Origin of the sequence: Salmonella sp. SAL00670 (genome assembly GCF_046552235.1) — a bacterium.
Classification (GTDB): Bacteria; Pseudomonadota; Gammaproteobacteria; order Enterobacterales; family Enterobacteriaceae; genus Salmonella; species Salmonella enterica.
The window spans coordinates 1-55080 of the sequence record NZ_JBGDUO010000002.1 but is presented as its reverse complement, the minus strand read 5'-3'; the positions used below and the strand labels follow the sequence as shown (position 1 = coordinate 55080).

General features: G+C 50.4%; 61 protein-coding genes, 2 pseudogenes and 1 other annotated feature. Of the genes and pseudogenes, 44 read left to right on the top strand and 19 right to left on the bottom strand.

The genetic code is table 11. The features are described 5' to 3' along the window. Window positions 1-253: 253 nt before the first annotated feature. Entirely contained in the window at window positions 254-736 is a 483-nt protein-coding gene (gene smpB, locus ACLJRS_RS07715; RefSeq protein WP_001518569.1) for an SsrA-binding protein SmpB, read from the bottom strand. Window positions 737-924: 188 nt separating this feature from the next. Between smpB and ACLJRS_RS07710 the strand changes: the two genes are divergently transcribed. Both ACLJRS_RS07710 and ACLJRS_RS07705 read left to right on the top strand, forming a co-directional pair. After that, a complete protein-coding gene (locus tag ACLJRS_RS07710) occupies window positions 925-1362 on the top strand; it encodes a type II toxin-antitoxin system RatA family toxin (RefSeq protein ID WP_001543334.1) in 438 nt (145 codons plus the stop codon). Then, window positions 1352-1642, top strand: a complete 291-nt coding sequence (locus ACLJRS_RS07705; RefSeq protein ID WP_001112990.1) for an RnfH family protein — start codon at window positions 1352-1354, stop codon at window positions 1640-1642. Before ACLJRS_RS07710 ends, ACLJRS_RS07705 begins: the two co-directional genes overlap by 11 nt. 165 nt (window positions 1643-1807) lie before the next feature. Here ACLJRS_RS07705 and bamE read toward each other — a convergent pair whose 3' ends face one another. The 3 genes from bamE to nadK all read right to left on the bottom strand — a co-directional run bounded on the left by bamE (window position 1808) and on the right by nadK (window position 4920). Next, window positions 1808-2146 (bottom strand): outer membrane protein assembly factor BamE, encoded by a 339-nt coding sequence (bamE, locus tag ACLJRS_RS07700; RefSeq protein WP_001203445.1) that lies wholly within the window; start codon window positions 2144-2146, stop codon window positions 1808-1810. Between the two features lie 148 nt (window positions 2147-2294). Beyond that, window positions 2295-3956, bottom strand: a complete 1662-nt coding sequence (gene recN / locus ACLJRS_RS07695) for a DNA repair protein RecN (protein ID WP_000880965.1) — start codon at window positions 3954-3956, stop codon at window positions 2295-2297. Between the two features lie 85 nt (window positions 3957-4041). Further along, window positions 4042-4920 (bottom strand): NAD(+) kinase, encoded by an 879-nt coding sequence (nadK, locus tag ACLJRS_RS07690; RefSeq protein WP_001059155.1) that lies wholly within the window; start codon window positions 4918-4920, stop codon window positions 4042-4044. 122 nt (window positions 4921-5042) lie between these two features. Here nadK and grpE point away from each other — a divergent pair, with 122 nt between their 5' ends. Then, window positions 5043-5633, top strand: a complete 591-nt coding sequence (gene grpE, locus ACLJRS_RS07685) for a nucleotide exchange factor GrpE (protein ID WP_001518875.1) — start codon at window positions 5043-5045, stop codon at window positions 5631-5633. Window positions 5634-5667: 34 nt separating this feature from the next. Here grpE and ACLJRS_RS07680 read toward each other — a convergent pair whose 3' ends face one another. The 3 genes from ACLJRS_RS07680 to ACLJRS_RS07670 all read right to left on the bottom strand — a co-directional run bounded on the left by ACLJRS_RS07680 (window position 5668) and on the right by ACLJRS_RS07670 (window position 8491). Continuing rightward, window positions 5668-6273, bottom strand: coding sequence for a hypothetical protein (locus tag ACLJRS_RS07680; protein WP_001287923.1), 606 nt, complete (start codon window positions 6271-6273; stop codon window positions 5668-5670). A 120-nt stretch (window positions 6274-6393) separates the two neighbouring features. Beyond that, on the bottom strand, window positions 6394-7680 hold the full coding sequence (locus ACLJRS_RS07675; protein WP_127172650.1) for an HlyC/CorC family transporter: 1287 nt from the start codon (window positions 7678-7680) through the stop codon (window positions 6394-6396). A gap of 19 nt (window positions 7681-7699) precedes the next feature. Next, window positions 7700-8491, bottom strand: a complete 792-nt coding sequence (locus ACLJRS_RS07670) for an inner membrane protein YpjD (RefSeq protein WP_001537507.1) — start codon at window positions 8489-8491, stop codon at window positions 7700-7702. A 165-nt stretch (window positions 8492-8656) separates the two neighbouring features. Here ACLJRS_RS07670 and ffh point away from each other — a divergent pair, with 165 nt between their 5' ends. The 5 genes from ffh to rplS all read left to right on the top strand — a co-directional run bounded on the left by ffh (window position 8657) and on the right by rplS (window position 12347). Next, window positions 8657-10018, top strand: a complete 1362-nt coding sequence (ffh, locus tag ACLJRS_RS07665; protein ID WP_000460052.1) for a signal recognition particle protein — start codon at window positions 8657-8659, stop codon at window positions 10016-10018. A gap of 313 nt (window positions 10019-10331) precedes the next feature. Next, complete coding sequence (rpsP, locus tag ACLJRS_RS07660) at window positions 10332-10580, top strand: 30S ribosomal protein S16 (protein ID WP_000256453.1); 249 nt, start codon at window positions 10332-10334, stop codon at window positions 10578-10580. 18 nt (window positions 10581-10598) lie between these two features. Next, a complete protein-coding gene (rimM, locus tag ACLJRS_RS07655) occupies window positions 10599-11147 on the top strand; it encodes a ribosome maturation factor RimM (RefSeq protein ID WP_000043266.1) in 549 nt (182 codons plus the stop codon). A gap of 44 nt (window positions 11148-11191) precedes the next feature. Then, window positions 11192-11959 (top strand): tRNA (guanosine(37)-N1)-methyltransferase TrmD, encoded by a 768-nt coding sequence (gene trmD, locus ACLJRS_RS07650; RefSeq protein WP_000469807.1) that lies wholly within the window; start codon window positions 11192-11194, stop codon window positions 11957-11959. A gap of 40 nt (window positions 11960-11999) precedes the next feature. Further along, entirely contained in the window at window positions 12000-12347 is a 348-nt protein-coding gene (gene rplS / locus ACLJRS_RS07645; protein ID WP_000065257.1) for a 50S ribosomal protein L19, read from the top strand. A gap of 156 nt (window positions 12348-12503) precedes the next feature. On the opposite strand, the gene dgcN is transcribed toward rplS, so the two are convergent. Together dgcN and ACLJRS_RS07635 are read right to left on the bottom strand one after the other, a co-directional pair. After that, entirely contained in the window at window positions 12504-13724 is a 1221-nt protein-coding gene (gene dgcN, locus ACLJRS_RS07640) for a diguanylate cyclase DgcN (protein WP_410957772.1), read from the bottom strand. Beyond that, window positions 13717-14235, bottom strand: coding sequence for a YfiR family protein (locus ACLJRS_RS07635; protein ID WP_001212379.1), 519 nt, complete (start codon window positions 14233-14235; stop codon window positions 13717-13719). Before ACLJRS_RS07635 ends, dgcN begins: the two co-directional genes overlap by 8 nt. 439 nt (window positions 14236-14674) lie before the next feature. On the opposite strand from ACLJRS_RS07635, the gene aroF reads away from it, so the two are divergent. From aroF to ACLJRS_RS07620, 3 genes are read left to right on the top strand one after another with little or no spacing between them, the layout of a single operon-like run. Further along, the gene (gene aroF / locus ACLJRS_RS07630; protein WP_001168062.1) at window positions 14675-15745 is read left to right on the top strand and encodes a 3-deoxy-7-phosphoheptulonate synthase AroF; all 1071 of its coding nucleotides are present in this window, start codon (window positions 14675-14677) and stop codon (window positions 15743-15745) included. Between the two features lie 9 nt (window positions 15746-15754). After that, window positions 15755-16876, top strand: a complete 1122-nt coding sequence (gene tyrA / locus ACLJRS_RS07625) for a bifunctional chorismate mutase/prephenate dehydrogenase (protein ID WP_000225188.1) — start codon at window positions 15755-15757, stop codon at window positions 16874-16876. Window positions 16877-16933: 57 nt separating this feature from the next. Continuing rightward, window positions 16934-17842, top strand: a complete 909-nt coding sequence (locus ACLJRS_RS07620) for an SMP-30/gluconolactonase/LRE family protein (RefSeq protein ID WP_000210984.1) — start codon at window positions 16934-16936, stop codon at window positions 17840-17842. Here the strand turns inward: ACLJRS_RS07620 and pheA are convergent. The 4 genes from pheA to ACLJRS_RS07600 form a co-directional block, all read right to left on the bottom strand. Further along, window positions 17803-18963 carry a bifunctional chorismate mutase/prephenate dehydratase gene (pheA, locus tag ACLJRS_RS07615; RefSeq protein WP_000200077.1) on the bottom strand — a complete coding sequence of 387 codons (1161 nt, stop codon included), beginning with the start codon at window positions 18961-18963 and terminating at the stop codon, window positions 17803-17805. The two genes, ACLJRS_RS07620 and pheA, sit on opposite strands and share 40 nt — an antisense overlap. Before the next feature lie 22 nt (window positions 18964-18985). Then, window positions 18986-19111, bottom strand: a sequence feature (Phe leader region). After that, the gene (gene pheL, locus ACLJRS_RS07610; RefSeq protein WP_010989056.1) at window positions 19063-19110 is read right to left on the bottom strand and encodes a pheA operon leader peptide PheL; all 48 of its coding nucleotides are present in this window, start codon (window positions 19108-19110) and stop codon (window positions 19063-19065) included. (Overlaps the previous feature by 48 nt.) 162 nt (window positions 19112-19273) lie before the next feature. Continuing rightward, entirely contained in the window at window positions 19274-20266 is a 993-nt protein-coding gene (locus ACLJRS_RS07605; RefSeq protein WP_024132356.1) for a tyrosine-type recombinase/integrase, read from the bottom strand. Between the two features lie 66 nt (window positions 20267-20332). Further along, window positions 20333-20638, bottom strand: a complete 306-nt coding sequence (locus ACLJRS_RS07600; RefSeq protein WP_000185337.1) for a helix-turn-helix domain-containing protein — start codon at window positions 20636-20638, stop codon at window positions 20333-20335. Window positions 20639-20735: 97 nt separating this feature from the next. Between ACLJRS_RS07600 and ACLJRS_RS07595 the strand changes: the two genes are divergently transcribed. From ACLJRS_RS07595 to ACLJRS_RS07575, 5 genes are read left to right on the top strand one after another with little or no spacing between them, the layout of a single operon-like run. Beyond that, window positions 20736-21074, top strand: a complete 339-nt coding sequence (locus tag ACLJRS_RS07595) for a Cox family DNA-binding protein (protein ID WP_000661531.1) — start codon at window positions 20736-20738, stop codon at window positions 21072-21074. Window positions 21075-21099: 25 nt separating this feature from the next. Beyond that, on the top strand, window positions 21100-21432 hold the full coding sequence (locus tag ACLJRS_RS07590) for a hypothetical protein (protein WP_079960662.1): 333 nt from the start codon (window positions 21100-21102) through the stop codon (window positions 21430-21432). Between the two features lie 9 nt (window positions 21433-21441). Continuing rightward, a complete protein-coding gene (locus tag ACLJRS_RS07585; protein ID WP_079960661.1) occupies window positions 21442-22011 on the top strand; it encodes a 3'-5' exonuclease in 570 nt (189 codons plus the stop codon). A gap of 2 nt (window positions 22012-22013) precedes the next feature. Further along, window positions 22014-22232 carry a hypothetical protein gene (locus ACLJRS_RS07580; protein ID WP_076009995.1) on the top strand — a complete coding sequence of 73 codons (219 nt, stop codon included), beginning with the start codon at window positions 22014-22016 and terminating at the stop codon, window positions 22230-22232. Window positions 22233-22270: 38 nt separating this feature from the next. Next, window positions 22271-24928, top strand: a complete 2658-nt coding sequence (locus tag ACLJRS_RS07575) for a toprim domain-containing protein (RefSeq protein ID WP_079960660.1) — start codon at window positions 22271-22273, stop codon at window positions 24926-24928. Between the two features lie 27 nt (window positions 24929-24955). On the opposite strand, the gene ACLJRS_RS07570 is transcribed toward ACLJRS_RS07575, so the two are convergent. From ACLJRS_RS07570 to ACLJRS_RS07560, 3 genes are read right to left on the bottom strand one after another with little or no spacing between them, the layout of a single operon-like run. Then, on the bottom strand, window positions 24956-25225 hold the full coding sequence (locus ACLJRS_RS07570; RefSeq protein WP_001264830.1) for an ogr/Delta-like zinc finger family protein: 270 nt from the start codon (window positions 25223-25225) through the stop codon (window positions 24956-24958). Between the two features lie 53 nt (window positions 25226-25278). After that, window positions 25279-26298 (bottom strand): phage portal protein, encoded by a 1020-nt coding sequence (locus tag ACLJRS_RS07565; protein ID WP_023210894.1) that lies wholly within the window; start codon window positions 26296-26298, stop codon window positions 25279-25281. After that, the gene (locus ACLJRS_RS07560; RefSeq protein WP_054175274.1) at window positions 26295-28079 is read right to left on the bottom strand and encodes a terminase large subunit domain-containing protein; all 1785 of its coding nucleotides are present in this window, start codon (window positions 28077-28079) and stop codon (window positions 26295-26297) included. The genes ACLJRS_RS07565 and ACLJRS_RS07560 overlap by 4 nt, the downstream gene beginning before the upstream one ends. 210 nt (window positions 28080-28289) lie before the next feature. Between ACLJRS_RS07560 and ACLJRS_RS07555 the strand changes: the two genes are divergently transcribed. From ACLJRS_RS07555 to ACLJRS_RS07435, 25 genes and pseudogenes are all read left to right on the top strand, one after another. Beyond that, window positions 28290-29126 (top strand): capsid scaffolding protein, encoded by an 837-nt coding sequence (locus tag ACLJRS_RS07555; protein WP_023375469.1) that lies wholly within the window; start codon window positions 28290-28292, stop codon window positions 29124-29126. Window positions 29127-29160: 34 nt separating this feature from the next. Further along, window positions 29161-30189, top strand: a complete 1029-nt coding sequence (locus tag ACLJRS_RS07550) for a phage major capsid protein, P2 family (protein WP_001176503.1) — start codon at window positions 29161-29163, stop codon at window positions 30187-30189. A gap of 11 nt (window positions 30190-30200) precedes the next feature. After that, entirely contained in the window at window positions 30201-30899 is a 699-nt protein-coding gene (gene gpM, locus ACLJRS_RS07545) for a phage terminase small subunit (RefSeq protein ID WP_001177276.1), read from the top strand. A 98-nt stretch (window positions 30900-30997) separates the two neighbouring features. Continuing rightward, window positions 30998-31450, top strand: a complete 453-nt coding sequence (locus ACLJRS_RS07540) for a head completion/stabilization protein (protein WP_000491223.1) — start codon at window positions 30998-31000, stop codon at window positions 31448-31450. Beyond that, window positions 31447-31929, top strand: a complete 483-nt coding sequence (locus tag ACLJRS_RS07535; protein ID WP_000080871.1) for a phage tail protein — start codon at window positions 31447-31449, stop codon at window positions 31927-31929. Before ACLJRS_RS07540 ends, ACLJRS_RS07535 begins: the two co-directional genes overlap by 4 nt. Beyond that, window positions 31926-32630, top strand: a complete 705-nt coding sequence (locus ACLJRS_RS07530) for a hypothetical protein (protein WP_000606933.1) — start codon at window positions 31926-31928, stop codon at window positions 32628-32630. Before ACLJRS_RS07535 ends, ACLJRS_RS07530 begins: the two co-directional genes overlap by 4 nt. Continuing rightward, on the top strand, window positions 32627-33754 hold the full coding sequence (locus ACLJRS_RS07525) for a DUF2586 domain-containing protein (protein ID WP_079960658.1): 1128 nt from the start codon (window positions 32627-32629) through the stop codon (window positions 33752-33754). Before ACLJRS_RS07530 ends, ACLJRS_RS07525 begins: the two co-directional genes overlap by 4 nt. Further along, on the top strand, window positions 33751-34206 hold the full coding sequence (locus tag ACLJRS_RS07520; RefSeq protein WP_000166745.1) for a phage protein: 456 nt from the start codon (window positions 33751-33753) through the stop codon (window positions 34204-34206). The genes ACLJRS_RS07525 and ACLJRS_RS07520 overlap by 4 nt, the downstream gene beginning before the upstream one ends. A gap of 12 nt (window positions 34207-34218) precedes the next feature. Then, complete coding sequence (locus tag ACLJRS_RS07515) at window positions 34219-34515, top strand: phage holin family protein (RefSeq protein ID WP_001154426.1); 297 nt, start codon at window positions 34219-34221, stop codon at window positions 34513-34515. Then, window positions 34512-34853, top strand: a complete 342-nt coding sequence (locus tag ACLJRS_RS07510; protein ID WP_000175558.1) for a M15 family metallopeptidase — start codon at window positions 34512-34514, stop codon at window positions 34851-34853. Before ACLJRS_RS07515 ends, ACLJRS_RS07510 begins: the two co-directional genes overlap by 4 nt. Beyond that, entirely contained in the window at window positions 34853-35185 is a 333-nt protein-coding gene (locus tag ACLJRS_RS07505; RefSeq protein ID WP_000376378.1) for a hypothetical protein, read from the top strand. The genes ACLJRS_RS07510 and ACLJRS_RS07505 overlap by 1 nt, the downstream gene beginning before the upstream one ends. Further along, complete coding sequence (locus ACLJRS_RS07500) at window positions 35112-35345, top strand: hypothetical protein (protein WP_079960657.1); 234 nt, start codon at window positions 35112-35114, stop codon at window positions 35343-35345. Before ACLJRS_RS07505 ends, ACLJRS_RS07500 begins: the two co-directional genes overlap by 74 nt. Beyond that, on the top strand, window positions 35332-35589 hold the full coding sequence (locus ACLJRS_RS07495) for a putative phage tail assembly chaperone (RefSeq protein WP_000411500.1): 258 nt from the start codon (window positions 35332-35334) through the stop codon (window positions 35587-35589). Before ACLJRS_RS07500 ends, ACLJRS_RS07495 begins: the two co-directional genes overlap by 14 nt. Continuing rightward, on the top strand, window positions 35586-35780 hold the full coding sequence (locus tag ACLJRS_RS07490; protein WP_371045435.1) for a DUF6890 family protein: 195 nt from the start codon (window positions 35586-35588) through the stop codon (window positions 35778-35780). The genes ACLJRS_RS07495 and ACLJRS_RS07490 overlap by 4 nt, the downstream gene beginning before the upstream one ends. Further along, window positions 35777-37744: a phage tail tape measure protein gene (locus ACLJRS_RS07485; RefSeq protein ID WP_079960656.1), complete on the top strand. Its 1968-nt coding sequence runs from the start codon at window positions 35777-35779 to the stop codon at window positions 37742-37744. Before ACLJRS_RS07490 ends, ACLJRS_RS07485 begins: the two co-directional genes overlap by 4 nt. Continuing rightward, entirely contained in the window at window positions 37741-38070 is a 330-nt protein-coding gene (locus tag ACLJRS_RS07480) for a DUF2590 family protein (protein WP_001002797.1), read from the top strand. The genes ACLJRS_RS07485 and ACLJRS_RS07480 overlap by 4 nt, the downstream gene beginning before the upstream one ends. Further along, complete coding sequence (locus tag ACLJRS_RS07475) at window positions 38067-39251, top strand: baseplate J/gp47 family protein (RefSeq protein ID WP_079960655.1); 1185 nt, start codon at window positions 38067-38069, stop codon at window positions 39249-39251. Before ACLJRS_RS07480 ends, ACLJRS_RS07475 begins: the two co-directional genes overlap by 4 nt. Further along, window positions 39244-39831 (top strand): phage tail protein, encoded by a 588-nt coding sequence (locus ACLJRS_RS07470; RefSeq protein ID WP_001001824.1) that lies wholly within the window; start codon window positions 39244-39246, stop codon window positions 39829-39831. Before ACLJRS_RS07475 ends, ACLJRS_RS07470 begins: the two co-directional genes overlap by 8 nt. A 9-nt stretch (window positions 39832-39840) precedes the next feature. Next, window positions 39841-40254 (top strand): annotated as a pseudogene (locus ACLJRS_RS07465) (phage tail protein); the annotation flags it as partial. A gap of 480 nt (window positions 40255-40734) precedes the next feature. After that, window positions 40735-42081, top strand: a pseudogene (locus tag ACLJRS_RS07460) (phage tail protein); the annotation flags it as partial. After that, on the top strand, window positions 42081-42656 hold the full coding sequence (locus ACLJRS_RS07455; RefSeq protein ID WP_058654806.1) for a tail fiber assembly protein: 576 nt from the start codon (window positions 42081-42083) through the stop codon (window positions 42654-42656). The pseudogene ACLJRS_RS07460 and the gene ACLJRS_RS07455, both read left to right, overlap by 1 nt. Then, window positions 42646-43371 carry a hypothetical protein gene (locus tag ACLJRS_RS07450; protein ID WP_079960653.1) on the top strand — a complete coding sequence of 242 codons (726 nt, stop codon included), beginning with the start codon at window positions 42646-42648 and terminating at the stop codon, window positions 43369-43371. Before ACLJRS_RS07455 ends, ACLJRS_RS07450 begins: the two co-directional genes overlap by 11 nt. After that, window positions 43343-43888 carry a hypothetical protein gene (locus tag ACLJRS_RS07445; protein WP_079960652.1) on the top strand — a complete coding sequence of 182 codons (546 nt, stop codon included), beginning with the start codon at window positions 43343-43345 and terminating at the stop codon, window positions 43886-43888. Before ACLJRS_RS07450 ends, ACLJRS_RS07445 begins: the two co-directional genes overlap by 29 nt. Next, entirely contained in the window at window positions 43888-45591 is a 1704-nt protein-coding gene (locus ACLJRS_RS07440) for a hypothetical protein (RefSeq protein ID WP_094198673.1), read from the top strand. The genes ACLJRS_RS07445 and ACLJRS_RS07440 overlap by 1 nt, the downstream gene beginning before the upstream one ends. A gap of 1117 nt (window positions 45592-46708) precedes the next feature. Then, window positions 46709-48181 carry an ATP-dependent nuclease gene (locus ACLJRS_RS07435; RefSeq protein ID WP_000777801.1) on the top strand — a complete coding sequence of 491 codons (1473 nt, stop codon included), beginning with the start codon at window positions 46709-46711 and terminating at the stop codon, window positions 48179-48181. 135 nt (window positions 48182-48316) lie between these two features. Here the strand turns inward: ACLJRS_RS07435 and ACLJRS_RS07430 are convergent, their stop codons facing one another. From ACLJRS_RS07430 to bamD, 3 genes are all read right to left on the bottom strand, one after another. Continuing rightward, entirely contained in the window at window positions 48317-48703 is a 387-nt protein-coding gene (locus ACLJRS_RS07430; RefSeq protein ID WP_001156921.1) for a hypothetical protein, read from the bottom strand. A 157-nt stretch (window positions 48704-48860) separates the two neighbouring features. Beyond that, entirely contained in the window at window positions 48861-49199 is a 339-nt protein-coding gene (raiA, locus tag ACLJRS_RS07425) for a ribosome-associated translation inhibitor RaiA (RefSeq protein WP_000178449.1), read from the bottom strand. A gap of 271 nt (window positions 49200-49470) precedes the next feature. Continuing rightward, the gene (gene bamD, locus ACLJRS_RS07420) at window positions 49471-50208 is read right to left on the bottom strand and encodes an outer membrane protein assembly factor BamD (protein ID WP_000197660.1); all 738 of its coding nucleotides are present in this window, start codon (window positions 50206-50208) and stop codon (window positions 49471-49473) included. 131 nt (window positions 50209-50339) lie between these two features. On the opposite strand from bamD, the gene rluD reads away from it, so the two are divergent. The 3 genes from rluD to clpB all read left to right on the top strand — a co-directional run bounded on the left by rluD (window position 50340) and on the right by clpB (window position 54751). After that, complete coding sequence (gene rluD / locus ACLJRS_RS07415) at window positions 50340-51320, top strand: 23S rRNA pseudouridine(1911/1915/1917) synthase RluD (protein ID WP_000079130.1); 981 nt, start codon at window positions 50340-50342, stop codon at window positions 51318-51320. Next, window positions 51317-52048: a purine nucleoside phosphorylase YfiH gene (gene yfiH, locus ACLJRS_RS07410; RefSeq protein ID WP_410957771.1), complete on the top strand. Its 732-nt coding sequence runs from the start codon at window positions 51317-51319 to the stop codon at window positions 52046-52048. The genes rluD and yfiH overlap by 4 nt, the downstream gene beginning before the upstream one ends. Before the next feature lie 129 nt (window positions 52049-52177). Beyond that, complete coding sequence (clpB, locus tag ACLJRS_RS07405; protein ID WP_001235092.1) at window positions 52178-54751, top strand: ATP-dependent chaperone ClpB; 2574 nt, start codon at window positions 52178-52180, stop codon at window positions 54749-54751. Window positions 54752-55080: the final 329 nt, after the last annotated feature.

Sequence of the window (55080 nt, the reverse complement as noted above, 5' to 3'; positions counted from 1 at the left end):
TCTTTTTCTTTTTCTTTTTTAACATAAAAACAATACCTTTTGTGAAGGTATTCAACAATATTAAATTTTATAAAAATCATTTGAAGTATTGTGTTATTAGGCTATAAAAATTTTTTAAACAAAGAATATATTCTTGTTGTGATATTTATTGCTATTGATAAGCGTCAGACACAGAGAATATATTTTCGAGGCATGAATGAGATATGAATATTGACCAGCTTCATACTGAGAAGCTGGTCACAAAAAATGTCTATTATCGGCCTGCATTTTTCATAATGCGTGCTTTATCCAGTTGCCACTCACGTTCTTTAAGATCGGAACGTTTATCATGTTGTTTTTTACCTTTCGCCACGCCGATCTTCACTTTGCACCAGGCATTTTTCCAGTACAGAGAAAGCGCGACGACAGTATAACCTTCACGATTAATACGGCCATACAGCGAATCAAGCTCACGCTGATTTAACAACAGTTTGCGGGTTCGGGTTGGGTCGCATACGACATGTGTCGAGGCGACCGCCATCGGCGTAAAGTTTGCGCCAAACAGCCAGGCCTCGCCATCTTTGAGGATAACGTAACTGTCGCCGATATTGGCTTTTCCTGCGCGCAGAGATTTTACTTCCCAGCCTTGCAGGGCGAGACCAGCCTCGAACTCTTCTTCGATAAAGTATTCGTGCCGGGCGCGCTTATTCAGCGCGATGGTGGCTGAGCCCGGTTTATGTGCTTTTTTCTTCGTCATAAGTGTCGTGAATTCATAGGTAATCTGATATCGAAAACACCCCATTACGTCCTGATGAGGTGCAAAAATCTATCTTAGCATGAGTTGGGCTATGCACGCACAATTAAGGCATGACGGTTGGGGACAGCATTTTTTTTACTCGCTGATAAGTGGTATTATTTACACGATTTATGTTGATGGGAATTGCTATGCCTCAGATTAGTCGGACTGCTTTAGTCCCCTACAGTGCGGAACAGATGTATCAGTTAGTGAATGACGTGCAATCGTATCCCCAGTTTTTGCCTGGGTGTGTTGGCAGTCGCGTCCTGGAGTCATCGCCAGCACAGATGACGGCGGCTGTTGACGTGTCGAAGGCGGGTATCAGCAAGACGTTTACGACGCGTAATCAGCTAACGCGTAACCAGAGCATTCTGATGCATCTGGTGGATGGCCCCTTTAAAAAGCTGATCGGCGGCTGGAAATTTACCCCGCTCAGCCCCGAGGCGTGCCGTATTGAGTTTCAGCTTGATTTTGAGTTTACCAATAAACTCATTGAGCTGGCGTTCGGTCGTGTATTCAAAGAGTTAGCGTCCAACATGGTGCAGGCGTTTACGGTACGCGCCAAAGAGGTTTACCGTGCCGGATAAACTTGTGGTTGAAGTGGCTTATGCGCTGCCGGAAAAGCAGTATTTGCAGCGCGTAACGCTGGAGGAGGGCGCGACGGTCGAAGAGGCGATTCGCGCTTCCGGCTTGCTGGAATTGCGCACGGATATCGATCTGGCGAAAAATAAAGTAGGTATCTACAGTCGTCCGGTAAAACTCACCGATACGGTGCAGGATGGCGATCGGGTTGAAATTTACCGTCCCTTAATCGCCGATCCAAAAGCATTACGCCGCCAGCGTGCCGAAAAATCGGCTGGCAGATAATTAGCCTCTTTTGCCGGATAACGGTGTGAAAGCCGTACCACACCTGAAGCACAGGCGTGCCTGTAAGCCAGATAAACGTAGCGCCATCAGGCAAATTCGTACCAAATGGCGGGGGAGAGGTTTGCAGGCCTGATGAACGTAACCTCATCAGGCGGTATCACAAAATTACTTCGTCAACGCCGGTTTGTTATCAATATTGGTTAACACGCCGCTGCTGTTAAAGGTGAGCGTCAGAGTCTGCTGCGTCACGTTCTCATGTCCTGGCTGCTGGCGGAAGACATAAAACCAGGTGTTCGTACCAAAAGGATCGGTCATCATCGGCGTGCCTAAAGCATACGCAACCTGTTGTTGCGTCATACCAACACGCACTTTGGCGACATCCGTAGGTGTAAGATAGTTCCCCTGATTGATGTCAGGTCGGTAAACCACTCGCTCCAGAGTGGAACAGCCTGCGGTCAACATCAGGAGTACTGCTGCGGCAGCAGTCAGCGTTTTACAGCGCATAGTGATTGGGTTCCTTTTCGGGCCTGAGCAGTACGTGGCTCATATTAATATGCCGATGATAATAGACCTTTCATCACTTTAAAACCTTTTGCTGTCGGGTCTTACGGCGTTTTTGTTGTGAACTCAGACCTTCGGGAGATAAAAAAGTTTACGCCGCCAGCAGTTCTTTTGCGTTTGCCAGCGTATTACGCGTAACTTCACTTCCTCCCAACAGGCGGGCCAGTTCCTGTAAACGCGCACGTTTATCCAAAGGTTGCATATGGGTTTCGGTCATTGCCCCGTCTGTTTCTTTACTGACAAAGAAGTGCTGGTGACCGCACCCGGCTACCTGTGGCAGGTGAGTGACGCACATCACCTGAGTGGATTCGCCAAGCTGACGCAGGAGTTTACCGACCACGGCGGCGGTTGGGCCGCTGATGCCAACATCGACCTCGTCAAAAATCAGCGCTGGCGTTTCCATTTTGCGCGCGGTAATCACCTGAATAGCCAGCGCAATGCGCGACAGTTCACCGCCAGACGCGACTTTAGCGATAGGCTGCAGCGGCTGACCTGGGTTTGTCGTCACTTTAAACTCCACGCGATCGGCGCCGTCGTTGCTCAGATGATGCTCATCAAATTTCACGTCGATAGTAAACAGACCGTGCGGCATCGAAAGTAAATGCATACTTTCAGTGATCAACTGCCCCAGCTCCTGGGCGTAAAACTGACGCTGTTGATGCAGCGCTTGCGCCGTTTCCAGCGCTTGTTGGTGATGCTTATTAACCGCCAGCGTTAGCGTTTCCAGCGAATCGGCCTGATCGTCGAGCTGCTGCTGTTCTTCGAGCAGTGACTGATAAAGCTGCGGCAGCGCTTCCGGGCTGACGTGATGTTTTCGCGCCAGCGAAATTTGTTTAGCGATGCGCTGTTCAAGCTCAAACAGGCGATTGGGGTCTAAATCCAGACGCTCGCAATAGTGGCGTAATTCATCGCTGGCTTCGGTGAGTTGGATAGTGGCTTCTTCCAGCATATCCAGGATGCCGGAAAGCTTGCTGTCCATACCTACCAGCTCGCTAACCAGTTGTTTTGCGCTATATAACTGGCTTTGCAGGTTAACGTCTTCGCCGTCCGCGAGTAGCGCCAGAGCGTTCTGGCTGGTCGTAAGCAACTGCCCGCTGTTGGCCAGCCGTTTGTACTCTTCGTCAATTTGCTCGAATTCGCCGGCCTGCGGATTAAAGTCGTTCAACTCTTTTAACTGATATTGCAGCAGTTCCGCGCGCGCGGCGCGTTCCTGGCTTTGTTGCTGGTGATGGGCGAGATCGCGGCAGCTTTGATGCCATAATTGGTAGCGAGCAGCCATCTGCTGCGCTAAAGCGGCTTCGTTGGCATAGCTATCCAGCAGCGATTTTTGCTGTTCGGGTTTGGTAAGCTGCTGGTGCGCATGTTGGCCGTGAATTTGAATCAGCAACTGACCGAGCTCGCGCAATTGAGACAGGGGCACAGCGGTGCCGTTAATAAAGCCCCGTGAGCGGCCATCGCTGCTGATAACGCGGCGAAGTAAGCATTCGCGACCTTCTTCAAGCTGGTTTTCTTCCAGCCAGCGCAATGCCGCAGGCGTGTCTTTCAGCGCAAAGCGGGCACACAAATCGGCGCGGGTCGCTCCGGTACGGACCATATCGGCCTCAGCGCGACCGCCCAGACACAGACCCAGGGCATCAATCGCAATAGATTTACCCGCGCCGGTTTCACCAGTAATGACGGTCATTCCGCTCTGAAAATCGATCTCAAGCTCACGAACGATAGCAAAATTGCTGATGGTCAGTTGCGCCAACATAGCTGTTTTCCTGTATGAAAAACCATGACTGTAATTAAATACAGTATAAACTGGTTTTTTATACAGTAAAGAGGCTAACGTAAAATTAGAATAATTTTTTTGACCAGCCGAGTTTTGTGCTTAATGTATTGAAATAGCTATAGTCTTTGGGATGTATCAGGTTGAGATGGTAGTCGCAGCGGCGAATCAGCACATCTTCTCCTTCCTGAATAGGCAGCGCTATCTGACTGTCGCAGCTAATTTCCAGATCGCTACGGCGATGCGAAAAACGCAGACGAATCGTGCTACTGCTGTTAATGACTAACGGGCGTGCCGACAAGGTATGCGGGAACATCGGCACCAGGGTGATGGCATCCAGTGAAGGGGTCAGAATAGGGCCGCCTGCGGAGAGCGAATAGGCGGTGGAGCCGGTCGGCGTAGAAATGATCAGACCATCAGATCGCTGTGAAAAAGCGAAGGTTTCATCAATATAAACCTCGAATTCGATCATATGCGCCACTTTTCCCGGATGCAGCACCACTTCATTAATGGCTGTGCTGATACGCTTCTGGCGGTCCTGTTGGCAGACCTGCGCTTCCAGCAGAAAACGTTTTTCGGAGATATAGCGCCCTTCCAGCACATCAGATAATTGTTGCAGGGCGTTGTCCGGATCGAGATCGGTCAGGAAGCCAAGATTACCGCGGTTAATGCCAATCACATTGATGTCATAACGCGCCAGCGTACGCGCTGCGCCAAGCATATTGCCGTCGCCGCCCACAACTACCGCCAGATCCGCCTGTTGACCAATTTCCGCCAGCGTGCCGGTTGGCACATTTTTTAGCTGTAATTCGTGGGCGATTTGTTGCTCCACAATGACCTCATAACCCTGATCGCATAGCCAACGGTAGAGCATTTCATGTGTCGTGAGTGCGGTGGGATGACGCGGATGCCCCACAATGCCGATACACTTGAAATGATTATTCATTTTTCTGAGGTCCTTGTAGCGAAGATTGATGACAATGTGAGTACTTCCCTTGAAACCCTGAATCTGATCCCCATAATAAGCGAAGTTAGCGAGATGAATGCGAAAAAAACGCGGAGAAATTCATGAGTAGTAAAGAACAGAAAACGCCTGAGGGGCAAGCCCCGGAAGAAATTATCATGGATCAGCACGAAGAGGTTGAGGCAGTTGAACCAAACGATTCTGCTGAGCAGGTGGATCCGCGCGATGAAAAAATTGCGAATCTGGAAGTTCAGCTTGCAGAAGCCCAGACTCGCGAACGCGACACCGTGTTGCGCATCAAAGCGGAAATGGAAAACCTGCGCCGTCGTACTGAACAGGATATCGAAAAAGCGCATAAATTCGCTCTCGAGAAGTTCGTCAACGAATTGCTGCCGGTCATCGATAGCCTGGATCGCGCGCTGGAAGTCGCAGACAAAGCCAATCCGGATATGGCGGCAATGGTCGAAGGGATTGAGCTGACGCTGAAGTCTATGCTGGATGTGGTGCGTAAATTCGGCGTGGAAGTGATTGCTGAGACCAACGTGCCGCTGGACCCGAACGTGCATCAGGCGATTGCGATGGTGGAGTCGGAAGAGGTTCCGGCAGGCAATGTGCTGGGTATTATGCAGAAAGGCTATACGCTGAACGGTCGTACCATTCGCGCGGCGATGGTGACGGTAGCGAAGGCGAAGTAAAAGTTTGATGGCCGATGTAAAGTCGGCCATTTTTTTAGCTTAAAAAATCCTGCACTTCCAGCCACGGCGTGTTGAAGTCCTCTATTTTTTTATATTCGCTCATTGGCAGAACGACCACATTATAGGTGTCAGATCCTTCATTCAGATCAAAAATCTGGAAGCCCCTCTTATTGAGTTCGGTCTGGATGCGTTCAAAGATCTCGTCAAGGTAACGGTCCCCGGCTTCACAGACATCGGAGATTTCATCCTCTTGGGTTATTTCGACAAGAAGATTTCTTAATTCCTCAGAATCCGTCAGGTTTTTTGTGAGTTCATAAAAGCGATCTGCGGCAAAATTAGCCAGTTCGCCTTCTTCATCTTCACCTTTCCAGTCAACGAGGTGAATAAATCCTTCGCCGCGTAGAACTTGTAAAAATGCCTGTGCCAGCTCGTTATTTCCGAGATCGCCACCGCTACAATCCAGGACGTCCTGCAACCCATATTCGTCTTCATCTTCGTCTTCAAAGATTTCAGGTTGCGTCGAAAGTTGAGAGAAAATAGTGGGCCATAAGGTTGGGTTGTGTGATAAAAAAACGTTGGCGACGACGTTGAGGTCGTCTGCAAAATTCTTATCCCATTCAATTACATAATCTTCTGACATAACATCAATATCCTTTCTGAATGCCTGAAAAGACATTATTGCATTGTTAAGTAAATGGCAGGAATTGATGGAATCTTAAAAGACGGCGATAAAAAAGGCGAACCGGAGTTCGCCATTGTGTTACTCCGCCACACTCTCGCGCAGCGGCTTTACCGGTACAACCTTTACCTGCTTAATCATATTTTCCTGTACATCGAGAATATCGATATCGTACTGCTCAATGCGTACGCGCGTGCCAGCAACCGGAATTTCCTCCAGCGCCTCCAGAATCACCCCGTTGACGGTGCGCGCGTCATCTTCCGGCAGGTGCCAGTTAAACGCTTTATTGATTTCCCGGACGTTGGCGGTACCGTCAATAATGACCGAACCGTCGTTTTGCGGCGTGACCTCTTCCGCCAGTGTCGGCGACATCGATGTGGTGAAGTCGCCGACGATCTCTTCGAGAATATCTTCCACGGTGACCAGACCCTGGATATCGCCATATTCGTTGACGACCAGTCCGACTTTCTTTTTATTGCGCTGAAATTTAATCAGTTGCGTACTGAGCGGCGTACCTTCCGGGACGTAATAGATTTCATCGGCGGCGCGCAGCATCATCTCTTTGGTGAACTCTTTTTTCTCGGCCATTAACCGCCAGGCTTCACGCACGCGCAGCATACTGATGGCGTCATCCAGCGAATCGCGATAGAGCACAATGCGTCCGTGCGGCGAGTGGGTGAGCTGCCGCTCGATAGACTTCCAGTCGTCATTGATATCGATCCCGATAATTTCATTACGCGGCACCATGATGTCATCCACGCTGACCTTTTCCAGGTCGAGAACCGACAGCAGCATATCCTGATTGCGGCGAGAGATTTGCGAACGGGATTCATGCACGATAGTGCGTAATTCCTCTTTGCTTAACGACCCGCTAACCACGATGTCCGTTTTAATTCCCATCAGACGCATCAGCAGGCGGGTGATGGTGTTAAGTAACCACACCAGCGGCATCATCAGTATCTGTAACGGCGCCAGCAGGAAGCTGCTGGGATAGGCCACTTTTTCCGGATAGAGCGCGGCGATAGTTTTGGGCAGGACTTCGGCAAAAACTAACACGACAAACGTCAGTACCCCGGTGGCGATAGCCACGCCAGCGTCGCCGTAAAGCCGCATACCCACAATCGTGCCGAGCGCCGAGGCAAGAATGTTGACCAGGTTATTGCCGATCAGCACCAGGCTTATCAGTCGGTCGGGTTTACGCAGTAATTTTTCTACCCGTTTTGCCGAGCGATTACCTTGCTTCGCCATATGGCGTAAACGGTAACGGTTTAGCGTCATCATTCCAGTTTCGGAACCGGAAAAATAGGCCGAGATGACCACCATGATGATTAATATGATAATCAGCGTGGTGGTGGAGATGTGTTCCAGGGGAAACTCCTTTAAAAGCTTAGCTTACAAATTGCTGTAATATGCGGCTACCAAAATAGGCCAGCGTCAGAATACCCGCGCCTGCGACGTTAAACCACACGACCCGCCGACCCCGCCAGCCCTCATGGTAATGCCCCCACAGCAGAACGATATAGACAAACCATGCCACAATAGAGAGCACGGCTTTATCAATATTTTCAGTACTGAACAGGTTATGCATGTAAAACAGGCCGGTACACAGAGTAAGGGTCAGCAGTACGACGCCAATCTGCGTGATATGAAACATTTTGCGCTCAATGCTCATCAATGGCGGCATTTCATTACTAAACGCCAGCTTTTTGTTCTTCAACTGATAGTCGATCCACGCCAGTTGTAGCGCATACAGCGCGGCGATTATCAGCGTCGCGTAAGAGAAAAGCGACAGACCGATGTGCACCATCATGCCTGGGGTCGCTTCCAGATGCGTAATATATTCATTAGGCATGAACGTGGCGAAGGCCAGGTTAATCAGCGCAAAAGCATAGACAATGGGCAGAAGTAGCCAGCCGCGATTACGCGACGCGACAATGGTCATCACCGTGCAGATCATCAGACTGACCAGCGAACCGACATTCAGCAGGCTCAGGTTTTGTCCACTGTCGCCGCCGGGCAGAATACGCGATTCCAGCGCGACAGCATGGCACACCAGCGCGATGACCGCAGAAAGAATAGCCATACGCCGCCAGCCGCTGTTTTTTTGCAACAGTCCGGGAACGATCAGCGCGAGGCTGAAGGAGTAGGCGACAAGGGCAAGTAAAGCAAAAACGGGCATAGTTGTGTCGACAGTTGACCAGTGAGAAAGAGAAGCAGTATAGCGTTACGTGACCGCAGCTCCAACCGTTGCATAACAACAAAGACGGCTTCATGGTATACTGTGGCGAAATTCTGTAACTGTGTCGCTGCGGCGACCAACCGTTTCCACCCCAGGCGAGAGACAATGTTTGATAATTTAACCGATCGTTTGTCGCGCACGCTGCGCAATATCAGTGGCCGTGGGCGCCTTACTGAAGACAACGTTAAAGAGACGCTGCGCGAAGTGCGCATGGCGCTGCTGGAGGCTGACGTTGCGCTGCCGGTAGTGCGTGAGTTCATCAATCGCGTAAAAGAGAAAGCGGTTGGTCATGAAGTTAACAAGAGCCTGACCCCAGGGCAGGAGTTCGTCAAGATTGTCCGTAGCGAACTGGTTGCGGCGATGGGCGAAGAGAACCAGACGCTGAATTTAGCTGCGCAGCCGCCAGCCGTAGTATTGATGGCGGGTCTGCAGGGGGCGGGTAAAACCACCAGCGTCGGTAAGTTGGGTAAATTCTTGCGCGAGAAGCACAAGAAGAAAGTGCTGGTCGTCTCTGCCGACGTCTATCGCCCGGCGGCGATCAAACAGCTCGAAACGCTGGCTGAGCAGGTTGGCGTGGATTTCTTCCCGTCTGATGTCGGCCAGAAACCGGTTGATATCGTCAACGCCGCGCTGAAAGAAGCGAAGCTCAAATTCTACGACGTGCTGCTGGTGGATACCGCCGGTCGTCTGCACGTTGACGAAGCGATGATGGACGAAATCAAACAGGTCCACGCTTCTATCAAGCCAGTAGAAACGCTGTTTGTCGTCGATGCGATGACCGGTCAGGATGCGGCGAATACCGCAAAAGCCTTTAACGAAGCGCTGCCGTTAACCGGCGTGGTGCTGACCAAAGTTGATGGTGATGCTCGCGGCGGTGCGGCGCTCTCTATTCGTCATATCACCGGCAAGCCGATTAAATTCCTCGGTGTCGGCGAGAAAACCGACGCGCTGGAGCCGTTCCATCCGGATCGTATCGCCTCGCGTATTCTCGGCATGGGCGACGTGCTGTCTCTTATCGAAGATATCGAAAGCAAAGTTGACCGCGCACAGGCTGAGAAGCTGGCGACCAAACTGAAGAAAGGCGACGGTTTCGACCTGAACGACTTCCTGGAACAGCTCAAACAGATGAAAAACATGGGCGGTATGGCCAGTCTGATGGGCAAATTACCGGGCATGGGGCAGATTCCGGACAACGTTAAATCGCAGATGGATGACAAGGTGCTGGTGCGTATGGAAGCGATCATCAATTCGATGACGCTGAAAGAGCGCGCGAAGCCGGAAATCATCAAAGGTTCCCGCAAGCGTCGTATCGCGCAGGGCTGTGGGATGCAGGTGCAGGACGTTAACCGCCTTCTGAAACAGTTCGACGACATGCAGCGCATGATGAAGAAGATGAAGAAGGGCGGGATGGCGAAGATGATGCGGAGTATGAAGGGGATGATGCCGCCAGGCTTCCCGGGTAGATAAATATATCGGGCTACCTTATTTGCCATTTTGACGCCGGAGTGTGCTCGACAAAACACGATAGTGTTTTGAACGCCCTTTAGGGCGGCCCGAAGGGCGAGCGGAGCGAGTAAATGCTCACGTACTGCGTGTACGCTCCGCTTTCTGCGCGCACGCCGACGCCAAACTGGCTGCAACGGTCACGCCCTGGAATCAAGCTTCATCACATGTTGATTGCTTTTTTCCCAGAAATCAGTAAAATTTTCGGGCTTTTAATATGACGCCGGGCTCCGTTCCTCGATGGGGCCCGGTTGTTTTATTCACACAAGAGGATGTTATGGTAACTATTCGTTTAGCTCGTCACGGCGCTAAAAAGCGTCCGTTCTACCAGGTTGTTGTCACCGACAGCCGTAATGCACGCAACGGTCGCTTCATTGAGCGCGTTGGTTTCTTCAACCCAATCGCTAGCGAAAAAGAAGAAGGCACCCGCCTGGATCTGGATCGCATCGCTCACTGGGTTGGCCAGGGCGCAACCATTTCCGATCGCGTTGCGGCGCTGATCAAAGAAGTAAAAAAAGCAGCTTAATCTGTCACGGTGGTCATGATGAGCAAGCAACTCGCCGCACAAGTACCCGCTGAACCGGTTGTACTGGGGAAAATGGGTTCTTCATACGGTATCCGTGGTTGGCTCAGAGTGTTTTCCTCCACTGAAGACGCCGAAAGCATTTTTGACTATCAGCCCTGGTTTATCCAGAAGGCGGGTCAGTGGCAGCAGGTACAGCTGGAAAGCTGGAAGCACCACAATCAGGATCTGATCATCAAGCTGAAAGGCGTTGACGATCGAGATGCCGCGAATCTTCTGACAAATTGCGAAATTGTCGTGGATTCCTCGCAACTTCCTGCGCTTGAGGAGGGAGACTACTACTGGAAAGACCTGATGGGCTGCCAGGTAGTCACCGCTGAAGGCTACGATCTCGGTAAAGTTATCGACATGATGGAAACCGGGTCGAATGACGTTCTCGTCATTAAGGCGAACCTGAAAGATGCATTTGGTATCAAGGAACGACTAGTACCGTTCCTCGATGGGCAGGTTATCAAGAAAGTCGATCTCGCTACTCGTACTATCGAAGTAGACTGGGATCCTGGTTTTTAAACCACCGAATAAACGGTAATAAATGGCGTTATGGGGATTGGCTTGTGTTTATTGGCATCGTTAGCCTGTTTCCTGAAATGTTCCGCGCAATTACCGATTACGGGGTAACTGGCCGGGCAGTAAAAAAAGGCCTGCTGAACATCCAAAGCTGGAGTCCTCGCGACTTCACGCATGACCGGCACCGTACCGTGGACGATCGTCCTTACGGCGGCGGACCAGGGATGTTAATGATGGTGCAACCCTTGCGGGACGCCATTCACGCAGCAAAAGCCGCGGCAGGTGAAGGCGCTAAAGTGATTTATCTGTCGCCTCAGGGACGCAAGCTTGATCAAGCGGGCGTTAGCGAGCTGGCCACGAATCAGAAACTCATTCTGGTGTGTGGTCGCTACGAAGGCGTAGATGAGCGCGTAATTCAGACCGAAATTGACGAAGAATGGTCAATTGGCGATTACGTTCTCAGCGGTGGCGAACTACCGGCAATGACGCTGATTGACTCCGTCGCCCGGTTTATACCGGGGGTTCTGGGGCATGAGGCATCAGCAATCGAAGATTCGTTTGCTGATGGGTTGCTGGATTGTCCGCACTATACGCGCCCTGAAGTGTTAGAGGGGATGGAAGTACCGCCAGTATTGCTGTCGGGAAACCATGCCGAGATACGTCGCTGGCGTTTGAAACAGTCGCTGGGCCGAACCTGGCTTAGAAGACCTGAACTTCTGGAAAACCTGGCTCTGACTGAAGAGCAAGCAAGGTTGCTGGCGGAGTTCAAAACAGAACACGCACAACAGCAGCATAAACATGATGGGATGGCATAGGCCCCCGAATATCAGTTTACCCAGGATAAGAGATTAAATTATGAGCAACATTATTAAGCAACTTGAACAAGAGCAGATGAAGCAGAACGTACCTTCCTTCCGTCCGGGCGATACCGTGGAAGTGAAAGTATGGGTTGTTGAAGGTACCAAGAAACGTCTGCAGGCATTCGAGGGCGTGGTTATCGCTATTCGTAACCGCGGTCTGCACTCTGCATTCACTGTTCGTAAAATTTCCAACGGCGAAGGCGTTGAGCGTGTCTTCCAGACTCACTCTCCGGTAGTTGACAGCATTGCTGTTAAACGTCGTGGTGCTGTTCGTAAAGCTAAACTGTACTACCTGCGTGAGCGTACTGGTAAAGCGGCTCGTATCAAAGAGCGTCTTAACTAAGAACGCGCTTTCGCAACATCCGAAAGCTTGTAGAAAAGAAGGGGCTGGCATTACGCTGGCCCCTTTTTTATGGGGTTGCTCCACGCCATGGACGGTTGCATGATTAGGCCGGGTCTGTGGTCTCAACGCTGAGTCAGAAACGGCCAGGCCCGTTCCTTAATTTAGCGAGCGTTCCGCACGCCGGTGTTTAGCCTGATACATATTTCGATCGGCCAGTTCTTGTAGTTTTTCGGCAGTGGCATGTTCCCATGTCAGCGCAAAGCCAATACTCAGGGTCATCGTTATCCGCTGGCCGTTATGCAGTTCAAAAGGTCGATTAAACGCCTGGGATAGCGCTGCGCAAATACGTTGTACTTCATACTCCGAATGTACATCGTAAAGCACCATCGCAAATTCATCGCCGCCGAGTCGGTAAGTTTGATAACGGCTACCACCGAATTCCGCTAATCTTTTGGCAACCTCTATAAGTACGCGGTCGCCTGCCGCATGTCCCCAGGTATCATTAATATATTTAAAGTTATCGCCATCCAGAAATAACAATGCCGAACTGCTACGAGCGGAATTGTCCTTCATCAGCGCGTTAATACAGCTGCGAAATGCCGCGCGATTGGCAAGCCCCGTCAGCGGATCGTGCAGCGCGGTACGTAGTAACTGGGCATTTTTAGCCTGAAGCCGTAGCTGCCATTCTTCCATCTCATCCAGAAGGCTATTGAAATCCTGCGCAAACAGGTGAAATTCCGCAATACGCTCATCAGGTACCCGGCGTGAAAAATTTCGGTTAGTGCGAACGTCGTGTACAACTTCAGTAATATTTTGCAGCGCATCCACAACGCCATTGTGCAAATAACGCGTGAGCAGCAGGGCAATGCCGGATGCCAGCAGAATACATCCTGTCAGCACTGCCAGCGATAGCCAGATAAAATGACCAATAAGGCTGTCGCGGGCGACAAGCCGTACTTCGCCGATGGCCCTGCCGTTGTGCCAGACGGGTTGTGATACCGGCAATGGAAAAAGCCAGTGGCTAATTAAGCCGATGAGCTTATCGTCTGCGGCTCGCGCATCATAGCGCCATGAGGCGATAGTATGGCCATTTTTATCGCGGACCTCCGCCGCTGAAAATTGTCCCTGGCGTCCCAGTGTGGCGAGCGTTTCCGCTGCGGCCGCGTTATCGGAAAATACCAGTGCCGCTTCAAGGCTATGGGCCATTGTGGCGGCGGTCAAATCGAGATTTTTTTGCGCATACTGTTTGAGCGTAAGGACAGACGCAACGCAAATTAATAGCCAGATCAATGTCATTGTAAGCAGCACGCTGATTATACTAATCCGCCGTAGTGTGCGTTTAAATGTTGGTCTGGACAGAGAAAATTCCTTATTCATGCTTTTGATTCCGTGCAAGCATTAATACTTCTGGATTCACTCTCACGCCGCTATGCGAGAGGGAGTCCAGGTTGACGGAAAATTTGACTTCATCATTGTTAATGATCAGACAAAATGCGCTGCCAATAATACATTCGGTATTTTGCTCGGCAATTAATAACAAGGCATTAACTGGATAATGACGCGTTAACTCCACCTGATAAGCTGGCGATTCATTGCCAAAGTAAAAACCATCACAGCGGGCGCTCAGGGCTTCCTGTGTGGTACGGATGACAAGCGGTTGATAAGGGAAAGCCCAGTCAGCCTCTTCGCTAAGTACCCTGACAAAACGCGCAGATGAAAATATGCATAGCCTTGGCGGCCCGGATAACGCCGGCCAGTGTGTATAACTGACGATACCGGAGACGATGGCGCGTACGGATTTCTCTTCTTCCGTGACGCGTTGAGCATACAGAGGCAAGCTTGCTAATAATAGCGATAACAGAAGGATAAATCGGTGAGAAAAACGCATTAACAAGTCCCCACCATCTTCAGTCGTAAAGCATTAAAATACATCCGTGATTGTTTGTAGCAAAATAACATTATTTTGCCATATCGTCATTATGTCTTATTGATAATATGAATAATTTAAGTGATATCCCTGATATTAAATTCTTGTGATAATGGTATTAATCACCCTATATCAGAAAGTAAAAATATGTGTGCGGAGAAAAAATAATCAAAAAATAGCGAGCATCGCTCATTTTACCGCTTTTCTGAGGCTGGGAATAAAATAATTCACTTGTTGTGTAAAGTTTTTGATACGAAATGAGGGGGTTTAATCGACGATTGTGCATGGTGTAAAGTTTATTTTACGTAATATGGATTGAAATCTTTACTTTTTGTGGTATGGTTTAAACATCCTCGTGGAGGATCAACTATCGCAAACAAGAAAAGACAGGATCGCCATCATGCAAAAAGACGCGCTGAATAACGTACGTATCACCGATGAACAGGTATTAATGACGCCGGAGCAGCTTAAAGCGGCCTTTCCCTTGAGCCTGGCGCAGGAAGCGCAGATAGCGCAGTCCCGGGGAATCATTTCTGACATTATTGCCGGGCGCGATCCGCGTCTGTTGGTGGTATGCGGTCCTTGTTCTATTCACGATCCTGAAACCGCTCTGGAATATGCCCGTCGATTTAAAGCCCTTGCCGCAGAGGTCAGCGATAGCCTCTATCTGGTAATGCGCGTCTATTTTGAAAAGCCGCGGACTACCGTCGGCTGGAAAGGGCTGATTAACGATCCTCACATGGATGGCTCATTTGATGTGGAAGCCGGGTTGAAAATAGCGCGTCAGCTACTGGTGGAACTGGTGAATATGGGGTTGCCATTGGCGACCGAAGCGTTGGATCCGAACAGCCCGCAATACCTGGGCGATCTGTTTAGCTGGTCGGCGATAGGCGCGCGCACAACCGAATCGCAAACCCACCGCGAAATGGCGTCTGGTCTTTCTATGCCGGTCGGCTTTAAAAACGGCACGGATGGCAGCCTGGCGACAGCGATTAACGCCATGCGCGCCGCTGCGCAACCTCATCGTTTTGTTGGCATTAACCAGGCCGGTCAGGTTGCGTTATTGCAAACCCAGGGAAATCCGCATGGCCATGTAATTCTGCGTGGCGGCAAAGCGCCAAACTATAGCCCGGCAGATGTCGCTCAGTGTGAAAAAGAGATGGAACAGGCGGGACTACGTCCTTCGCTGATGGTAGATTGCAGTCATGGTAACTCCAATAAAGATTATCGCCGCCAGCCAGCCGTTGCCGAATCTGTGGTTGCGCAGATTAAAGATGGCAATCGTTCAATCATTGGCTTAATGATTGAAAGTAATATTCATGAGGGTAATCAGTCTTCCGAACAGCCGCGCAGCGAAATGAAGTATGGCGTTTCCGTCACCGATGCTTGTATTAGCTGGGAGATGACCGATGCCCTGTTACGTGAAATTCATAAAGATTTGAGCGGCCAGCTGGCGGTGCGCGTCGCATAAGAGGTTGTTATGGTTGCTGAATTGACCGCGTTACGCGATCAAATAGATGATGTCGATAAAGCGTTGTTGAATTTACTGGCTAAGCGCCTGGAACTGGTTGCCAAAGTCGGCGAGGTGAAAAGCCGTTTTGGCCTGCCTATTTACGTGCCGGAGCGTGAGGCCTCTATGCTGGCTTCACGACGGGCGGAAGCAGAAGCGATCGGTGTCCCGCCCGATCTCATTGAAGATGTCCTGCGCCGGGTAATGCGTGAATCTTACTCCAGCGAAAATGATAAGGGGTTCAAAACGCTTTGTCCTTCTCTGCGTCCGGTCGTCATTGTGGGCGGCGGCGGACAGATGGGGCGTCTGTTTGAAAAAATGCTCACGCTGTCGGGCTATCAGGTCCGTATTCTGGAACAGCAGGACTGGCCGCGCGCCAGGGACATTGTCGCCGATGCCGGAATGGTGATCGTCAGCGTGCCGATTCATGTTACTGAACAGGTCATAGCGCAACTGCCGCCCCTGCCGTCCGACTGTATTCTGGTCGATCTGGCATCGGTGAAAAGCGATCCGTTACAGGCAATGTTGGCGGCCCATGATGGCCCCGTGTTGGGCTTGCATCCGATGTTTGGCCCGGACAGCGGGAGCCTGGCGAAGCAGGTGGTGGTCTGGTGTGACGGGCGTCAACCGGAAGCGTATCAGTGGTTCCTTGAGCAAATCCAGGTGTGGGGCGCTCGGTTGCACAGAATTAGCGCTGTCGAGCACGATCAGAACATGGCTTTTATCCAGGCGTTGCGCCATTTTGCTACCTTCGCTTATGGGCTGCATCTGGCGGAAGAGAACGTCCAGCTTGAGCAGCTTCTGGCGCTATCATCGCCGATTTATCGACTGGAGCTGGCGATGGTCGGGCGTCTGTTCGCCCAGGACCCGCAGCTGTATGCGGACATTATTATGTCGTCGGAGCGCAATCTGGCGCTTATCAAGCGTTACTATAAACGTTTTGGCGATGCGATCGGGTTACTGGAACAAGGTGATAAGCAGGCTTTTATCGACAGTTTTCGCAAAGTTGAACACTGGTTTGGCGATTATGCCAGACGCTTCCAGAATGAAAGCCGTGTGTTATTGCGTCAGGCGAATGACAGCCGACCATAATGATGACATCTATACTAAAAGCCAGCTTTGCTGGCTTTTTTCGTTTAAGGAACCGTTATGACTACGCCGCACGTTTTATTTGATTATGCCGGACATTTACCAGAATGCCCCACATGGAGCGAGGATGAAAGCGCGCTGTATTGGACCGATATCCTGGAACAGGAGATCCATCGTTACCATCCGGCGAGCGGGACGCATAGCGTGCTGGCGTTTCCGGAAGAGGTGGGCTGTTTTGCCTTGCGTGAGCAGGGCGGATTTATTGTGGCCATGCGTCATGCTATCTGGCTGGCCGATAAAAATGGATTATTGCAGCGTAAGGTTTGCGACAATCCCTCTAATACGAAACTGGCGCGTTTCAACGATGGCGGCACTGATGGCGATGGACGTTTTTATGCCGGAACGTTCTGGGCGCCAGGTGACTATAATGGCGCGTTGCTGATGCGGATCGATCATGACCTGACGGCAAAAGTGATCCAGTGCGATATCCAGGGACACAACGGCCTGGCGTTCAGCCCGGATAACCAGTGGATGTATACCTCCGATACGCCGAATGGCGTGATATACCGCACGTTACTTGATAAGCATGGCGATCCGGGCAAGCGTGAACTTTTTCGCCATTTTGGCGAAGGAGAAGGACTTCCCGACGGCGCGGCGATGGATAGCGAAGGGTGCTACTGGAGCGCGATGTTTGACGGCTGGCGCGTGGCGCGTTTCTCACCGCAAGGAGAGCAGCTGGAAGAGTACCGGTTGCCGGTACGTTGTCCGACGATGGTTTGCTTTGGCGGCGCAGATATGAAAACGCTGTTTATTACAACTACCAGAGAAAATATGTCTGCTCAGGAAGTGGCGGATTATCCGCTCTCCGGCGCCATCTTCACCCTGCAGGTAGCCGTCGCAGGGATGAAGAAAAGCCGTTTTATTGAACGTCAGGCAGGTTCTACCGGCACGACGTTTTCGCTGGGATAGCAGCCAAGCACTTTCATTGAGCGCGTGATCTCGCCCAGCTCTTTTAGCGCGCTTTGCATTACCTGCGACTCCAGGTTCGCCTGAATATCGAGATAAAACATCTCTTCCCACGGATTGCCGTGAATGGGGCGCGACTCCAGTTTCGTCATGATGAGATTGTGGTTACGCAGCACCAGCAGCGCTTCGACCAGCGCGCCAGCTTGCTGCCCGGTGGCGATTAACAGAGTGGTTTTTGCCGGAACCTGATCGGAAACGTTGATGGCTTTGCGCGCCAGTACCAGAAAGCGGGTGATATTCTGCGTCTGGTTTGCGGCAATGCGTTCCAGCACCTGTAAACCGTGCAACATGCCGCCTGCCTCGCTGCCGAGCGCCGCGACGCGCGGAGAGTTTGCCTGCGCGACTTTTTCCATCGCTGCCGACGTACTCTCGGTATAGTCGATTTTCCAGTGCGGATAGCGGCTCAAAAATTTACTGCACTGCTGAAACGGCTGCGGATGGCTGTACACCGTTTCGATGGTATTCAGATCTGTAGCGCCGGAAACCAGCACGCAGTGATCGATAGTGACAGTCATCTCACCGACAATCGACAGACTGGTGTGTTGCAATAAGTCGTACACATCGTTGATAGCGCCGGAGCTGGTGTTCTCTATCGGAACCACGGCGTAATCGGCCTGGCCGGTTTCGACCTGATGAAAAATATCGGCGAATTTTGCGCAGCCGCTCTCAATAAATTGCTCAAAATGGCGTGCAGCATACTGGCGCGCCGCGAGATGAGAATAGGAGCCTTTCGGCCCAAGAAACGCAATACGTGCCGAATGAGGGTGAGTATTATTCAGATGTTGTTGCAGCAGCGCCTGCTGAGTAAGCACGGAGTCTTCAATGATAAGCTGGAACAGACGGGTAATGTAGTGTGCGTCGAGATGGTGGGCTTTACCGAGATGGATGAGTCTGTCCAGCAGCGCGCGTTCACGATCGATATCCCGAACCGGACGATGCGACAGTAGTTTTGCTTGTCCCACTTCAATCGCCAGCGCGCGTCGTTTTGCCAGTAAGGCCAGTAACTCTTCGTCTAAAGCGCTGATTTTATCTCGCAGCGCCAGTAATGGGTTTTCCGATGTCATAGTGTTGCCTTTTTTGTTATCAATAAAAAAGGCCTCCCGGTGGGGGAGGCCTTCTTGTTCGTCTTCGCATTCTTTATCACATGACGAAACGCCTCCCGGTCAGGGGAAGATAAAAAAGAATGCGAAGAAAAACCGGGTTAGCTTCATAACTGTTTCCTTTGTGTACGTAAGTACAGTACCCGTACTGTTTTAATCCTGTCAACAAAAAACGCGCCCGAAGGTGCGATTGAAATACTTATTAAATAAGACGCTCTTATTTAAATCAATCAGTTATGAGCGCCTTATCAGCCCTAATTACCCCTAAAGTGCCTTAGTTGGTGGACATTATCTGGACACTCCCGCGCATAGGGTTAAACCGTATAGCATCGGATAAATAGTCCGGGGCGAAGTGAGCATACGTCATTGTTTGCTCAATAGTTGTATGCCCCAGGATTCGCTGTAGCGTGATAATGTTTCCACCGTTAATCATGAAATGAGTAGCAAAAGTATGTCGTAACACATGAAGCGCTTGTCCTCTTGGCAGGTCGGGTTTTACCTTACGGAGTACATCGCGAACTCGTTCATAGTTAGTGTCAAACAACTTTCCTGATTTGCGCGTAAGGATGTAGTCAGCTATCTCTTGTGAAATTGGAACTGTCCGGGCCGGGCCAGTTTTAGTCTTGACGAAAGTTACACGATTACTGATAACGTGTTCTGCTTTCAGATTACTGGCTTCGCCCCATCGCGCCCCTGTATTTAGGCATAACACGACAACCCTACGATCATCACCAGTGAGTGCCATTAATAAGTCCCGGATCTCCTCTTCTGACAGGAAGGACATTTCAGTGTTTTCCAGGCGTAGTTTACGCACCTTGTGAAATGGGTTTTCATGATGAAACTCCTCCATATCAATCAGCAGCCTAAACATGCTGGACATAGTACAAAAGTCCCTGTTTACCGTTCCGGCAGACACACCATCATGTAGCCTGCTTGCACGATACTTCATTAAAAAATTACGGGTCAGTTCGTAAACTCTGGGTTCGCCCATTTCACGGTTAATCTTTTCTAGCCGTTTTTTGTATGAGTCACCGTAATTATGGTTTTTACCGTGGTAACTCCACCATAGCGCGATCAAATCAGACAAAAGTCTTCTGTCTGCTGGTTTATCCTGCCACTCTTTATCGTGGAAGTTTGTCAAAACATATTTTTCATATGTCTGAGCTTCTGACTTCCTGTTGAATTTTCGGCGAATCCTCTTTCCTGAAGTTCCGCGCGGTCTTACGTCCACTTCATAACGACCATCATCGAGCTTCTTAATCGACATAGCGAAGCCCTCCGACATCTGAATCATTATGTAAATTATGTGCTAATGCGTATATAAAACAGACAATTAACCAGCCTTCTGGGTGGAGTGGGATGATTTTTTGTCGTCTTGCCCATCAGGGGAGAGAGACGGCGCGACCTGTCCCGCTGCCGGTGCTGTTTTGCCTGTCATTAACCAAAGCGTATATTTTTCAAATCTTGGATGCTGAGTGAACAACATGAGGTTGCCTTCAGTCATCTGTATGCCTTTCACTTCGTAATTAGTTAAAGTGTTGTAGGAAATTCCTATTATTTCAGATAGTTGACTTCTACTTAATCCCTCCGCCTTCCTAATTAATTGGATTTTCTTTCCTGCACTTGACGAGTTGGTCATATGTGACATATCCTTTGCTTGTCAGATGTGACATACAAATACACCCTAGAGCGGATTAAAGCGCCCTAAGAACCCAAACTGACGGAGGATAACACAGATGAAAGAGCTATCCGAAAATGAGATTTCATTACTGGTGACACCAGAACTTTTTGCTACCTACATAGGTAAAACACCGTCTGCGATCCGAAAAATGGCTTCTGCTAATAAGTTGCCAGTTGTACGCATGAAAGATCCTGATAACCCCTCGAAAAAAGGGGGAGAAATTTATATTCATCGTGGCGAATGGGATGATTACGCAGCTTACCTTGCGCAGTCTGCACCGCCTGAGTGGCATAACTGGAAAAACCGCTTATTTACATCTGAACCAGGAATCTTTAAAGAGTGGGCTAAGCGAGTTTTTACGACGAGTAAAACAACAAGCCATAGTAAAAAATAATTTTTTAATTTATTCGGGATTCACTATGAAAGCGAAATACGCCACGCTTATTCGTAGCCTGTTACGTACCTATCGCGAACAGGCAAGTGCTATTGAGAAGGAGTCATTCTCTGTTCATAGCGATGGTATCCAGTTAATGGAGCTAAATTTAAAACTGGCGAAGTGTCTCGAAGGTATGTCTTTAATGGCCAGGTTTAATAATGAATTTGAGGATTATTGTGAACTTCACGAAATTACTATGATGGCTTTTAATGGGAGTATTCCGGTTGATGATAATATTCCAGGCCTCATTTCACTCGCTTCATGCACTGTAAAAAATAATAAATCTGCTGTACAACTTACCGCCGTTAAACGTTAAGGAAATACCATGAAACATTTAATGATTGACCTTGAGACAATGGATAATAAACCAACCGCTGCAATTACTGCTATCGGTGCTGTTCTGTTTAATCCGGAAACGGGTGAAATGGGGGAAACATTCTATCGTCGTATCAGTCTTACAAGTAGCGTTGATTACGACTGCACGATGGGCGCAGATACCGTGTTGTGGTGGCTGCGTCAGTCCATCGAAGCAAAGAGCGAGATTATTAATGATGCGAATTGTCCGCTGGATACCGCCATATCTGACCTTTTCCATTTTATCTGTGAACTCACTGATGCACATCATTTACAGGTCTGGGGTAATGGATCGTCATTCGACAACGTTATTCTTCGTCATGCTGCAAATAAGGTCGGCTTGTTAAGCCCGATGTGGAATTACTGGAATGATCGTGATGTAAGAACAGTAAGTGCACTGGCTAAAGATCTGGGACTGAACATTAATAATATTATTAAGTTTGAAGGCGTCAAACATCACGCTTTATATGATGCTATCCATCAGGCAAAAATTGTTTCTTATGTCTGGACGTACCTCATGAAAATAGCCAGTGTGAAATAATTATGCTGACAGTGACCTCTCATGCGAGTGAAAGTGTCATTAACAAGGCATTTTCAGTGCTGACTGAATATTACAACGGCAAAAAGGTTTATCAGGTTATTAAGCCGAATCATTATTTTTCTGTTCATGTCTCCTATCGCTGGCGTCTGCTTAGTAAGAATAAGGGCAGGGACTGGGAATTAATGACGCATGAGCGATATAACAAACAGTATAAAATATAATTTTTGCCTTTCTTTCACTATTCATATCTGGATTATATATGAACGCTACGATACAACGGGACGTTGTGCGCCGCCTTGTCCGTGACTTTGAATTTAAAGAAAAAGATAAATATTTGCAGCAGGGCATATGCCCTGCCTGTCATAAACGCGAGTTATTTACCAGTATTGAGAAACCCTGGATTCTGAAATGTGGCCGTGAAAATAACTGCGGTCATCAGGTCGTTGTTAAAGAGCTGTATTCGGATATTTTTGAAGACTGGTCTAGGCGTTATCAGGACACGCCCGAAACCCCACATGCGGCGGCAGAAGCCTATCTGCGTGAGGCCAGAGGACTGAATACGGAACCACTGAAAGGCAGTTTTACCCAGGGCGCATTTGTGAAGGATGGTATGGGCTCTGCCACTGTCCGGTTTAAGTTGTCATGTGGTGCCATGTGGGAACGTATCATTGACCAGCCGCAGCGCTTCGGAAAACAAAAAGCGAATATCAAAGGAAGCTATGTTGGTCACTGGTGGGTACCGCCTTTTATTAACCTGCTGGAAGTGAACGAAATCTGGATCACCGAGGGCATTTTCAATGCACTGAGTCTTTGTCAGGCTGGTTTAACTGCGGTGGCAACACTGAGCAGCAATAATTATCCGCTGGCCGCGCTGGATACACTGGCCAAAGAATTGGGTGAAAAACCACGCCCGCGCCTTGTATGGGCGTTTGATGGTGATAAGGCCGGTACAAAACACACACTGGCTTTTGCTGCGCGCAGTGATGCAGCCGGCTGGAAAACGCGCGCCGCGCAGCCGGTGAAATCATCGTCTTGCCTGGACTGGAATGATTTGCTGCTACGTGACCGTTTCAGTAAATCAGACATAAAAAATTACCGCTATTATGGCGATCTCCTGCTGGCGAAAAGCCCGACTGAAAAAGCCATTCTTATGCATCAACATAATGAATGGCATTCGTTTTATTTTGAGTATGGCTCACGTATGTACTGGTTTGAGCTGGATCTTGACCGGTACACACGCGCACTGGATCGTATTACCAATACCGGAACCGAAGTCATACAGGAATGGGAGGCCAGAGAAAAAGCTGTTAAAGAGTCCGGATGTATCACGGAAATTGCCAACTGCTGGCTGACTCCCCTGTATTTCCAGCGTTCTGAACCCACGGACGAGTCCTGGTATTACGTGAAGGTGAATATGCCAAACAGACCGGCTGTGAAAGACACCTTCACAGCAAATCAGCTTACCAGCTCCGCCGAGTTCAAAAAGCGCTTGTTGCATATTGCCAAAGGGGCTGTGTATACCGGAAGTACCAAACAGCTGGATAAGTTTATTCAGATGCGTCTTCCCGAAATCAAAGAGGTTAAAACGCAGAATTTTATTGGTTACAACAAGGATTATTCAGCGTGGTTGTTTAATCGTGTGGCCGTTTGCGATGGCCGGCTGTATGAAATGAATGACGAGGATTATTTCGAAATTAACCATGCAAGCGTAAAAAGCCTGAGTCTTACGCCTGTACTGGATCTGAATCCAAAGCTGGATGAATTTACCACAGGCTGGATTGACGATATCTGGACGGCGTTCGGTGAAAAGGGATATGTGGCGCTGGCGTTCTGGCTGGGGTCACTCTTTGCTGAACAAATCCGCGAACGTGACAAGTCATTTCCGTTTCTGGAGATTGTCGGCGAACCCGGAACGGGTAAATCAACGCTTATTGAGTTCCTTTGGAAACTCGCTGGCCGTGAAGAATATGAAGGTTTTGATCCATCTAAATCGACGGCCGCAGCGCGCGGGCGTAACTTTGCTCAGGTAAGTAACCTGCCGGTGGTGCTAATTGAAGGTGATCGCACCACGGACAACGCGAAACAGCGTGCTTTTGACTGGGATGAACTGAAATCACTGTATAATGGTCGGGCTTCCCGCGCAGTAGGCATCAAATCCAACAATAACGAGACATATGAACCGCCATTCAGGGGAAGTATTGTTATCGCACAGAACGCAGATACAGACGGCAGTAAGGCGTTTCTGGAGCGTATTATCCATATCTACACTGACAAACGTGGCCAGTCCATTCAGACGCGACATGCCGCAGAGCGGCTTGAACAAATCCCTGTCAGTCGGGTGTCCGGATTCACGTTACTGGCGGCCATGCGTGAAAAAGAAATTATGGATACGTTCAGCAGGAGTTACGAACGCGCCCGTAATGAACTGGAGTCTGATGCGGATATTCGCCATATTCGTATTGCAAAAAATCACGCGCAGCTGGCTGGTCTGCTGGATGCGCTCGCGATTGTTGTACCGTTGCCGGTTGAGCGCATAGAAAAAACCCGTACGGCTATCACTGCACTGGCCGTGGAACGCTGCCAGGCACTTAAAAAGGATCATCCTATGGTTCAGGAGTTCTGGGAGTTGTTTGATTACCTGGATGAACTGGCACCTTATGGCATCAATCATTCGTCTGATGAGAATGAAATAGCGGTTAATTTTAACCACATGGAGGAAGTCGCCGCTGCACACCGGCAGCGCATACCTTTTACCTTAACGGAAATCAAAAAGCTGCTTAAAAACGGTAATGAACGCCGTTTCATCAGGCAGGGAACCACACGCAGCGCAGTAAGTGAGCGTCATAATCGCGGTAAAGGGGATATGTCCAGAATGCCTGAGACCTTCCGGTGCTGGATATTTGGTCGAGAGAAATAAAAAAGGCACCGTGTGCGGTGCCATGTGTTATGCGGCCAGACTGGCTTTTAATAAATCCAGCGTCATTTGCTTCTGTTCTGGTGAGAATGAATTAATGATGGTCTGTAACATCATATCGCCTGTCTTCGCACTGGGGCTGAGTGTGTGGGAGAATGTCAGATTCAGTACAAATGTATGTCCGCACTCCACATCCGTACAGGCGCAGTAAATATCTGAAATATGGGGGTGTTTGGGATTGGTTTTTCTGATAACCGCTTTTGCCCCGCACTCCGGACATTTTACTTTCAGTACCCGCATATCCCTCGCTCCGTTAATCTGAAAACGCTGATATTTTAGCCTTTTTCTGGACATTAATCACCTTCCAGCTCACTGTCTTTCAGGAAATTAAGATACAGGTGGGGCGGTACATCACTTTCCTGCGCCACTGCGGCGCTGAACATACGCTGAATGGGTAAAATCTCCGCTTTACGGTATGTTTTAGCCGCTTTCTCAATATCGCCCATTATAGCTCCGTTGGTGGGGATAATCCCTGCCAGACCTGCCGGAAAACGATGCGCGGTCAGCACGTCCTGGGCGCTGATGCTTTTGATGTTCTGAAACTCATCTTTGGCGCTGATATCGCCAATCGGGATAAATTTAATGCCATCCGGATCGCCTTTGGGGATGTTCACAAACATGGTGCTGAAGTTCCCGATCCCCTTCGACTGCTCCAGCTTCTGAATGATTTCTTCTTCCACTTCGTCGGTCATATTCGGGTCGTTGCAATAAATCATGCCGCCCGTGTGACCACCGTTGTGGTAGTAACGCCGGCGAAAAATCGTGGCTTCACCGTTGAGCATGGCGGAGTGGATGCCGCTGATGTAATCCGGAAGACCATAAATGGCCTGTTGCGGGTCGTACTGCCTGAGAAAAATAATATCTTCAGGCGGATAAATTACCGGTTCACCCTGCTGTAGTACAACAAATTCCCCGGTCTTACGCTGGCGGGTATAGAGTGCCGGCAGCGGGTAAAGTGCGATTACATCCCCCCAGCCGTTACGTACCTTGAGAATGGCCACATCACCGAACGTCAGCCAGTCAAACACGGCCGCGCCCAGTTGCTCATGCGTCAGGCCACCGCCATCATAATTTGCTGTCACCATATTGCGGCGGGCATACAGCACGCCACCGTGCTGCGCGTTCAGGTTTACCAGTTGCGCCAGCGCCAGCCGGTCAATCGGGAGCGTCCAGTGTTCCGCCTCATTGTCATACCAGACGTCTGTATAGTTCGTGCCGGTTGTCAGAATGGGTTCTGGCTTACCCAGCGTGATAAGGCTCATATGGCGCTGTCTGGTAACGGTGCGGCGTTCCCTGTATTTCCGTTTTTTCATGCTGCTTTCCCTAAGTTGCCCCAGCGTGATTTTCGCTGGTTTTCAAAGTTTAATGGTTCGTTGTCAATGGCATGGGCGATAGCCCAGAAGCTGTCAGCGTGGCCGGTTTCAGCTGTACGGTCGGCAACAAACGTCATGGCGTTACCGCTGGCCGTGGATGTTCTGCGGATGGTCATAAAGCTGGCGGCGATTTCCGTCTTCTCCTTATCCCATTCCACGCGGTTGTCTTCGATAACGTCAATCATCTTCATCACCAGGCGGTTTTTCGTTTCCACGCCGTAGCGGATAGCCACCGCCTGACGCATGGCAAAATGCTGCACATCCTCAAAGACACCACTCCCCAGACCGGTAATATCAATGCCGATGTAGGTCATGTTGTACTGACCAAACAGCTTCTTAATTTGTGCCGCCTGCCATTTCCAGTTCATTCCCTGCCAGTGGAATACGCGCAGCACGCGAAATTTTTCGCCAGCCACGATCGGCGGCGCGATAATCACGAAGGTGGATGTGTCCCCGCTGCGTGCAGGGTCATAGCCTGCCCACACTTCACGATTGCCGAATGGTCGTGGCAGGTTTTCGTCATGATCCTCCCAGATATCCGGATCAACACAGCAACGTTCGACGTGGGAGAACGAAAATACGCTGTCCTTGCTGTCCACGAACACGCACATGTACAGCATGTTGAAGGTGTCGCGGTTGTAGCGGTTGCGCAGCTTATCGATGCTGGCCAGGTTAAACCCGCCTGCGATCGCGTCTTCCAGCGTGATGATGTAGCGCCACTGGCCATCAGGACATAACCGTCCGCCGTCACGCAGCTCCTTCTCTGTTGGGAACGCCACGCGTGCGCGTTTTTTGTCGCCGCGCTTCCACTCTTCGCCTGTCCAGAACGGGTACGCCTGGTGTGTTTTGCTGCTGGGTGTGGAAAAGTAAGTGGTGCGCCATTTGTCGTGTGTGGCCATTGCGCTGGCCACTTCGTTTAATTTTGCAAAGTTGGGTACCCAGAAATATTCATCACAGTACAGATGGCCACTGTATGACTGGGCGGTGTTCTTGTTGGTTGACAGGAAGCGCAGCTCCGCGCCGTTGGACAAACGGATGGTATTGCCGGTCAGCTCCACGCCGAAATACTGCTCCGCAATGTTGACGATATAGCTGCGGAATACTTCAGCCTGGGCTTTTGAGGCGGACAGGAAGATTTGTGGATCACCTGTCATAACCGCATTCTCAAACGCTTCTATTGAGAAATACCAGGTTGCGCCAATCTGGCGGCTTTTCAGGATGTTCCTGATTTGCTGATGAAGATTGTCGCGAAGGTGTTTCTGGTAGCCGAAAAGGTGCTCCAGCGCGAAACGGTCAAAATCCTCCTGGGTTAAATGGCTGATATCGTTCTTTTTGTATTTGCCGCGTTTCCGGGGCTTTTCGTCGCCACAGGACTGGCGGGACGCCGGCGCATCACTTTCACTGTGTTTAATTTCTGCCAGCTTTTCCTGATGCTTATTATGCTGTGCACGGAGTTTCACCAGGTGAGACACGAGGCTGTCCAGCTCCCGCAGCTCCAGTTCCGATTTCCCTTCACGTAATGTCAGTGACTGAATACGGCGGTTTAATGCGTCTTCTGTTGATTCATGACTGAGTAATTCCGCCCAGCAATATTTCTCCGCCCAGTAATAGACGATACGTCTGTTAGGCAGATTAAGTTCATCGGCAATTTCCTGCGGAGTATATCGTTTTAAATAGAGTGCCCGTGCAACGCCTTTTAATTCTTCACTGTATTTCGCCATTGGCTTCCTTGCCTTTATGTCAGTACTGTCTTTTCGGTTAAATCCGGAAACAGTGGTATGTATGAATTATTCAGCAATTTGGTTTTCTTTTTTGAAAATAATTTCGTGGATATACGGATAAGCGACATAACCGAATTATTCCGGAATGAAGTGAATGCGGAGGCTAATTTTATTGGCGATACTGAAAACCGCAGCAGGAAGGGAGGCAATATGTCAGCTTCACAACTGGCAACAAACTGGATTTGTATCGCTACTGCGGGTGAAACGGTGGATAAGCGGGCTATTGAAGAGCAATGGCTACTGGATGCCGCTGAATTATACGACCCCTCTTTGTATACGGCGCTGTTATGGCCGGAGCATTCCCGTAATTTCGGGAATATGGGGGAGGTGCTGGAATTAAAAGCTGAACGTGATGATGAAGGTATTTTGCGTTTATATGCTCGTTTATGTCCTGGTATTTCGTTACTTCAGGCGAACGCCAACGGGCAACTTTTATTTTTGTCGCCGGAATTCACACCGGACGGTAATTTCCGGAACACCGGTAAAACCTATCTGGAAGGGCTGGCAGTCACTGACAGCCCGGCAGGAGTGAGCACCACACGGCTACGTTTCAGCCGCACCAAAGGAAAACGCATCGGCCCGTATAAGCCGCTGGCGTTTGATGAAGTCAGGGAATTTAAAAAGGAAAAGGGAATGTCTAAAGCGAAAAAAGGCTGGCGCCATTTTTTCAGTATTGAAGAACCAGAAGCGACCGCGGAGCAGGAAACATCACAGCCTGATGCTTTACAGGCGCTCGCTGAAGCGCTGGATGCGATTGATAAGCGTGTATCTGCCATTGAAACCCGTTTGGGTGAGGCGGAAGAAGCGGTATCTGATGTCCAGGAAGATGTGGACACCGTTAAGGAAGTGGTGGATACCGAAGATTTTGCGCGCCTGGTAGGGAATCTGCCAGAACTGGTGAAAAACTTCAGCAAGCTGAACAGCAAAGTTACCCAGTTGCCGGATAAAAAATTCAGCAAGGGCAAAAAAGGCTTCAATTTCCTGTAAGGGATAACACAACTTTTCTTTAAGGAAAAAGAATATGCAATTAAATGCGAAAGCCCGTGAGTTTCTGCGCCAGTATCACAATGGTCTGCGTGAATCCTACGGTGCGACCGATGACGACCGCTGGTTTGCGCTGTCAGATCCGAAAGAAACCCAGATGCGTAATGCGCTACTGGAGGAGTCATCTTTCCTGAATCTGTTGACGGTTGCTGATGTGGATCAGTTACAGGGGCAGGTGGTTCCGGTTGGCAGTTCTGGCCTGTATACCGGGCGTGTGCTGGATGGCCGTTTCCGTAAAAAAGTGGGCGTCAGCGGCAATGATTACAGGCTGGTCGAAACAGATTCGTGTGCCGCACTGACCTGGCAGTTGCTTTCTGTCTGGGCGAATGCCGGCGATGAAAACGAGTTTTTCCAGCGTGTCCAGGAGTTCACCAATCAGGCGTTTGCGCTGGATATGCTGCGTATCGGGTTTAATGGTACCAAAGTGGCAGAAACCACAAATGCGGAAACCAACCCGAACGGCGAGGATGTGAACAAGGGCTGGCATCAAATCGTTAAAGAGTGGAAGGATGGCCAGCAGATCATCACTGATAAGGTTGTGCTGGACGGTGACGGTAAAGGTGATTACGTGTCGCTGGATGCGATGGCATCCGATCTTATCAATGCCAAAATTCCGGCACAGTACCGTAATGATCCGCGTCTGGTGGTTCTGGTAGGTGCTGACCTGGTGGCGGCGGAGTCGTTCCGTCTGTATCAGAAAGCTGATAAACCCACTGAAAAGATTGCGGCACAGCTGCTGTCTGACAGTATCGCCGGCCGTACGGCTTATGTTCCTCCGTTTATGCCAGGCAAGCGCATGATTGTTACCACACTGCCTAACCTGCATATCTACACCCAGCGCGGTACGCGTCAGCGTAAAGCGGAGTTTGTGGAAGATCGCAAGCAGTATGAAAACAAATACCTGCGTAATGAAGGCTATGCCGTGGAATATCCGGAACTGTATGCCGCATTTGACGAAAGCGCGGTAACGATTGGGGCAACGGCTGCACCGTCAGCAGGCGCATAACGGGGGAAATAATGCAGTTGTCACCGGCACAGCGACACAGCGCGCGTATTGCAGCAGAACGGCTGCTGCGTCAGCAACAATCTCTCGACAGTGAAACCAGTCTGCACGTCCAGATTGCGGCACTGGAAAAGGATGTGGCAGCGGCCGCAGCGATTAGCAACCGTGCGGAGCGCATGGAGTTCAAGCGTGATGTGCTGTTGCCCCGCTGGATGCCGACCGCACAAACCTGGCTGGAAAGTGACAGCATGCATCAGAATCCCGTTTTTGCCTGGTGTGTCATCTGGCTGTTTGATACCGGCCAGTTCGATCAGGCGCTGGACTGGGCGGATGTGGCCATCGAACGGGGGCAGGAAACCCCGGCCGCGTTCGGCAGTGCGTTCCCGGTGTTTGTGGCCGATACGGTACTGGCCTGGGCGGAGACGGAAGCCGCACAGGGGCAGGATGTGGAGCCGTATTTCAGCCGCACGCTGGGAAACGTTATGCAGCACTGGAATGTGTATGAGGTCATCAAGGCCAAATATGTGAAATTTGCCGGTCTGCACCTGCTACGCGATGAGAACGGAGAGCCACGCGCAGCGGCAACGGAAGACAGGGATGTATTGCTCCGGGCGAAGGATTTGCTGGAGCAGGCGAAGGGATTCGACCCTAAATGTGGTGTCGGCACGATGTTGCAGCGCATTGCTGCACGTCTGCGGGCGCTGGATAAGTAATCACAGGCTACCGACCCGAAAGCGGGCGCGGTGGAGGGGAGCGCATCAGCGTATCGCCCGTGGAAACCGGCCAGCCCGCTTTTTTCCGGAGGAACAGGATGTTCAGCGGAACTGCAATTGATTTTGATGATGCCATTCTGACTAATGATGGCTTCTGGCCAGACCTGAGCGTGAAGGATTTTCAGTCCCAGCGTGCTATTCCTGCCGATATCGACGCAGCCACCATCCGTCAGGCGCTGCTGACCGCAGCCGGTGAAATCAATGATGATCTGGTCAGGGTAGTGGCGGATTGTCGCCTCAGTGGCCATGCAAGCGCGGCGGACGTTCCGGGCGTTGAGATTGACGGTGAAAATCTGTTGTGCGCCCGTTACCGCAAGGCTGTTTTTGCCCGCGCCAAAGCTGACCTGATGGGCGAATTTGCGTCTGTTGGGCGCCGTGAAAGCCATCCTGGGCAGGAAAGCGATGAAACCCGCTCCAGTCTGATAGCGGAATCCACGCTGGCGGTACGGCGTATCAAAGGGCTGAAACGCATCACGGTGGCCATGATATGAGCCAGCTTACCGAATTAACGGATTTTCTCATTGCGAACATGCCCAGACGGGCAATGCAGGGATTTGACAGCCAGATGGATGAAATCGCATTCATCCCGGCACAGCGTGACACCGGGCTGGGGCAGTATCGCATTGCCATCATTCGTTATAACGCCGTGCTGACGTGGGAGCGTTATCCCTACCGTGAGTACGATCCCAAAATTCTGATGGCGTTATTTATGTCGTGGCTTTGTCAGGATGAGCGGGCGCTCTTTGAGGAAACCGGCATTGATGCCGAATTACCTGAATTTGATATCGAAACCATCGACCAGGAAACCGCCATTATGGTGGTGACGCTGCCAATGGTGGAGGAACTGAATCTGATCCCCGATCCCAAAGGTCAGATCCCGTTTGATGGCCAGCGCTGGAAGCTGGCAAACCCCGAAGTCTGGACGGCGGATGAGGTGACGGTGATCCCCGTCAATGAGGGGGATGGATGATAAATGGCGAACTGAACCAGGAACAGTTCCGCCAGCTACAGGAGGCGCTGAAAAAGCTGGATTTGCCTCCTGCCAGACGTCGCCGGCTGTTGTGGCGCATGGCGAAATACGGCGTGGAAGCCGCAGCAAAGCGCAATGTGCGCAACCAGCAGTCACCGGAGGGGGATAAGTGGCAGGGGAGACAGACCCGGCGTAAAGGCAAGATGTTGCGCAATATGCCGAAACTTATCCGCATCCGTGAAATGCCGGAAACGGATTCCGTCAGGTTGTATCTGGCTGGTGGCCATTACCGGAATGCGAAGGGAAATCTGCCTGCCGGCGTGGTGGGTTATGTCCAGCAGAATGGCATGAGCGTAACCGTCAACCGCAGGCAGGTGGAAGGCCGTGAGCAGGGGGATAAACCTGCATCACTGCGACAGGCGAAACGTCTGCGTAAGGCCGGGTATAAAGTCAGGCGCGGCAAGCGCTGGCGTAAGCCCGGTTATAAGGAAATACAGGAAAAAATGACCGCCAGACAGGCAGGTTTGCTTATCCGGATACTGGAGGACAAACCGGTCAAAACATCCTGGCAGATTGATTTACCTGCCAGGGCGTTTCTGGGGATAGGTCAGGATGATTTTAACAGATCGCTGGCACGACAGCTTCAGGCTATCGGGTTCGGCTGGGATGTTAACGCGCAGGATATCAGGGGGAGAGCATGACCTGGCCAATCGTAACCGTTAACCAGGTAAACCAGTTACTGGGTGAAACCAAAGAGGTGGAACGCACGTTGCTGTTTATCGGTACGGGTACCAAAAATGTGGGAAAAACTCTGGCTGTTAATGCACAGAGTGACTTTAACGCGCTACTGGGTGAGGGAAACAGTCCGTTAAAAAGTGATGTACTGGCTGCACTGGCGAACGCCGGGCAGAACTGGTGGGGGTTCATCCATGTGCTGGCCGCTGACAGTGAGTCAGGGGCGTGGGTTGATGCCGTCAAAGCTGCACAGGTTTCCTGTTCGGTGGAAGGTGTGGTGCTGTCGGATGATGTGGCTGCAAAAGAGCAGATTAACCAGGCGGCAACGTTGCGATCCGAACTGATTGCAAAATACGGTCGCTGGGTGTGGTTCATTCTGGCCGTACAGGGTATGCAGGAGGATGAATCACAGGCGGATTATCTGAAACGTCTGTCCACCCTTCAGCAGGGTATTGCTGAAAAAGCGGTGCAGCTGGTTCCGCGTCTCTGGGGGAATGAACCGGGTGTTCTGGCCGGTCGCCTCTGTAATCGCGCTGTTACCATCGCTGACAGTCCGGCGCGGGTAAAAACCGGGCCGTTACTGAATCTGGGCAGCGATGAACTGCCGAAAGATGGGGCAGGGGCAACGCTGGGGCTGGCTACCCTTCAGGCGCTGGAGGCACAGCGCTACAGCGTGCCGATGTGGTATCCGGACTATGACGGCTTTTACTGGGCTGACGGTCGCACGCTGGATGTGGAAGGAGGTGATTATCAGTCCATTGAGACGCTGCGTATTGTGGACAAGGCCGCTCGTCGTGTCCGTCTGCTGGCTATCGGTAAGATTGCCGATCGCTCCCTGAACAGTACACCGGGAAGCATTGCCGCACACCAGACGCTGTTTGCCCGTCCGCTGCGTGAAATGTCCACGGCGGTCAGCATTAACGGTGTGTCATTTCCGGGCGAAGTGAAGCCACCGCAGGACGGTGACGTGACCATTGTCTGGAAGAACAAAAAGGCGGTGGATATCTACATTGTGGTGCGTACGTATGAAGTACCACTGCAAATCACCATCAGTCTGTTACTGGATGCGAGTCTGGAGGCCAGCGCATGACCAAACGTATTTCAGGGATGTCCTTTGACGTCTACGTGGACGGCGACCTGATCCATATTGAAAAAATTTCGCTGGATATCACCGACAACAGCGCCGCAGCTCAGACACGCGGTGTACCTGACGGCTATGTCGACGGCGATGTGGCCGCAGAGGGTGAAATTGAAGTCAGTTCAAAAGTGCTTCAGGTACTGACGGCCAAAGCCCGTTCAGCCGGTTCATGGCGGGGCATTCCCCCTGTGGACTTCCTTTTTTACGCCAAAGCCGGCAGCGAAGAAATGAAGGTGGAAACCTTCGGTAATAAGCTCCAGCTCAATAGTGTACTGGATGTTGATCCGAAGGGCAGCAGCGTGTCCACCCATAAAATTAAATACTTCGTGACCAGTCCGAAGTTCGTCAACATCAACGGCGTTCCGTATCTGGAAGCGGAGGCCACGGAAAACCTGATTGGATAAGGGGCAGCAGGGATGCAGGACTATGAAAAGGGATTTATTGCCCTTGTGGTTATGGGGGGGCTGATTGCACTGGGGAAACTACTTAACAGTGACGAGCCGATTACCCTTCGTCTGGTGGCCGGCCGTGTCATTGTCGGGGCCGGGTTATCTGTTATTGCCGGCGTTGCTCTTTACTTTGTACCAAATATTCATCCGCTGGCATTGCTGGGATTTGGTTCTGGTCTGGGGATTCTGGGACAAAACGTGGTGGAAGCATGGTTACGTAAACGTGGATTTGCCGGAATTTTGGGCAAGGGGGTGACAAAGTGACACTGAGCGAAAAACAACAGTTGTTTACCATTATGGTGGCAAATCTGATCCACTGGGCAGAAGAACACGGCTACCGGCTGACGTTCGGGGAGGCTTACCGCACGCCGGAACAGGCGGCGCTGAACGCTAAAAAGGGTAGCGGTATTACCAACAGTCTGCATACCCGGCGTCTGGCGGTGGATTTTAACCTGTTTGTTAACGGCCAGTACCAGACCCGCACAGAGGATTACCTGCCGCTGGGCGAATACTGGGAGTCACTGGGCGGCAGCTGGGGCGGGCGCTTCAAATCCAGGCCGGACGGCAATCATTTCAGTCTGGAACATGACGGGGTTCGCTGATGGATCGTGTGGTAGCGGGCTGGCTTGTGACGGTTGTTCTGGCCTTCTGGGCAGGCTGGAAGGCGGCTAACTGGCAGCGTGACAGTATCGATCTGGCCATCAGCCGGTCAGCCAGCGCTACCGGGGAAACGCTGGCGAGCGTGGCCAGTGAATCCGGGCGAAAACTGGAAGAACAACTGGAGGCTTTGAAAAATGCGCCGCCGCGTGAAATTCGTACGGAGGTGGTTAAACCGGTGTTTACTAACGTGTGCCTGTCTGATGACTTTGTCCGCATGTACAATGACGCCGTCACCAGTACCGAACGTACGTTATCAGGAAAACCTGAAAACTAAATGTGCCACGCAGCTGCCGCGCCTGAATGGCACGCAGGGAAAAGATGCGGCGGAATTACTGACACTTTATCTGGAGTTATACGGGCAGTGTGCTGCACGTCATAACACGCTGGTTGATGAAATTAATTTAAGAGAGAATATTATTTATGGAAAAAATTAATCTGGTTGTATGTAAGAAAGAAATTACGTTTGAACCAAATCAGACGGCTTATAATAAATTCATCAATGAAATGGCGATGGATAATAAAGTGGCTCCAGCCCATAGTTATCTTATGCGTATTGTTGTACCAGAGTGTAAAGAAGCGCTGGAAGATATTCTGAAACGTCCGGGGGCAGCGCTTCAACTTGCAGGGAAAATCAATGAGCTTTATGCGCCAGAACTGGAAATTGAAGTAAAAAACTGACAAAGCGAGTCCGGTCAATCGAACAGAACGGACTCGAACAATATCTGATTTTACGGCGTCATTATTTACCGCACGGTCAGGATTCCGTGGATGATATTTCCGCCGCTATCTGGCTGGATAATCGCCACTGGGAAAATACGCGCATAGCGGTTGCTAACGGAATAAGCACCGCATTTAAAGGTTCAGGATGAAACAGTTAGATTTTACATTAAGCCTGATTGATAAACTGACGCGCCCGTTAAAGCAGGTGCAGAGCAGTGTCACAGGCTTTGCGGAAAAATCGAAAGCGGCCTTTACGCAGATTGGGGGCGGTGCGCTGGCTTTAGCCGGCACAGGGATGGCCATCAAAGGGGCGTTATCGCCGGCTATTGAGATGTATGACGCACTGAATGACGCTGCGGCAAAAGGGATTGATGATCAGGCTTTAAAGGCTGTCCAGCGTGATGCGCTGCGGTTCAGTATGACCTACGGTGCCAGCGCGGTGGAGTTTGTTAAGTCCACAGAAAATATTAATGCCTCCATTGCCGGCCTCGCCGGTAATGAGCTGCCGAAAGTGACAAAAGTTGCTAATACCCTGGCATTTGCCCTGAGATCCACATCTGCCGAAACGGCGGAATTTATGGGGCAGATGTTCGGTAACTTTTCCGCTGATGCGGAGCGTCTGGGCAAGGTTCAGTTCGCTGAGCAGCTGGCCGGAAAAATGGTGTATATGCGCAAGGTCTTCGGTACCGAAATGGGCACTATCAAAGACCTGATGGAAGGGGCGCGGGGCGTTGGTACCAACTACGGCGTCGGACTGGATGAACAGCTGGCCGTACTGGGGCAGCTTAACCGCACGCTGGGAACGGAAGCCAGCAGCGCTTACGAAGGCTTCATGACCGGAGCCATTGAGGGCGGTAAAAAGCTGGGGCTGTCCTTTACGGATGCCACCGGCAAAATGCTGTCCATGCCTGAAATGCTGATCAAGTTACAGGGCAAGTATGGCAAAAGTCTGGAAGGGAACCTGAAAGCACAGGCGGAGCTGGATGCGGCATTTGGTGACAGTTCGGCGGTGGTGAAACACCTGTACGGCAATGTGGCCTTACTGCAACGTAACATCACTGAGCTGGGCGGTTCTGACGGGCTGAAGCGTACACAGGAGATGGCCGGCAAACTGGTGAAACCGTGGGATCGCTTTGTACAGATCCTTAAGTCTGTTCAGACCGTCATTGGACTGACGTTGATCCCCGTTCTGTATCCGGTGCTGAACCGCCTGGCTGATATGGGACAGACCTTTGCCCGCTGGATGCAGTTGTTTCCCAACATTGCGCGTGTTATCGGTTATGCGGCTATGGCGTTGTTGGGGTTTGCTGCTGCCGGCGCAATAGCTAACATCGTTCTGGGCGTCTCAAAACTTATTAAGCTGGGTGCGATTGCTCTCTGGAAGACACTGACTTCAGTCACGAAGATATACACCGCCACCGTCTGGATTGCCTCAAAAGCTGTAGCGGCATGGAATCTGACGCTTAAATTTCTGCGTGGTACGCTTCTTGCGGTTCGTATGGCGGCAATTATGGCCGGAATTGGCATAAATCTGATGAGCTGGCCGGTTCTGCTGGTTATTGGTGCGATTGGCCTGCTGGCAGCAGGGTGTTATCTGCTGATTAAACACTGGGACGATGTACAGGCGGCGGTGATGAATACGGCAGCGTTTACCGCTGTGGCTGGCGTTGTCGAATGGCTTGCCGATGTGTTCTCGACGGCATGGCAATGGATTAAGGACGGCTGGAACGGCTTTATTAATCTGCTGACGGGATTTTCACCTTCACAGGCATTAAGCGGGATGGCCGGTGGTATTGTATCCATGTTTGATAATATCTGGCAGTCCGTTAAAGGTAGCTTCCTGAAATCATGGAACTGGATTGTAGAAAAGTTGAATAAAATACCCGGTGTCAATATTTCGCTGGCTAACGAGTCACCTCCGGCACTGACAACAAATACGCTTTCTACTGGTGGAGAATTAAAAGGAATTGATAAAGGTGGTATCAGTAAATCTGTCAGTAATAACTCAATGTCTGTGACGGATAACAGCCGGAAAATTAATACTGTCAATATCTATCCAAAAGAAATGATAACGCCGGGTCAGTTAATGGAGTTTCAGGAGCTGGGCGTATGAATGAAATCCTGTATGTTGATTTATTAATTCAGGGGAATGACTTTGTCCTGAATACCGGTAATGAACCTGAATTATGTAATAATCGTAAAAGTATCGGGCAGGACATTATTCATTCCATTATTGAAAGCGGTCTGGCAACGGAATTAATTGCCGAGAGAAGCCCGACCATGCGGGCAGATATTTTTACCCGTATGGAATTACTGATTGAGGATGATGAACGTATCGTTCCGGGAACAGTGGAAATCGGTGAAGAAAGCCGGACACGGTTGTGGATCACGGCCAGTACTTATGACTTCGGCGGAATATCGGTACAGGTGGATTTATGACGGAAAAGCCACAGGTTGACTTTGAAGAGGTGGTGAAAGCCAGCGGTATGCCGGTGACGGAAGAAGAGATTCGCGATCGCTTTAATGCCATTGCGACGGAGGAGGGAATTATCACGAATACCTCCCGTATGTCTCCGTTCTGGCGACTGGTCACGGCCATTGTAACCGCGCCGGTGATGTGGCTGAAGGAGGTTCTGATCTCCACCGTACTGGCCAATATGTTTGTGGCCACGGCCACCGGAAGCATGTTACGGCTGCTGGCATGGGCGGTGAATATCACGCCGAAGCCCGCCAGCGCTGCACAGGGCGTTATCCGTTTTTACAAGGAAGACGCCAGCGCCGTGGTGACGGTGAAGGCCGGAACGGTGATACAGACAGAACGTATTAACGGCAGGGTGTATGAACTGGCCATCACGGAAGATGTGGTGATTGCCTCCGGTACCGCCAGCGCACTGCTGCCGGTAAAGGCAACGGGAACGGGCGGCGCATATAACCTTGCGCCGGGATATTACCGCATTCTGCCGGTGGCCGTGGACGGCATCAGCCATGTGGCCAGTGAAGAAAACTGGCTGACCGTACCGGGCGCGGATGAGGAAAGCGATGATGAGCTGCGTGAGCGTTGCCGTAACCAGTTTAACCTGGTGGGCAACTACCACACGGACGCGGTGTACCGGTCGATGATTGCCGGTGTTGCCGGACTGAGCATTGACCGGATTTTCTTTGAGCACGAAGCACCGAGGGGGCCGGGGACAGCCAACGCCTATTTATTGCTGGACAGCGGCGTGGCTTCTGCGCCGTTTGTGGATGCCGTGAATGACTATATCAACACGCAGGGGCATCACGGCCACGGGGACGATATGCAGTGTTATGCCATGCCGGAAACCCTGCACGATCTGGCGGTCACTGTCTGGGTCAGGAACCTGAACAACATCAGTGATGATGAACAGAAGCGCCTGAAGGACGGTATTGAAAACCTGATCCGGTGCGCCTTCCGGGAAAATACGGACTATGACGTCAGAAGGACGTGGCCGTATTCACGGTTCTCCTTCTCGCAGCTGGGGCGCGAAATCCATAAAAATTTTCCGGTAACGGAATCGCTGAATTTTTCGCTGGATGACATTGCCAGTGAGCTGAATGTGCCGCGCCTGAAATCGCTTGTGGTGAGTATTGAGAATGAATGAGTTCATGAAAAAACTGGCCGGAATGGTACTTCCCTCCTGGATGGACAGGGGCGAGCCGCGAAAACTGCTGCAAACGGCGCGTCGGTTCTGGGCGGAAGTGTACGGCTGGGTGACGTGGCCACTGAACCAGTTTGATCCGCTGACCTGTACACCGGCGTTACTTAACCTGCTGGCGTATGACCGGGACATTTCCCGCTTTGACGGGGAGCCGCTGGAACTGTTCCGCAGGCGTGTGGCGTATGCCTTCGTGAATGCGCGTGACGCCGGTTCTGTTGAGGGATTTATCAGTATCTTTGAGCGACTGGGGATCGGGTACGTTGAACTGATGGAGCGCCAGCCGGGAATTGACTGGGATGTGATTCAGGTTCGCGTCACGGACAGCCAGATTGCGACTAACACGCAGCTGATGATCCAGATTATCCGGCAGTACGGGCGGACATGCCGCCGTTACCAGTTTGAAGTGATCACGTCTGAACGGCTGACTATCCGGGCGGGATGGGATCAGGGGGAATATGTGGTTTATCCGGCAGCACTGAGCGGTACGGAAACCAGCAGCGCAACGTACAGCGCAGGGTTATAAGGGGATTATATGTCACAGACAACAATTACACTGGCATTTGAACAGTGGAAAGCGCAACAGGGTGCCACGGGGGAGCCTGTCCTGCTGGATGAATTTGTGTTCGCCAGCGTACCGGGACTTGATCCGGATCAGCCGGTTGACCGCAATGAAACCCTGCCACCGGCTGAACAGATTGTTCACCGGCAGGCCGTCAGCCGTAAGGGTGTGGTGAATGACAACGCCGTGGTGCATTCCGTCGTACTGGGGGCGGACGTGGGGGATTTTTCCTTTAACTGGATTGGATTGCTGAATAAAGCCAGCGGTACGCTGGCAATGATTGTTCATGCGCCATTACAGCAAAAACTTAAAACAGCTGAAGGGCAACAGGGGAACGTGCTTACGCGCTCGTTTCTGATGGAATATAACGGCGCACAGGCTGAAACCGGAATTAATACGCCTGCTGAGACCTGGCAGATTGACTTTACCGCACGTATGGCCGGAATGGACGAGCGCCAGCGCCTGGAAAATATCGACATCTTCGGGGCGGCGGCGTTTTTTGGTGACGGCTATCTGGTCGGGAAAAGCGGGAATCAGTTTTATGTGACCAAAGGTACCGGCTATGTGGCAGGGCTGCGCACAACGCTTGCAGAAAACCTGAATATTACCGTGACAACCAGGCCGGTCAAAGTCTGGCTGGATGTATGCTGGACAGGAACGCTTACCAGCGTGTGGGGTGTGCAGTCCCGTATTACGGTTGCTGACAACCTGGCGGATTATGTGCAGAACGGCGTACAGCATTATGTGTTTGCGGTGGCGGGTATTGATGAAAACGGCAATATTACGGATTTACGCCCGAAAGGGACGCTGAATGAGCAGCAGGCCAGCGATGCGCTGAGAAAACACGAACAATCCCGTAACCATCCGGACGCCACAACCCGCGAAAAAGGGTTTGTGCAGTTAAGCAGTGATACGAACAGTGAGTCGGAATCACTGGCCGCAACGCCGAAAGCGGTTAAAACGGCTATGGATAATGCGAACGGACGGCTGGCGAAAAACAGTAATGGCGGCGATATCCCTGACAAAAAACAATTTGCGAGAACCATCGGTGCCGTGACCTCTACCAACATCACATTTAATAATGCTTCTGGATGGTACAAAATCGCCACGGTTGTAATGCCGCAGGCTACATCAACTGCGGTGATTAAATTATATGGAGGGGCTGGGTTTAACGTTGGCTTATTTGAGCAGGCGGCAATCAGTGAATTAGTGCTGCGTGCCGGTAATGGTTCACCTGTTGGAATAACCGCCACGCTGTGGAGACGCTCGCCGACTTCTGCTAACGAGGTCGCATGGGTTAATACATCAGGCGACAATTACGATATTTATATTAATATCGGCCAGCATGCGTACTGGTTAATTGCGCAATATGATTACACCGGTAATTCAAATGTCACGCTGTACAGCATACCTGAATATTCATCAGTACAGCCGGGAAACTCAACCAGCGGTCAGACATATACGCTATTTAATAGTCTGATGAAACCAACTGCCGGTGATGTAGGTGCATTGCCGATTACAGGGGGACAGCTTAACGGTCCGCTGGGTATTGGTACTGACAATGCACTGGGCGGTAATTCGATTGTGCTCGGTGATAACGATACAGGGTTTAAACAGGATGGCGACGGCATTCTGGGTATTTACGCCAATAATGCCCGGGTCGGTTATATCGACAATTCCGGGTTACACCTGTCAGTAGATGTTCTCACTAATGGTGGCATACGAGCAGGTGACGGGAAAAGGCTGTCACTGACGAGTAATAATAATTCGACAATGACAGCCACGTTTAATTTATGGGGCGACGCAAACAGGCCTACTGTTATTGAACTGGACGACGATCAGGGATGGCATCTGTACAGCCAGCGAAATCCTGATGGTTCGATTGTCTTTACGGTCAATGGCGATATCACCGCTAACACGCTTCGTGCAGGCGGGGCCATCTATCATAATAACGGTGATATATTTGGTTCGCTATGGGGAAATGACTGGTTAAGTACCTGGATTAATAATAATCTCGTCTTAGATGTTCAGTTAGGGGCTGGCACATCAGTGACTACCTGGAACAATGCAGGTTCATGGCCTAACACTCCCGGGTATGTAGTTACCTCCGTCTGGAAAGATAATCAAGGCGAAAATATTGATGGTATTAATTATGCGCCTTTGCAAAAACGAGTCGGGAATCAGTGGTATACCGTACAAGGGGGAACGGTATAATGAAAAAATATCAGGATATTAAAAATTTCAGACTGATTGACGCGCCTGTAAACAGGGGTAAAACTCAGGCCGAAATAAATATAGGTGCATATTTTCTGGAGTCAGAAGACGGGCAGGACTGGTATGAGTGTCAGTCATTATTTTCTGATGATACTGCAAAAATAATGTACGACCATGAAGGGGTTATCTGGGGTGTCGTTAATCAACCAGTCCCGCAACGTGGAAACACATATGCTGTATCAATGTTGTGGCCGGTTAATATGTCTGTTGCGGAAATAGACGCTGCTGACTGTCCTGATGATTGCCGTGGTGATGGTACGTGGTTATATCAGGACGGTAAAGTCGTTCAGCGGGGTTATTCTCCGGAAGAGCTGCGTAAAAAGGCGGAAGCTGAAAAAATTCGTCGCCTTTCTGAAGCTGAATCAGCCATCGCACCACTGGCACGGGCAGTAAAACTAAAAATTGCCACAGATGAAGAGATTAAACGGCTTGAAGCATGGGAACTCTACAGCGTAATGGTTAACCGTGTGGATACAGCTTCCCCTGACTGGCCGGAGGTACCGGATGTGGCGTGAAGCGCGTCTGGCTTTTACGGATTCTCTGGCTGCGCTGGATTGTTCTGTCGTTCCGGCGCATCCGTGGATTCACGGTCTGGGGCAGCAGACAGATAACGGGGCATACCTGAGTCCGGTCAATGCAATCCATTATCTGGCGGAAAGGCTGGCCGGAACGGGAGGCAATACCGATGTGGTGATCATGATGATAACGGGACAGACCCATGAAAACTTCATGAAGGGGCTTAACAGCCTGGTGGATGTTTTCCCCGCGCCCGCATTCACCCAGGTCAGACGTCTGGCTGAGTCTGCGGCGACACTGGCTACTGAGAAAATGCAGATCCCCGCGAAAGCCGGGGCAGGACTGCCGGTTGCCATTCCGCTGTCCGTTCCGACCAGCAGGGCAGCGTTATCCGCTGCTGCTATCAGTGAGGCGCAGAAAGCGGCTGGCGCCGGATTCAGCCTGGAAGGGCTGAAACAACAGCTGGGGGAATTTACGCAACTGCGTGACAACCTGATTAACGATGTGGCCAGCGGCCTCGCTGATTTACAGGGGAAAAGCGCCAGGGCATGGGTATTTACGGCCAGTGGCGACACCGCCGCCACCCTGCTGGCGCTGGTACAGGACATTCCGCAGCCTTCAGCCGTTTATACTGCGGCAATCATGCTGGCCGGGAAAAATCTTGATGGAATAAGGGGCATGATTCATGACGTCGATCCCGACACTGGCGCTTAATGGTGAGGCCATTCTGCTGAAAAACATGCGCGTGACCGTTTCCCAGCAGTTTCAGGATAAAGACCAGTCCGGCCAGACCAGCGCGACCACCAAATCAGAGCAGGGGGCAAAGGGCAAAGAGCTGCGTATCAGCGGCGAAATTCCCTTTAAAAACCCGGAGATCCTGAAGCGTCTTTTTGAACTGGCCAGCGCCACCGATGCAGACGGGAAACGCATGAAATACCGCGTTGCGCATGAGGTGGCCAGAGCGGTGAATTTTCGTGAGGCCACCTTCAGCGGAATGCTGGATGCACCGCCGCAGGACGGGAAAATGGCCTGGCTGGTCACGTTCACCCTGGCGGAACATGTCAGCGTACAGGAGAAGCGGGAAGCCAGGGCAACCGGTAAAACAACGGCAAAAAAACAGACGGCCAGCAGTACGGGACAATCCGGTGGCCAGAGTGCCGGAGAGGATGAAGAAAAACTGACGTGGTTTGAACGCAGGGTGCTGAAGCCCGTCAATGATGCTTTAGGTTAATGATGAAACCAGTAAAACGCCTTTACCTTTCAACGGATGAAATACACCTGGCTGACGCCAGTCTGGTGCTGGAGCTGAACAGCTGTGGACGTGGCTTTATTACGGCACAGACGACCACAGACTACACCGGCAAACTGGTACGGCTGGATGTGGGGTATTCCGGTTTACTTCTGCGCTGGTTTACCGGCTATGTGGAGCGCTCACAGCCTGCCGAAAACGGTTATCAGCGTCTGTTCGTCCGCGAGCTGGCTGGCGTATTTGAGCGGATGTGGCCATGCTCATTTCAGCATCCAACACTGCGCGATGTGGCCGGATGGCTGGAGGAAAACAGCGGGATCAGCATTGCGGTACCGGATGTGCCGTACAGTGATAAACCGATCCCCCATTTCACCCATAACGGGACGGGATACCAGCTGCTGAATAACCTGGGCAGGGCATTCAGTATCACGGATTACATCTGGTATCCATTGCCGGATGGTTCGCTGTATGTCGGCGGCGCAGAAAAGGCGCTGTTTGCCGGACGTCCGGTAGAAATCCCGGCAGAGTTCAGCCAGGGAGCGGCGGGCGGTAATTCCATGACATTGCCGGTGATCCAGAGTCTTCGTCCGGGCGTGGACGTGAACGGGGAACGCGTGACCAAAGTTCATCTGACGAATGACACAATGACCATCACGTGGACACCACGGAACCGCGCCACAGGTCAGCCATTACAGAAAACACCGGCGCAGCGTCAGATAGAAAGCCATTACCCGGAACTGGCTTCAGGTCTTCACCTGCCCAAACTGGCCAGGGTGGTGGCACCCAGCGAGGCCGTAAAAAGCGGTAATTTTGCCGACCCGTTCCGGCCACGGTACGCTGTTGACGTGCAGCTGCTTGACGCGGACGGCAACCCGGACAACCAGACGCCGGTATATTCCGCCGTACCGCTGCCGGTGCCAATGGCCGGTAACGATTCGGGAATGTTCCAGTTTCCACCGGAAGGAACGCTGGTAGAAGTGGCTTTTACGGGCGGCAGACCGGACAAGCCCTTTATCAGGCAGACGCTGCCGGATGGCACCAGTCTGCCGGACATTAAGCCCGGCGAACAGCTGCAACAGCAGCGCGCGGAAGTTTCGCAACGCGTGACACAGGCAGGAGACTGGGTACGCCAGACAGATCAGACCATCAGTGAAACATCGATGGCGCGGACGGTGAAAGCCGACACGGAACGACGAGAACTGGTCAGCCGTGAAACCACGGTGAAAGCCACGGATAAAATCACAGTACTGGGTACCGCCACGCTGATGGCCGGAGCCATACAGCAGGTCAGTGCTGGCGACTTCAGCCAGGCGGTAAAAGGAAACCGGCTGGCCAGTATTACAGGAAATGAAGAAACCGAAATCGCCGGGCAGCTGTCCACGAAAGTGGCCGGCGCCATGAATGTTGATGTGGGGGGAACCCTGACAGAAAAGATTGCCGCATTACGTAAATCTGTGGCGGCGGGCGGTCAGCAGATTATGGGGCCAACCGTGCATATCGGTAGCGAGGGCGTAAATACGCTAACTATGATGCTGGACACCATTGATTTACTGGCAGAGCTGGCGCAGCAGTGCGCGAGCCATTCGCACCCCAGTGTCGGTACGCCGACGAACGCGGGCGCATTTAACCAGACGGCAGCGAAGGCCGGACAGACCCGGAGCAAGTACCAGAACATCATCGCCTGATTCTCTCTTTTCAGCCCGCATAATGCGGGCTTTTTTATCCCCACTTTCAGACCGTATCAGACGCATTTTTAGCGTCGTTAATATCTGCCCCCGTTCATCCATTACCTCATTTGTTTCAGTGGCACAGCAAGCCGCTGCGGCTGTCTGTTGGCGACGAAATAACGGCGGAAGTGACGAAAACGGCGCTACACCGCACCCGCCTGCGGTTTTCGTGTTGAGAATGATTTCAGTTTTTCCGGTGGTACAAAACACATCGCCAGACCGTGCCAATGCTGGAGGTTTGACGGCCGATCGCTAACTGAAATGTGTGAAACAGATTTCAAAGATTACAGTTTTTGTGCGATTACCGGCCGTGGGTGAAAAATGCCGGTGCCGGACTTCATGCGGGATTAACAGCGATTACGTGACTTTTTACGTAACAACCGCATCGGAATCACGTAAGGGCGGGGAAGTGCCCAGACCTTATATGACGCGCTCTGGCGCGGAATGGCAGTGAAATGCGGAACTGAAATACTTTGCACAGCCTGAACCATCGCCATACCTGCAATAACGTACACGCTCCAGTGCTCAAATCACTAACAGATAGATATACAAAACTACCAACAAATCAGGGGGATTTCTGACCAATCTGGGCATTTTCAAAATTTGATGGGGGGCATCGGAAAACCGTCACAAACGTCACAAGATTTAAAAGTATTATCTATCTATATGATATTTAATAATAAATAAGCATATTTAAAACCATCACAAGAGCATCACAGAAGCATCACAGTGTGACGGTATTAAAACATCACAACTCTATTTTATAACTCATTGAATTTATTGAGTGTGATGGTTTACGTTACGTTTTGTGATGGTTTTACCGTCACAACATTTATTGTTTAGAATCATTATGATAGGGTTTCTTTTTGTAAGGTGTGATGGTTGTGACGGTTTTCCGAGGGAGCTTCCAATATTATGTTATGCGATGTTTTTATTCTTTAACGGGGATTTAATATCTTGGTAAGAGAGAAAATGATGTAAGTTCTGTTAATATTTATACTGGCTACAAATATAGTATCCATATGGTATTAATAGTATGGTTATAATTTTTTATGATTAAAACTAAGGGACTAAAATGAAATTATCTCCAGCAGAATTAAAGTTAGAAAAGGATAAGGTGCAGGATAATAAATTCAATCAATATGTTAAACGTATAACACTAAAAAATGTCAGGGGATTTGATGAGGAAATTGTAGAGTTTAAAACCCCCGTAACTGCGCTTATTGGTACCAATGGCGGCGGGAAGTCGACGATATTAGGTGCTGTAGCCCTCGCTTATAAAAATGTTAAGCCAAGTAAATTTTTCCCTAAATCATTTTATGGCGACGATTCAATGAGTGATTGGGAGATTGGTTTTGAATTGATTGATAAGCCTATTTCAAAAGATAAAAACATTAACAGAACTGCAAAGTTCAAACAGATGAAATGGCGTAGAGATAGTTTTCCGGAGCGAAATGTTGTATATGTAGAAATACAACGAACAGTCCCTGCTGGTGAGCTAACTAAATTCAATAAGTTTTTATCTGGTGATTCAATTCAATTTGAAGTGAAAAACCTTAATCCTGATACAATAAAATATTGCACTGCAGTTTTGGATAAAAAAATAGAAGATTATAAATGTGTAATAAATAAGAATGATCCAACTTCTAGAATGTTTGTAGGCAAGGCGTTGAATGGTTCTGGTTATTCTCAGTTCCATTTTGGTGCAGGTGAAGCCTCAATAATAGATACTATTGATAGAATTGAAAATGCTACCGATAATTCTCTTATCTTGGTTGAAGAAATTGAGAATGGGTTGCATCCTGTCGCGGTAAGATTGTTTGTTAATTATTTGACAAATGTCGCGAAGCGAAAAAAACTGCAGATAATATTTACAACACATTCACAGGATGCAGTGAATGAGCTTGAGCCAGAAGCCGTTTGGGCCTCCATTAATAAAAAAGTTTGGAATGGTAAACTAAGCATTGAAAGTTTACGTGCTATTACGGGGCAGAAGGTAAATTCGAAGGTTATATATGTTGAAGATTCTTTTGCAAAAGAGTGGGTTGAGAATGCGATAGATAGATATCTTCCAAAATTAGCTTCAACAATAAAAGTTTATACGGCTGGCGGATATCCTAGTGTTGTTAAGGTTAGTCAATATCATAATGAGAACCCTACCATTAATTATCCTTCTATTGCCTTAGTTGATGGCGATATTAAAGGACGGCAGGGAACTAAGGAATTGCCTGAAAATGCAATGTTTATCGGGGACGACTATCCTGATGCTATAGTCTATCATTATATTGCTAAAAACATAGAAGAACATGCTTCAGTTTTAAGGCAAAGATGTTTGTTAACAAGATTTGATGCTGAAAAAATCAAGGCGGCTGTTGAAAGTGTAATGAATTCGGCATGTGATCATCATGTTTATTTTACTAGATTAAGTGATAAATTGGATTTTACATCTGAGTTGTTTATTAGGGCGGGTATGATAGATTTATTCAACGAGCACAACTCTGAGTTTTGGTCGCCAATCATGGACTTCATTAAAAAAGGATTGGATTGAATGGTTGAGAGTGAATTTATAAATATAGACTGGGATGATTTGTAAAGTCCGTACTACAATTTAATTAGAATTAAACTAATAAGATAAAGCCTCATTAGTCGAGGCTTTATCTTATATATGACCTTTTTCTTAACCTTATTTATTGTCTTGCTTTGGTGCAACAACCACTGATGCCAGTTTATCGATCAGACGTTCGCACGCTTCAACATCCTTCAGACTGCGCAATTTAACCTTTGCTATTTTAGGTTCATAGTCCCCGGTACAAAGATTCAATTCGATTTCAACATCGTTCCTGTTTAGCAATCCCATAATAACCCCTGCTAACTTCCTTGCCTGAGTGGCCACTTCAAAGATGAGATTAAGTCTATCCGGTGCATTGTTGGAAAAGCAAATAGTTTTACTAACGTCAAACCCGTTACTTTTGAAGTAATCTTGTATTGAAGCTGAAAGTTCAGGAGGGCAGGCAAGCCGAACGCCGGCCAGTTTTGAATGATGTAGTGGTGCTCCTTCTAACTCTTGCATTTTAGACTCCATATGAAAAAACCCCAGATTCGGGGTTTTTTGTTATCGATGTGGTCGATATGTGGACGTTGGTTGAAATAAATCCTTTTATTTCAGTGAGATACTGTGAAATAAAACGCGCCCGAAGGCGCGTTGGCGATACACTCAATGTAAGGGACTACTCTTCTTCTGCTTCGACGAAGCTGGCATCTTTCACCGATGCGGTGGCACGACGGGCTTCGCCTTTGTGCTGCACTTTATTGAGCTGCCGTTCCAGCTTGTTGATCAATTCATTAATAGCGGTGTACATATCTTCGTGTTTTGCGCTGGCGACCAGATGTCCGTTCGGTGTATTAATGGTGGCGTCAGCAATAAAACCCTGTGGCTCTTTAGACAGAATGATATGAGGATTAATCAGGTGAGTTTGCCATTTTTCCAGTTTGGCGAGACGGTCTGCGACATGTTGGCGGATTGCCGGAGTAATTTCCATTTGTTTACTGGTAATGTTCATTGTCATAAATTTTACCTCTTGTCTTTCCCGTCTTGGTGATTCCAGCATACCGTTCTTAATGTCAAAATGTGTGATGTAAATCACATTATTTTGTCACTTTTTGTCAAGGCGAACTTTTTGTGAGGCATCGCAGGAAGAAGCGATCTTTTACTTGAGGAATGGCTGAAAGCAGGCCATATTTGACTGGATGCGTTGCAGTGAAATCATTTCTGTTGCATCAGATATCGAATAAAAAAACGGCAGCCGGAAGGCTGCCGTTTTGCTTGTTGGTATTGCTTCAGGTGTTTTTGCTGTTAGCGGCAATAATTTTCGCGACTTTGTCAGCCTGCGCATTCAGCTGCATCTGACGATAGGCGTTTTCCATCAGCGGCAACGCATCGCGCGTGGCCTGCGTATCAGGATAATTGCGTAGCATACCTTCTACCCGGTTTACGACCGCAACCCATGCGCCGCGCGCGGTATAGTACTCTGCGACGGAATATTCATATTTCGCCAGACGGTCTTTCAGGAATACCAGACGCTTAGTGGCGTCGGTGGTGTACTGGCTATTAGGATAGCTGCGTACCAGTTTCGAAAAGTCATTGAACGCCGCCCGCGCATGTTGCGGATCGCGATCGCTGCGATCGACGCCAAAGAAACCTTGCAGCGCGCTATCATCCAGCGCCATGTTCGTCAGGCCGCGCATGTACATGACATAGTCAATATTAGGGTGCGTTGGATTAAGACGCATAAAACGATCGATGGCGGCCTGCGCTAGCGGCAAATCGGCGTTTTTGTAATAGGCGTAGATAAGATCCAACTGCACCTGCTGAGAATACGGTCCGAATGGATAACGATTATCTAACGCTTCCAATTGCGTTATTGCCTGTTTCCAGTTACCGTCCTGCAGCTTTTGCTGAGCAGTCGCGTAGATTTCATTCGGCGGATTATCGGGCACCTCTTCCTTTGAACCCGAGCAACCCGCCAGAAACAGGCTCAACGTGGCTGCTGCCACCAGATATTTCATGCGCGTCATGACGTTTTGACTTTCCTCAAAATGTTTTACGGGAGATTCTCTGTTCCTGCTCCCGGTTAAGACCAGCTACAATAGCACACTATATTAAACGGCAAAGCCGTAAAACCCAACGTTAAACGAAGAAGCTGTATATGGCACAACGAGTACAACTCACCGCAACGGTCTCCGAAAACCAACTCGGTCAACGCTTAGATCAGGCTTTGGCCGAAATGTTCCCGGATTATTCACGTTCGCGTATAAAAGAATGGATTTTGAATCAGCGCGTGTTGGTCAATGGTCAACTTTGCGATAAGCCAAAAGAAAAAGTGTTAGGCGGCGAGCGGGTGGCTATTGATGCGGAGATCGACGAAGAGATTCGTTTTGAAGCGCAGGATATCCCGTTAGATATTGTTTATGAAGATGACGATATTCTGGTTATCAACAAACCACGCGATCTGGTGGTACATCCTGGCGCGGGTAACCCGGACGGTACGGTACTGAACGCGTTGCTACATTATTATCCGCCGATTGCGGATGTTCCGCGCGCGGGCATTGTGCATCGTCTGGATAAGGACACGACGGGGCTGATGGTGGTGGCCAAAACCGTTCCGGCGCAAACGCGCCTGGTGGAGTCTTTGCAGCTGCGCGAGATTACCCGCGAATATGAAGCGGTCGCGATCGGACATATGACGGCGGGAGGAACGGTGAATGAACCCATCAGTCGTCACCCGACCAAACGTACCCATATGTCGGTGCATCCTATGGGCAAACCGGCGGTGACCCACTACCGCATTATGGAACATTTCCGTGTGCACACGCGTCTTAGGTTGCGTCTGGAGACCGGGCGTACGCACCAGATCCGCGTGCATATGGCGCATATTACGCATCCGTTAGTGGGCGATCAGGTCTACGGTGGTCGTCCACGTCCACCGAAAGGCGCATCGGAAGAATTTATTTCCACGCTGCGTAAGTTTGACCGCCAGGCGCTTCATGCAACGATGCTGCGTCTCTACCATCCTGTATCGGGTATCGAAATGGAGTGGCACGCGCCGATTCCACAAGATATGGTGGACCTTATCGATGCGATGCGCGCCGATTTTGAAGATCATAAAGATGATGTGGACTGGTTATGAATGCACTGATTGTCCCGCAGTGGCCGCTGCCGAAAGGCGTCGCAGCCTGTAGTTCTACCCGTATTGGCGGGGTGAGTTTACCGCCTTACGACTCGCTGAATCTGGGCGCGCATTGCGGCGATAACCCGGAGCATGTTGAAGAGAACCGCAAGCGTCTGTTTGCGGCGGGCAATCTGCCTTCGAAACCTGTCTGGCTTGAACAGGTTCACGGTAAAAATGTGTTGAGGCTTACCGGAGAACCTTATGCCTCCAAACGTGCGGATGCGTCTTACAGCAATACGCCAGGAACCGTCTGCGCGGTAATGACGGCAGACTGCCTGCCTGTGCTATTCTGTAACCGTGAGGGAACAGAAGTGGCGGCGGCTCATGCGGGCTGGCGCGGATTATGTGAAGGCGTACTGGAGGAAACTGTCACCTGCTTTGCTGACAAACCAGAAAATATCATCGCCTGGTTAGGTCCGGCGATCGGCCCGACCGTGTTTGAAGTGGGGCCGGAAGTGCGTGACGCATTTTTAGCAAAAGATGCGCAAGCCGATAGCGCATTTTTGCCGCACGGGGAAAAATTTCTGGCGGATATTTATCAGCTTGCACGCCAACGTCTGGCGAATACCGGCGTTGAACATGTCTATGGCGGGGATCGCTGCACCTTTAGCGAAAGTGAGACTTTCTTCTCTTATCGTCGCGACAAGACGACAGGTCGTATGGCAAGTTTTATTTGGCTGATATAACCTAAAGAATCAAGACGATCCGGTACGGGTAACTTTCTTTTCACATAATTCAGGTCATTCACCTTGAATAATTGAGGGATGACCTCATTTAATCTCCAGTAGCAATTTTGACCTGTTATGGGAGGAGTTATGCGTCTGGATCGTCTTACTAACAAATTCCAGCTTGCTCTTGCCGATGCCCAGTCGCTCGCGCTGGGGCACGACAACCAATTCATCGAACCTCTTCATTTAATGAGCGCCTTGCTGAACCAGGAAGGGGGATCGATACGTCCTTTATTAACCTCCGCCGGCATTAATGCTGGCCAGTTGCGCACCGCTATCGATCAGGCGCTGAGCCGTTTACCGCAGGTGGAAGGCACCGGCGGCGACGTACAGCCTTCTTCGGAACTGGTACGCGTACTGAACCTTTGCGACAAGCTGGCGCAAAAACGGGGAGACAATTTTATTTCGTCAGAGCTGTTTGTTCTGGCGGCGCTTGAGTCTCGCGGCACGTTAACCGATCTGCTGAAATCAGCCGGTGCGACCACGGCCAATATCACTCAGGCAATTGAACAGATGCGCGGAGGTGAAAGCGTGAACGATCAAGGGGCTGAAGACCAACGTCAGGCCTTGAAAAAATATACCGTCGATCTGACCGAGCGGGCTGAACAAGGCAAGCTTGACCCGGTAATTGGTCGTGATGAAGAAATTCGCCGTACCATTCAGGTACTGCAACGTCGTACTAAAAATAACCCGGTGTTAATCGGTGAGCCAGGCGTAGGTAAAACCGCCATTGTTGAAGGGCTGGCGCAACGTATTATCAACGGTGAAGTACCGGAAGGCCTGAAAGGCCGTCGCGTGCTGGCGCTGGATATGGGCGCGCTGGTGGCCGGGGCGAAATATCGCGGCGAATTTGAAGAGCGTCTGAAAGGCGTGCTGAACGATCTGGCGAAACAGGAAGGCAACGTCATCCTGTTTATTGACGAGCTGCACACCATGGTTGGCGCAGGTAAGGCTGATGGCGCAATGGACGCCGGGAATATGCTGAAACCGGCGCTGGCGCGTGGTGAACTGCACTGTGTGGGCGCCACCACGCTGGATGAATACCGTCAGTACATTGAAAAAGACGCGGCGCTGGAACGTCGTTTTCAAAAAGTGTTTGTCGCAGAACCTTCAGTGGAAGACACCATTGCTATTCTGCGTGGCCTGAAAGAACGTTACGAGCTGCATCACCATGTGCAGATCACTGACCCGGCGATTGTGGCGGCGGCAACATTGTCTCATCGCTATATCGCCGACCGTCAGTTGCCGGATAAAGCTATCGACCTCATCGATGAAGCGGCATCCAGCATTCGTATGCAGATTGACTCTAAGCCGGAGGAGCTGGACAGGCTCGACCGCCGCATTATTCAGCTCAAACTGGAACAGCAGGCGTTGATGAAAGAGTCTGACGAGGCGAGTAAAAAACGTCTCGATATGCTGAATGAAGAACTGGACGATAAAGAGCGCCAGTATTCTGAGTTAGAAGAAGAGTGGAAAGCGGAAAAAGCCTCGCTCTCCGGTACGCAAACTATTAAAGCGGAGCTGGAGCAGGCGAAGATCGCCATCGAGCAGGCGCGTCGCGTTGGCGACCTGGCGCGAATGTCTGAACTGCAGTACGGCAAAATTCCGGAGCTGGAAAAACAGTTGGAAGCCGCGACCCAGTCGGAAGGTAAAACCATGCGTCTGTTACGTAACAAAGTAACGGATGCGGAAATTGCCGAAGTGCTGGCGCGCTGGACCGGTATTCCGGTTGCCAGAATGCTGGAAGGCGAACGCGAAAAACTGTTGCGTATGGAACAAGAGTTACACAGCCGTGTGATCGGGCAGAATGAAGCCGTTGAAGCAGTATCGAACGCCATACGTCGTAGCCGCGCGGGGCTGTCCGATCCGAACCGTCCGATTGGTTCCTTCCTGTTCCTTGGGCCGACGGGGGTCGGTAAAACCGAACTGTGTAAAGCGCTGGCTAACTTTATGTTCGACAGCGACGACGCGATGGTGCGTATCGACATGTCTGAGTTTATGGAGAAACACTCCGTGTCTCGTTTGGTCGGGGCGCCTCCGGGATATGTCGGCTATGAAGAAGGCGGTTATTTGACGGAAGCGGTACGCCGTCGTCCTTATTCCGTCATCTTGTTGGATGAAGTGGAAAAAGCGCATCCGGATGTATTCAACATTCTGTTGCAGGTGCTGGACGACGGTCGACTGACTGACGGGCAGGGGAGAACGGTCGACTTCCGTAATACGGTGGTCATTATGACTTCTAACCTCGGTTCCGATCTCATTCAGGAGCGCTTTGGCGAACTGGATTACGGTCGAATGAAAGAGATGGTGCTGGGTGTGGTTAGCCAAAACTTCCGTCCGGAATTTATCAACCGTATTGATGAAGTTGTGGTATTCCATCCGTTAGGTGAACAACACATCGCTTCTATTGCTCAGATCCAGCTGCAGCGTCTGTACAAACGTCTGGAAGAACGTGGTTATGAAATCCATATCTCCGACGAGGCGCTGAAACTGTTGAGCGCCAACGGTTACGATCCGGTCTACGGGGCGCGTCCGTTAAAACGTGCTATTCAACAGCAGATCGAAAACCCACTGGCGCAGCAAATCCTGTCTGGTGAACTGGTTCCTGGCAAAGTGATTCGCCTTGAAGCCAATGATGATCGTATTGTGGCAGTGCAGTAAGTCACAAATTTGAATAAAACGGGCTCTGACGGGCTCGTTTTTGTTTAAAAACCAGGCGAAAATAGGCTTTTGGTTCAAATGTTGTTTGAAAAGTGAACGGTTGAGCTTTTTTTTGCATTTAGGTCTTGTCAGGCTCTAATAACTCCCTATAATGCGCCACCACTGACACGGAACAACGGCATACAGGCCGCCGGGTCAGAAAGGCTTCGTTAAGAAGTCTGTGAGGAAAGCGAAAATAAAGGCTTGACTCAAAAAGAGGAAAGCGTAATATACGCCACCTCGCGACGGTGAGCTGAAAGCCGCGTCGCACCTGCTCTTTAACAATTTAT

What these genes read in the sequence shown, in the direction of transcription:
- smpB (WP_001518569.1), bottom strand. Translation starts at nt 736, where the DNA reads ATGACGAAGAAAAAAGCACATAAACCGGGCTCAGCCACCATCGCGCTG.
- ACLJRS_RS07710 (WP_001543334.1), top strand. Translation starts at nt 925, where the DNA reads ATGCCTCAGATTAGTCGGACTGCTTTAGTCCCCTACAGTGCGGAACAG.
- bamE (WP_001203445.1), bottom strand. Translation starts at nt 2,146, where the DNA reads ATGCGCTGTAAAACGCTGACTGCTGCCGCAGCAGTACTCCTGATGTTG.
- recN (WP_000880965.1), bottom strand. Translation starts at nt 3,956, where the DNA reads ATGTTGGCGCAACTGACCATCAGCAATTTTGCTATCGTTCGTGAGCTT.
- nadK (WP_001059155.1), bottom strand. Translation starts at nt 4,920, where the DNA reads ATGAATAATCATTTCAAGTGTATCGGCATTGTGGGGCATCCGCGTCAT.
- grpE (WP_001518875.1), top strand. Translation starts at nt 5,043, where the DNA reads ATGAGTAGTAAAGAACAGAAAACGCCTGAGGGGCAAGCCCCGGAAGAA.
- ACLJRS_RS07680 (WP_001287923.1), bottom strand. Translation starts at nt 6,273, where the DNA reads ATGTCAGAAGATTATGTAATTGAATGGGATAAGAATTTTGCAGACGAC.
- ACLJRS_RS07670 (WP_001537507.1), bottom strand. Translation starts at nt 8,491, where the DNA reads ATGCCCGTTTTTGCTTTACTTGCCCTTGTCGCCTACTCCTTCAGCCTC.
- ffh (WP_000460052.1), top strand. Translation starts at nt 8,657, where the DNA reads ATGTTTGATAATTTAACCGATCGTTTGTCGCGCACGCTGCGCAATATC.
- rpsP (WP_000256453.1), top strand. Translation starts at nt 10,332, where the DNA reads ATGGTAACTATTCGTTTAGCTCGTCACGGCGCTAAAAAGCGTCCGTTC.
- rimM (WP_000043266.1), top strand. Translation starts at nt 10,599, where the DNA reads ATGAGCAAGCAACTCGCCGCACAAGTACCCGCTGAACCGGTTGTACTG.
- rplS (WP_000065257.1), top strand. Translation starts at nt 12,000, where the DNA reads ATGAGCAACATTATTAAGCAACTTGAACAAGAGCAGATGAAGCAGAAC.
- dgcN (WP_410957772.1), bottom strand. Translation starts at nt 13,724, where the DNA reads ATGAATAAGGAATTTTCTCTGTCCAGACCAACATTTAAACGCACACTA.
- ACLJRS_RS07635 (WP_001212379.1), bottom strand. Translation starts at nt 14,235, where the DNA reads ATGCGTTTTTCTCACCGATTTATCCTTCTGTTATCGCTATTATTAGCA.
- aroF (WP_001168062.1), top strand. Translation starts at nt 14,675, where the DNA reads ATGCAAAAAGACGCGCTGAATAACGTACGTATCACCGATGAACAGGTA.
- tyrA (WP_000225188.1), top strand. Translation starts at nt 15,755, where the DNA reads ATGGTTGCTGAATTGACCGCGTTACGCGATCAAATAGATGATGTCGAT.
- ACLJRS_RS07620 (WP_000210984.1), top strand. Translation starts at nt 16,934, where the DNA reads ATGACTACGCCGCACGTTTTATTTGATTATGCCGGACATTTACCAGAA.
- pheA (WP_000200077.1), bottom strand. Translation starts at nt 18,963, where the DNA reads ATGACATCGGAAAACCCATTACTGGCGCTGCGAGATAAAATCAGCGCT.
- ACLJRS_RS07605 (WP_024132356.1), bottom strand. Translation starts at nt 20,266, where the DNA reads ATGTCGATTAAGAAGCTCGATGATGGTCGTTATGAAGTGGACGTAAGA.
- ACLJRS_RS07600 (WP_000185337.1), bottom strand. Translation starts at nt 20,638, where the DNA reads ATGACCAACTCGTCAAGTGCAGGAAAGAAAATCCAATTAATTAGGAAG.
- ACLJRS_RS07595 (WP_000661531.1), top strand. Translation starts at nt 20,736, where the DNA reads ATGAAAGAGCTATCCGAAAATGAGATTTCATTACTGGTGACACCAGAA.
- ACLJRS_RS07590 (WP_079960662.1), top strand. Translation starts at nt 21,100, where the DNA reads ATGAAAGCGAAATACGCCACGCTTATTCGTAGCCTGTTACGTACCTAT.
- ACLJRS_RS07585 (WP_079960661.1), top strand. Translation starts at nt 21,442, where the DNA reads ATGAAACATTTAATGATTGACCTTGAGACAATGGATAATAAACCAACC.
- ACLJRS_RS07580 (WP_076009995.1), top strand. Translation starts at nt 22,014, where the DNA reads ATGCTGACAGTGACCTCTCATGCGAGTGAAAGTGTCATTAACAAGGCA.
- ACLJRS_RS07575 (WP_079960660.1), top strand. Translation starts at nt 22,271, where the DNA reads ATGAACGCTACGATACAACGGGACGTTGTGCGCCGCCTTGTCCGTGAC.
- ACLJRS_RS07570 (WP_001264830.1), bottom strand. Translation starts at nt 25,225, where the DNA reads ATGCGGGTACTGAAAGTAAAATGTCCGGAGTGCGGGGCAAAAGCGGTT.
- ACLJRS_RS07565 (WP_023210894.1), bottom strand. Translation starts at nt 26,298, where the DNA reads ATGAAAAAACGGAAATACAGGGAACGCCGCACCGTTACCAGACAGCGC.
- ACLJRS_RS07560 (WP_054175274.1), bottom strand. Translation starts at nt 28,079, where the DNA reads ATGGCGAAATACAGTGAAGAATTAAAAGGCGTTGCACGGGCACTCTAT.
- ACLJRS_RS07555 (WP_023375469.1), top strand. Translation starts at nt 28,290, where the DNA reads ATGTCAGCTTCACAACTGGCAACAAACTGGATTTGTATCGCTACTGCG.
- ACLJRS_RS07550 (WP_001176503.1), top strand. Translation starts at nt 29,161, where the DNA reads ATGCAATTAAATGCGAAAGCCCGTGAGTTTCTGCGCCAGTATCACAAT.
- gpM (WP_001177276.1), top strand. Translation starts at nt 30,201, where the DNA reads ATGCAGTTGTCACCGGCACAGCGACACAGCGCGCGTATTGCAGCAGAA.
- ACLJRS_RS07540 (WP_000491223.1), top strand. Translation starts at nt 30,998, where the DNA reads ATGTTCAGCGGAACTGCAATTGATTTTGATGATGCCATTCTGACTAAT.
- ACLJRS_RS07535 (WP_000080871.1), top strand. Translation starts at nt 31,447, where the DNA reads ATGAGCCAGCTTACCGAATTAACGGATTTTCTCATTGCGAACATGCCC.
- ACLJRS_RS07530 (WP_000606933.1), top strand. Translation starts at nt 31,926, where the DNA reads ATGATAAATGGCGAACTGAACCAGGAACAGTTCCGCCAGCTACAGGAG.
- ACLJRS_RS07525 (WP_079960658.1), top strand. Translation starts at nt 32,627, where the DNA reads ATGACCTGGCCAATCGTAACCGTTAACCAGGTAAACCAGTTACTGGGT.
- ACLJRS_RS07520 (WP_000166745.1), top strand. Translation starts at nt 33,751, where the DNA reads ATGACCAAACGTATTTCAGGGATGTCCTTTGACGTCTACGTGGACGGC.
- ACLJRS_RS07515 (WP_001154426.1), top strand. Translation starts at nt 34,219, where the DNA reads ATGCAGGACTATGAAAAGGGATTTATTGCCCTTGTGGTTATGGGGGGG.
- ACLJRS_RS07505 (WP_000376378.1), top strand. Translation starts at nt 34,853, where the DNA reads ATGGATCGTGTGGTAGCGGGCTGGCTTGTGACGGTTGTTCTGGCCTTC.
- ACLJRS_RS07500 (WP_079960657.1), top strand. Translation starts at nt 35,112, where the DNA reads ATGACTTTGTCCGCATGTACAATGACGCCGTCACCAGTACCGAACGTA.
- ACLJRS_RS07495 (WP_000411500.1), top strand. Translation starts at nt 35,332, where the DNA reads ATGGAAAAAATTAATCTGGTTGTATGTAAGAAAGAAATTACGTTTGAA.
- ACLJRS_RS07485 (WP_079960656.1), top strand. Translation starts at nt 35,777, where the DNA reads ATGAAACAGTTAGATTTTACATTAAGCCTGATTGATAAACTGACGCGC.
- ACLJRS_RS07480 (WP_001002797.1), top strand. Translation starts at nt 37,741, where the DNA reads ATGAATGAAATCCTGTATGTTGATTTATTAATTCAGGGGAATGACTTT.
- ACLJRS_RS07475 (WP_079960655.1), top strand. Translation starts at nt 38,067, where the DNA reads ATGACGGAAAAGCCACAGGTTGACTTTGAAGAGGTGGTGAAAGCCAGC.
- ACLJRS_RS07470 (WP_001001824.1), top strand. Translation starts at nt 39,244, where the DNA reads ATGAATGAGTTCATGAAAAAACTGGCCGGAATGGTACTTCCCTCCTGG.
- ACLJRS_RS07455 (WP_058654806.1), top strand. Translation starts at nt 42,081, where the DNA reads ATGAAAAAATATCAGGATATTAAAAATTTCAGACTGATTGACGCGCCT.
- ACLJRS_RS07450 (WP_079960653.1), top strand. Translation starts at nt 42,646, where the DNA reads ATGTGGCGTGAAGCGCGTCTGGCTTTTACGGATTCTCTGGCTGCGCTG.
- ACLJRS_RS07445 (WP_079960652.1), top strand. Translation starts at nt 43,343, where the DNA reads ATGACGTCGATCCCGACACTGGCGCTTAATGGTGAGGCCATTCTGCTG.
- ACLJRS_RS07440 (WP_094198673.1), top strand. Translation starts at nt 43,888, where the DNA reads ATGATGAAACCAGTAAAACGCCTTTACCTTTCAACGGATGAAATACAC.
- ACLJRS_RS07435 (WP_000777801.1), top strand. Translation starts at nt 46,709, where the DNA reads ATGAAATTATCTCCAGCAGAATTAAAGTTAGAAAAGGATAAGGTGCAG.
- ACLJRS_RS07430 (WP_001156921.1), bottom strand. Translation starts at nt 48,703, where the DNA reads ATGCAAGAGTTAGAAGGAGCACCACTACATCATTCAAAACTGGCCGGC.
- raiA (WP_000178449.1), bottom strand. Translation starts at nt 49,199, where the DNA reads ATGACAATGAACATTACCAGTAAACAAATGGAAATTACTCCGGCAATC.
- bamD (WP_000197660.1), bottom strand. Translation starts at nt 50,208, where the DNA reads ATGACGCGCATGAAATATCTGGTGGCAGCAGCCACGTTGAGCCTGTTT.
- rluD (WP_000079130.1), top strand. Translation starts at nt 50,340, where the DNA reads ATGGCACAACGAGTACAACTCACCGCAACGGTCTCCGAAAACCAACTC.
- yfiH (WP_410957771.1), top strand. Translation starts at nt 51,317, where the DNA reads ATGAATGCACTGATTGTCCCGCAGTGGCCGCTGCCGAAAGGCGTCGCA.
- clpB (WP_001235092.1), top strand. Translation starts at nt 52,178, where the DNA reads ATGCGTCTGGATCGTCTTACTAACAAATTCCAGCTTGCTCTTGCCGAT.